General features: G+C 70.9%; 53 protein-coding genes, 5 tRNA genes and 1 pseudogene (2 of these 59 only partly in view). 27 read left to right on the forward strand and 32 right to left on the reverse strand.

Annotation, left to right across the window (positions count from 1 at the left end):
• The 7 genes from pheA to QMK24_RS11185 all read right to left on the reverse strand — a co-directional run.
• Window positions 1-59, reverse strand: the start of a protein-coding gene (gene pheA / locus QMK24_RS11155) for a prephenate dehydratase (RefSeq protein ID WP_283465332.1). The gene continues 868 nt to the left of window position 1, outside the view; the window shows 59 of its 927 coding nt (coding positions 1-59); it begins with the start codon at window positions 57-59; its stop codon lies off the left edge, out of view.
• 27 nt (window positions 60-86) lie between these two features.
• Window positions 87-1442: an iron uptake transporter deferrochelatase/peroxidase subunit gene (gene efeB, locus QMK24_RS11160; protein WP_283465333.1), complete on the reverse strand. Its 1356-nt coding sequence runs from the start codon at window positions 1440-1442 to the stop codon at window positions 87-89.
• Entirely contained in the window at window positions 1439-3319 is a 1881-nt protein-coding gene (locus tag QMK24_RS11165; protein WP_283465335.1) for a copper resistance protein CopC, read from the reverse strand. The genes efeB and QMK24_RS11165 overlap by 4 nt, the downstream gene beginning before the upstream one ends.
• Before the next feature lie 10 nt (window positions 3320-3329).
• On the reverse strand, window positions 3330-3800 hold the full coding sequence (locus QMK24_RS11170) for a copper chaperone PCu(A)C (RefSeq protein ID WP_283465336.1): 471 nt from the start codon (window positions 3798-3800) through the stop codon (window positions 3330-3332).
• Window positions 3797-4459, reverse strand: coding sequence for an SCO family protein (locus tag QMK24_RS11175; RefSeq protein ID WP_283465337.1), 663 nt, complete (start codon window positions 4457-4459; stop codon window positions 3797-3799). The genes QMK24_RS11170 and QMK24_RS11175 overlap by 4 nt, the downstream gene beginning before the upstream one ends.
• 92 nt (window positions 4460-4551) lie before the next feature.
• Window positions 4552-5283, reverse strand: coding sequence for a YcnI family copper-binding membrane protein (locus QMK24_RS11180; protein WP_283465338.1), 732 nt, complete (start codon window positions 5281-5283; stop codon window positions 4552-4554).
• Between the two features lie 97 nt (window positions 5284-5380).
• Window positions 5381-6154 (reverse strand): hypothetical protein, encoded by a 774-nt coding sequence (locus tag QMK24_RS11185; RefSeq protein ID WP_283465340.1) that lies wholly within the window; start codon window positions 6152-6154, stop codon window positions 5381-5383.
• Window positions 6155-6377: 223 nt separating this feature from the next.
• Between QMK24_RS11185 and QMK24_RS11190 the strand changes: the two genes are divergently transcribed.
• Window positions 6378-6821: an ATP-binding protein gene (locus QMK24_RS11190; RefSeq protein WP_283465342.1), complete on the forward strand. Its 444-nt coding sequence runs from the start codon at window positions 6378-6380 to the stop codon at window positions 6819-6821.
• Window positions 6822-6866: 45 nt separating this feature from the next.
• Here QMK24_RS11190 and QMK24_RS11195 read toward each other — a convergent pair whose 3' ends face one another.
• The 3 genes from QMK24_RS11195 to QMK24_RS11205 all read right to left on the reverse strand — a co-directional run bounded on the left by QMK24_RS11195 (window position 6867) and on the right by QMK24_RS11205 (window position 10587).
• Window positions 6867-7397, reverse strand: a complete 531-nt coding sequence (locus QMK24_RS11195) for an ArsR/SmtB family transcription factor (protein ID WP_283465343.1) — start codon at window positions 7395-7397, stop codon at window positions 6867-6869.
• Window positions 7398-7501: 104 nt separating this feature from the next.
• The gene (locus QMK24_RS11200) at window positions 7502-8980 is read right to left on the reverse strand and encodes an aminopeptidase P family protein (RefSeq protein ID WP_502962436.1); all 1479 of its coding nucleotides are present in this window, start codon (window positions 8978-8980) and stop codon (window positions 7502-7504) included.
• A gap of 113 nt (window positions 8981-9093) precedes the next feature.
• A complete protein-coding gene (locus QMK24_RS11205) occupies window positions 9094-10587 on the reverse strand; it encodes a PP2C family protein-serine/threonine phosphatase (protein WP_283465345.1) in 1494 nt (497 codons plus the stop codon).
• A 570-nt stretch (window positions 10588-11157) separates the two neighbouring features.
• Between QMK24_RS11205 and QMK24_RS11210 the strand changes: the two genes are divergently transcribed.
• Both QMK24_RS11210 and QMK24_RS11215 read left to right on the forward strand, forming a co-directional pair.
• On the forward strand, window positions 11158-11844 hold the full coding sequence (locus tag QMK24_RS11210; RefSeq protein WP_283465346.1) for a bifunctional DNA primase/polymerase: 687 nt from the start codon (window positions 11158-11160) through the stop codon (window positions 11842-11844).
• A 245-nt stretch (window positions 11845-12089) separates the two neighbouring features.
• The gene (locus QMK24_RS11215) at window positions 12090-12716 is read left to right on the forward strand and encodes a hypothetical protein (protein WP_283465347.1); all 627 of its coding nucleotides are present in this window, start codon (window positions 12090-12092) and stop codon (window positions 12714-12716) included.
• A gap of 335 nt (window positions 12717-13051) precedes the next feature.
• Here the strand turns inward: QMK24_RS11215 and QMK24_RS11220 are convergent, their stop codons facing one another.
• The 3 genes from QMK24_RS11220 to QMK24_RS11230 all read right to left on the reverse strand — a co-directional run bounded on the left by QMK24_RS11220 (window position 13052) and on the right by QMK24_RS11230 (window position 15738).
• Window positions 13052-14014 carry a DUF5926 family protein gene (locus tag QMK24_RS11220; RefSeq protein ID WP_283465348.1) on the reverse strand — a complete coding sequence of 321 codons (963 nt, stop codon included), beginning with the start codon at window positions 14012-14014 and terminating at the stop codon, window positions 13052-13054.
• Window positions 14015-14221: 207 nt separating this feature from the next.
• Window positions 14222-14764, reverse strand: a complete 543-nt coding sequence (locus QMK24_RS11225) for an ATP-binding protein (protein WP_283465349.1) — start codon at window positions 14762-14764, stop codon at window positions 14222-14224.
• Window positions 14765-14907: 143 nt separating this feature from the next.
• Entirely contained in the window at window positions 14908-15738 is an 831-nt protein-coding gene (locus QMK24_RS11230; protein ID WP_283465350.1) for a glycerophosphodiester phosphodiesterase, read from the reverse strand.
• Between the two features lie 180 nt (window positions 15739-15918).
• On the opposite strand from QMK24_RS11230, the gene QMK24_RS11235 reads away from it, so the two are divergent.
• Both QMK24_RS11235 and QMK24_RS11240 read left to right on the forward strand, forming a co-directional pair.
• The gene (locus tag QMK24_RS11235) at window positions 15919-17643 is read left to right on the forward strand and encodes a S1C family serine protease (protein ID WP_283465352.1); all 1725 of its coding nucleotides are present in this window, start codon (window positions 15919-15921) and stop codon (window positions 17641-17643) included.
• A 66-nt stretch (window positions 17644-17709) separates the two neighbouring features.
• Window positions 17710-17796 (forward strand) — tRNA-Ser (locus QMK24_RS11240).
• Between the two features lie 73 nt (window positions 17797-17869).
• Here the strand turns inward: QMK24_RS11240 and QMK24_RS11245 are convergent.
• Together QMK24_RS11245 and QMK24_RS11250 are read right to left on the reverse strand one after the other, a co-directional pair.
• Window positions 17870-18133 (reverse strand): DUF8825 domain-containing protein, encoded by a 264-nt coding sequence (locus QMK24_RS11245; protein WP_283465353.1) that lies wholly within the window; start codon window positions 18131-18133, stop codon window positions 17870-17872.
• A 44-nt stretch (window positions 18134-18177) separates the two neighbouring features.
• Window positions 18178-19044, reverse strand: a complete 867-nt coding sequence (locus QMK24_RS11250) for a bifunctional DNA primase/polymerase (RefSeq protein ID WP_283465354.1) — start codon at window positions 19042-19044, stop codon at window positions 18178-18180.
• Window positions 19045-19381: 337 nt separating this feature from the next.
• Here QMK24_RS11250 and QMK24_RS11255 point away from each other — a divergent pair, with 337 nt between their 5' ends.
• From QMK24_RS11255 to QMK24_RS11285, 7 genes are all read left to right on the forward strand, one after another.
• Window positions 19382-19687 (forward strand): hypothetical protein, encoded by a 306-nt coding sequence (locus QMK24_RS11255; protein ID WP_283465355.1) that lies wholly within the window; start codon window positions 19382-19384, stop codon window positions 19685-19687.
• A gap of 320 nt (window positions 19688-20007) precedes the next feature.
• Window positions 20008-21186 (forward strand): acyl-CoA dehydrogenase family protein, encoded by a 1179-nt coding sequence (locus QMK24_RS11260; protein ID WP_283465356.1) that lies wholly within the window; start codon window positions 20008-20010, stop codon window positions 21184-21186.
• Window positions 21183-22169 (forward strand): Zn-ribbon domain-containing OB-fold protein, encoded by a 987-nt coding sequence (locus QMK24_RS11265; RefSeq protein WP_283465358.1) that lies wholly within the window; start codon window positions 21183-21185, stop codon window positions 22167-22169. The genes QMK24_RS11260 and QMK24_RS11265 overlap by 4 nt, the downstream gene beginning before the upstream one ends.
• 1 nt (window position 22170) lies before the next feature.
• Entirely contained in the window at window positions 22171-23187 is a 1017-nt protein-coding gene (locus QMK24_RS11270) for an acyl-CoA dehydrogenase family protein (RefSeq protein WP_283465359.1), read from the forward strand.
• A 146-nt stretch (window positions 23188-23333) separates the two neighbouring features.
• Window positions 23334-23822: a MaoC/PaaZ C-terminal domain-containing protein gene (locus QMK24_RS11275; RefSeq protein WP_283465361.1), complete on the forward strand. Its 489-nt coding sequence runs from the start codon at window positions 23334-23336 to the stop codon at window positions 23820-23822.
• Window positions 23819-25003 carry a lipid-transfer protein gene (locus QMK24_RS11280; RefSeq protein ID WP_283465362.1) on the forward strand — a complete coding sequence of 395 codons (1185 nt, stop codon included), beginning with the start codon at window positions 23819-23821 and terminating at the stop codon, window positions 25001-25003. The genes QMK24_RS11275 and QMK24_RS11280 overlap by 4 nt, the downstream gene beginning before the upstream one ends.
• A gap of 61 nt (window positions 25004-25064) precedes the next feature.
• Window positions 25065-26012, forward strand: a complete 948-nt coding sequence (locus tag QMK24_RS11285) for a DUF1906 domain-containing protein (protein ID WP_283465363.1) — start codon at window positions 25065-25067, stop codon at window positions 26010-26012.
• 142 nt (window positions 26013-26154) lie between these two features.
• On the opposite strand, the gene QMK24_RS11290 is transcribed toward QMK24_RS11285, so the two are convergent.
• A complete protein-coding gene (locus tag QMK24_RS11290) occupies window positions 26155-27582 on the reverse strand; it encodes an IS1182 family transposase (RefSeq protein ID WP_502962441.1) in 1428 nt (475 codons plus the stop codon).
• 261 nt (window positions 27583-27843) lie between these two features.
• On the opposite strand from QMK24_RS11290, the gene QMK24_RS11295 reads away from it, so the two are divergent.
• The 3 genes and pseudogenes from QMK24_RS11295 to QMK24_RS11305 all read left to right on the forward strand — a co-directional run.
• On the forward strand, window positions 27844-28482 hold the full coding sequence (locus QMK24_RS11295) for a flavin reductase family protein (RefSeq protein ID WP_283465364.1): 639 nt from the start codon (window positions 27844-27846) through the stop codon (window positions 28480-28482).
• 294 nt (window positions 28483-28776) lie between these two features.
• The gene (locus tag QMK24_RS11300) at window positions 28777-29292 is read left to right on the forward strand and encodes a SigE family RNA polymerase sigma factor (RefSeq protein ID WP_283465365.1); all 516 of its coding nucleotides are present in this window, start codon (window positions 28777-28779) and stop codon (window positions 29290-29292) included.
• A 69-nt stretch (window positions 29293-29361) separates the two neighbouring features.
• Window positions 29362-30999 (forward strand): annotated as a pseudogene (locus tag QMK24_RS11305) (long-chain fatty acid--CoA ligase); the annotation flags it as partial.
• A 159-nt stretch (window positions 31000-31158) separates the two neighbouring features.
• Here QMK24_RS11305 and QMK24_RS11310 read toward each other — a convergent pair.
• Window positions 31159-35016, reverse strand: a complete 3858-nt coding sequence (locus QMK24_RS11310) for a hybrid sensor histidine kinase/response regulator (RefSeq protein WP_283465368.1) — start codon at window positions 35014-35016, stop codon at window positions 31159-31161.
• Window positions 35017-35244: 228 nt separating this feature from the next.
• Complete coding sequence (locus tag QMK24_RS11315) at window positions 35245-35838, reverse strand: hypothetical protein (protein ID WP_283465369.1); 594 nt, start codon at window positions 35836-35838, stop codon at window positions 35245-35247.
• A gap of 190 nt (window positions 35839-36028) precedes the next feature.
• Here QMK24_RS11315 and QMK24_RS11320 point away from each other — a divergent pair.
• The 4 genes from QMK24_RS11320 (at window position 36029) to QMK24_RS11335 (ending at window position 37127) form a co-directional block, all read left to right on the forward strand.
• A tRNA-Ser gene (locus tag QMK24_RS11320) sits at window positions 36029-36119 on the forward strand.
• 249 nt (window positions 36120-36368) lie between these two features.
• Window positions 36369-36444: transfer RNA gene (locus tag QMK24_RS11325), tRNA-Arg, on the forward strand.
• A gap of 154 nt (window positions 36445-36598) precedes the next feature.
• A tRNA-Met gene (locus tag QMK24_RS11330) sits at window positions 36599-36672 on the forward strand.
• A gap of 92 nt (window positions 36673-36764) precedes the next feature.
• Entirely contained in the window at window positions 36765-37127 is a 363-nt protein-coding gene (locus QMK24_RS11335; RefSeq protein WP_283465423.1) for an MmcQ/YjbR family DNA-binding protein, read from the forward strand.
• 85 nt (window positions 37128-37212) lie between these two features.
• Here QMK24_RS11335 and QMK24_RS11340 read toward each other — a convergent pair whose 3' ends face one another.
• From QMK24_RS11340 to QMK24_RS11350, 3 genes are all read right to left on the reverse strand, one after another.
• Complete coding sequence (locus tag QMK24_RS11340) at window positions 37213-38088, reverse strand: MEDS and STAS domain-containing protein (RefSeq protein WP_283465371.1); 876 nt, start codon at window positions 38086-38088, stop codon at window positions 37213-37215.
• Between the two features lie 228 nt (window positions 38089-38316).
• A complete protein-coding gene (locus QMK24_RS11345) occupies window positions 38317-38901 on the reverse strand; it encodes an NADPH-dependent FMN reductase (protein ID WP_283465375.1) in 585 nt (194 codons plus the stop codon).
• On the reverse strand, window positions 38901-39362 hold the full coding sequence (locus QMK24_RS11350; RefSeq protein WP_283465377.1) for an LLM class oxidoreductase: 462 nt from the start codon (window positions 39360-39362) through the stop codon (window positions 38901-38903). Before QMK24_RS11350 ends, QMK24_RS11345 begins: the two co-directional genes overlap by 1 nt.
• A 198-nt stretch (window positions 39363-39560) precedes the next feature.
• On the opposite strand from QMK24_RS11350, the gene QMK24_RS11355 reads away from it, so the two are divergent.
• From QMK24_RS11355 to QMK24_RS11385, 7 genes are all read left to right on the forward strand, one after another.
• Window positions 39561-40301, forward strand: a complete 741-nt coding sequence (locus QMK24_RS11355) for a response regulator transcription factor (protein WP_283465378.1) — start codon at window positions 39561-39563, stop codon at window positions 40299-40301.
• Window positions 40298-41914, forward strand: coding sequence for a sensor histidine kinase (locus tag QMK24_RS11360; protein ID WP_283465379.1), 1617 nt, complete (start codon window positions 40298-40300; stop codon window positions 41912-41914). Before QMK24_RS11355 ends, QMK24_RS11360 begins: the two co-directional genes overlap by 4 nt.
• A 25-nt stretch (window positions 41915-41939) precedes the next feature.
• A complete protein-coding gene (locus QMK24_RS11365) occupies window positions 41940-43328 on the forward strand; it encodes a bifunctional glycosyltransferase family 2/GtrA family protein (protein ID WP_283465381.1) in 1389 nt (462 codons plus the stop codon).
• Window positions 43325-45535, forward strand: coding sequence for a glycosyltransferase family 39 protein (locus tag QMK24_RS11370; RefSeq protein WP_283465382.1), 2211 nt, complete (start codon window positions 43325-43327; stop codon window positions 45533-45535). The genes QMK24_RS11365 and QMK24_RS11370 overlap by 4 nt, the downstream gene beginning before the upstream one ends.
• A 172-nt stretch (window positions 45536-45707) precedes the next feature.
• The gene (locus QMK24_RS11375; RefSeq protein ID WP_283465384.1) at window positions 45708-45890 is read left to right on the forward strand and encodes a hypothetical protein; all 183 of its coding nucleotides are present in this window, start codon (window positions 45708-45710) and stop codon (window positions 45888-45890) included.
• A gap of 41 nt (window positions 45891-45931) precedes the next feature.
• On the forward strand, window positions 45932-46684 hold the full coding sequence (locus QMK24_RS11380; protein ID WP_283465385.1) for a TetR/AcrR family transcriptional regulator: 753 nt from the start codon (window positions 45932-45934) through the stop codon (window positions 46682-46684).
• A gap of 36 nt (window positions 46685-46720) precedes the next feature.
• Entirely contained in the window at window positions 46721-47185 is a 465-nt protein-coding gene (locus QMK24_RS11385) for a PPOX class F420-dependent oxidoreductase (RefSeq protein ID WP_283465386.1), read from the forward strand.
• Window positions 47186-47631: 446 nt separating this feature from the next.
• On the opposite strand, the gene QMK24_RS11390 is transcribed toward QMK24_RS11385, so the two are convergent.
• The 3 genes from QMK24_RS11390 to QMK24_RS41460 all read right to left on the reverse strand — a co-directional run bounded on the left by QMK24_RS11390 (window position 47632) and on the right by QMK24_RS41460 (window position 51143).
• Window positions 47632-50022, reverse strand: coding sequence for an MFS transporter (locus QMK24_RS11390; RefSeq protein WP_502962442.1), 2391 nt, complete (start codon window positions 50020-50022; stop codon window positions 47632-47634).
• A gap of 74 nt (window positions 50023-50096) precedes the next feature.
• On the reverse strand, window positions 50097-50567 hold the full coding sequence (locus QMK24_RS11395) for a MarR family winged helix-turn-helix transcriptional regulator (protein ID WP_283465389.1): 471 nt from the start codon (window positions 50565-50567) through the stop codon (window positions 50097-50099).
• 198 nt (window positions 50568-50765) lie between these two features.
• A complete protein-coding gene (locus tag QMK24_RS41460) occupies window positions 50766-51143 on the reverse strand; it encodes a hypothetical protein (RefSeq protein ID WP_349307803.1) in 378 nt (125 codons plus the stop codon).
• Between QMK24_RS41460 and QMK24_RS11405 the strand changes: the two genes are divergently transcribed.
• Window positions 51142-51330: a hypothetical protein gene (locus tag QMK24_RS11405; RefSeq protein ID WP_283465390.1), complete on the forward strand. Its 189-nt coding sequence runs from the start codon at window positions 51142-51144 to the stop codon at window positions 51328-51330. The genes QMK24_RS41460 and QMK24_RS11405 overlap by 2 nt on opposite strands.
• A 77-nt stretch (window positions 51331-51407) precedes the next feature.
• Here the strand turns inward: QMK24_RS11405 and QMK24_RS11410 are convergent, their stop codons facing one another.
• The 8 genes from QMK24_RS11410 to tadA all read right to left on the reverse strand — a co-directional run.
• Window positions 51408-51692, reverse strand: a complete 285-nt coding sequence (locus QMK24_RS11410; protein WP_283465391.1) for a hypothetical protein — start codon at window positions 51690-51692, stop codon at window positions 51408-51410.
• 524 nt (window positions 51693-52216) lie between these two features.
• Window positions 52217-53047, reverse strand: coding sequence for an RNA polymerase sigma factor SigF (locus QMK24_RS11415; protein WP_283465394.1), 831 nt, complete (start codon window positions 53045-53047; stop codon window positions 52217-52219).
• 168 nt (window positions 53048-53215) lie between these two features.
• Window positions 53216-54043: an RNA polymerase sigma factor SigF gene (locus QMK24_RS11420; protein ID WP_283465424.1), complete on the reverse strand. Its 828-nt coding sequence runs from the start codon at window positions 54041-54043 to the stop codon at window positions 53216-53218.
• Window positions 54044-54285: 242 nt separating this feature from the next.
• A complete protein-coding gene (locus tag QMK24_RS11425; RefSeq protein ID WP_283465396.1) occupies window positions 54286-54579 on the reverse strand; it encodes a Dabb family protein in 294 nt (97 codons plus the stop codon).
• Window positions 54580-54607: 28 nt separating this feature from the next.
• Window positions 54608-54772, reverse strand: a complete 165-nt coding sequence (locus QMK24_RS11430) for a hypothetical protein (RefSeq protein ID WP_283465398.1) — start codon at window positions 54770-54772, stop codon at window positions 54608-54610.
• A gap of 170 nt (window positions 54773-54942) precedes the next feature.
• Window positions 54943-55524: a hypothetical protein gene (locus QMK24_RS11435; RefSeq protein ID WP_283465399.1), complete on the reverse strand. Its 582-nt coding sequence runs from the start codon at window positions 55522-55524 to the stop codon at window positions 54943-54945.
• A 171-nt stretch (window positions 55525-55695) separates the two neighbouring features.
• Window positions 55696-55782: transfer RNA gene (locus QMK24_RS11440), tRNA-Ser, on the reverse strand.
• A gap of 10 nt (window positions 55783-55792) precedes the next feature.
• A protein-coding gene (gene tadA, locus QMK24_RS11445) for a tRNA adenosine(34) deaminase TadA (protein WP_349307804.1) crosses the window boundary here: on the reverse strand, window positions 55793-56182 show its 3' portion. It continues 66 nt past the right edge of the window; only the last 390 of its 456 coding nucleotides appear in the window; its start codon lies beyond the right edge, outside the window; its stop codon occupies window positions 55793-55795.

The raw sequence follows: 56182 nt of genomic DNA on the forward strand, positions 1-56182 counted from the left end.
AGCGCGGCCTCGGTGAATGTGCCTTCAGGACCCAGATAGGTATAGCGGCTCGCCGACATACGGTCACCCTAATGCGCCGGGCGGGTTCACCACTCCAGCAACCGTTGCCCCACGTACTCACCCGGCCCCGGCGCGCCGGGGACCGCGAACAGGGCGCTCGACTCGTGGCGCAGGAAGCGGGACAGCCCGTCCCCGCGGTCCAGCTTGCGCTGCACCGGGATGAAGCCGCGCTGCGGATCGGCCTGCCAGCAGACGAAGAGCAGCCCGGCGTCCGGGGTCCCGTCGGCGCCGATGCCGTCGTGGTACGAGAACGGGCGGCGCAGCATGGCCGCCCCGCTGTTCGAGGCCGGGGCGGCGACGCGGATGTGGGCGTCGCCCGCGATGGCCGGCGCCCCCTGCGCGTTCCGCTTGTCCAGGTCGACGGGTGTCGTCTCGCTGCCGTCCGACGTTTGCGAGCCGTCCGACAGGGGTGAGCCGTTCGACTTGCGGCGGCCGATCACCTTCTCCTGCTGGTCCCTGGACAGGTGGTCCCAGGAATCGAGCAGCATCCGGATCCGGCGGACCACCGCGTACGAGCCGCCGTGCATCCATTGCGGGGAGCGTGCCGTGCCGCCGGCCGGTACGAAGATCCGCTGGTCGAAGTCGGCGTCGGTGGGCTTGGGGTTGTTGGTGCCGTCCACCTGGCCCATGAGATTGCGTGACGTCATCGGTTCGGGGGTCGCGCCCGGTGTGCGGTTGAAGCCGTTCATCTGCCAGCGCACCCGGGCCGCGTTCCCCGCTGTCTTGTGCAGTACGCGCAGGGCGTGAAAGGCGACGAGCGCGTCGTTCGCGCCGATCTGCACCCACAGGTCGCCGTTGCTGCGTGCCGGGTCCAGCGCGTCGGCGGAGAAGGCCGGGAGGGGCGCGAGGGCCGCCGGTGCCTGGGCCTCCAGACCGGTCTTGGTGAAGAGGGACCGGCCGAACCCGAAGGTGATGGTGAGCGAGCTCGGGCCCGCGTCGTAGGCGATCTGGTCGTCGTTGGTGACCAGCCGGCCGTTGATCATGTCCTGGGCCGCGCTCGTCCAGCGGCTCAGCAGCGCGGCGGCGTTCCCGCGCCCCTGCCCCGGTGCGAGGTCGAAGGCGACGAGGTGGCCGCATGCCTGCTGAGGGGTGGTGATGCCGGCCTGGTGGGTGCCGTCGCGGAAGCCGACGCCGGTCGCGCCGATCGAGGCCGGCGCTGTCGGCTCGTCCCGCAGCGCTGTGGTGCCGAGGGCACCACCCGCGCCGCCGACGACCAGGCCGGCGCCCGCGCCCGCGGTGCCGAGCAGCCGGCGCCGGGTGAGGTGCCGCCCGGCCGGGGCCTTCTCGGTGGTCTGCGGGCCGGTCGGATGCGGCTCGGCCGCGCGCGTGCCGGCTGTCCGTTGCTCAGGCGCCCGTTGCTCAGGCGTCCGTTGTTCTGTCATGGCGTGATCTCTACGTTCCTGGTCTCGGTCACCTGGTCGATGTCGGAGGTGCGCACGGTGACGGACACCTGCCAGGTCCCCGCGAGGGGCAGCTGTACCGCGGCCGCGGTCCAGTGGCCGGTGTCGAGGTGTTGGAGCGGGACGGGGAGCGGGCCGATGTTCTTGGCCTTGAGGGTGAACTGGAGCTTCACCTCGGGCACGTCGACCGGCACCGGATCCGTGCCGGAGAGCAGTACGTGCACCTCGTTCTGGCCGACCCGTCCCGGGTCGATGGTGATCAGGGCCTGCCCCTTCCCCTTGGCGCCGCCCGTGTCGTACGGGATGCGGACGCTGAGCGGCAGCCCGGACGAGGCGGTCGGCGCGGGCGCCGTGCCGGTCTTCTCCTGCGCGGCGCGGCCCGGCTGGGTGCCGGTGAGCAGGGTGGTGACGGCGAGGACGACGACGGCGACCGCGACCTCCGCCAGCACGGATCTGCGCAGCGCGGTGCGTTCGAGGTCGGCGTCCCGGGTGCGTCTGGCCTGAGTCCTGTCCCGCGCGGTGCGCTGGTTCCTGAGCTGGGCCTGGCGCGCGGGGTCGGCGGATGAGCCGGCCACGGCGCGCTCGGGCCGCTTGGCGACCGCCGCGGTGGTGACGGACGCGGCGGGTGCGCCGAGCCGCGCCGTCCAGCGCCGGGACAGCCAGGCCAGCTCCACCAGCAGCACGACCAGACCGATCTTCACCAGCAGCAGCTGCCCGTAGGAGGTGGAGACGAAGGCGTCCCACGAGCCGAGCTGCCGCCAGGTCTGGTAGATGCCGGTGGCGACAAGGGTCGCCACCGCCGCGAAGCCGATGCGGGAGAAGCGCTGGACGGCTTCACGTTCGATGCCGAGCCCCGCCACGAGCGCGGTCAGCAGCGCGGTCAGGCCGCCCAGCCACACCGCCATCGACAGCAGGTGCACGACATCGACGGGCATGGCGAGGCCGGACTGGATGCCCACGGAGGCGTGTTCGGCCATCGCCCAGGTCGCGGCGATACCCGTCGCGATGACCCCGCCGCCGATGCCGAGCCCCCAGGCGAGGTCGGCGCGCTCGGCCCGCTCGCGCTCGGTGGCGGGCGTTCCGTGTTTGGCGTACGAGCCGAACAGGACCGCCAGGAAGACGGCGGCGGCGGCCAGCAGCAGCAGCCGGGAGACGAGGGCGGCGCCCGGCCGGGTGTTCAGGACGTCGCGCATGGCGCCGAGGTCGAACGCGCCGCCGAGCCCGGTGCCGTTCACATACGGCCCGCGCAGCATCAGCAGCGCGATGGTGGACGCGACGAGCGCGACCCAGCCGCCGGCCGCGATCCGCTGCATGGGGCGCAGTAGCGCGCCGCGCGGCCAGCACACGGCGAGGAAGACGGAGGCGCCGACGAGCAGGGCGAAACCGGCGTAGGCGATGTAGCGCCCGATGCCGTAGAGGACACCTGCGGGGCCGCCGCCGACGGCCTGATCCTGGTCGGCGAGGTTGACGGTGGTCTTGGAGGGCGCGCCGACGGAGAAGGTGAACGCGCCCGCGACCGGGTGGCTGTCCTCCGAGACGGCCTTCCAGGCGACGGTGTAGGTGCCGTCGCCGAGCCCGGCGCGCAGCGCGACCACGGCGGTGGAGCCGTTGCCGTCCGCGTGCTGCGGCGTGCCGCTGTCCACCCGGCTCCCGGCTGGGTCGAGGACCCGCACGGAGTCGGCGGACAGCAGTACGCCCTCGGAGAAGGTGAGCCGCACCTGCTGCGGCGCCGTCTTGACGACCGCGCCCTCCCCGGGGGTGGTGCTCAGCAGCGCGGCATGCGCCGATGCCGGGGCGGCCGCCCCGAGCACGACGGCGAGCAGAGCGCCCAGTACGACCAGCGCACGCCTGACGGTCATCGTTCTCCCCTCAGCCCTTCGGCCGGTATCCGGCCGGCTCGACCGGCACCTGTACGCCGATCGGGTCGGCCTTGGCGAAGTGCAGTTCCATGGCCACCTTGTCGCCGGCCACGGGCTTGTGCGCGAGTTCCCTCAGCATCAGATGAGTTCCGCCGCTGCTGAGCGTAAGCCGCCCGCCCGCCGGGACGGTGAGGGAGTTCACCTTGCGCATCCGGTTGTCCGCGGTGGTGTGGAGGGTGATGTCAGCGGTCAGGTCGCTGCTGACGGAGGTGAGCTCGGCGTCGGTGTCCCCGGTGTTGCTGACCGTGAAGTACCCGGCTGCCATGTCCGCCATCACCGGCTGCGGTATGTAGGCCCCGCTCACCGCGAGCCGCGGCCCTTTCGCGCCGGCGTGCGCCATGGCGTCCGGTGCCGACGAGCAGCCGCCGAGCGCGAAGGAGGCCGCCAGGGCGACCACGGCGGTGGCTGTGCGGCGCCTCACGGGGCCTCACTCTTAATGATCTTCGGCAGGTCGGCGGCGAACTCGTCCGACGTGGTGCCGGACATGTAGAGCACATGCGCCTTGTCGTCCTTCGGCCAGAAGGCCAGGACCTCCGCGCCATGGGTGACGGTGATGCTGCCGTCCTTCTCCTTCACCGGCTTGTCGATGCCGATGCCGACGGACTTGGCGGCGGCCTGGATCGTGGTGAAGTCGCCGGTCAGGCCGGTGAAGTCCTTGTCCTGGGCGGCGAGCCAGGTGCCGAGGCGCTGCGGGGTGTCGCGTTCGGGGTCGGTGCTGACGAACACGACCCGCAGTTTGTCCTGGTCGGCCTTGGGCAGCCGCGACGTGGCGATCGCGATGTCGCTCATCGTCGTCGGGCACACATCGGGGCAGTTGGTGTAGCCGAAGAAGAGCAGGACGGGCCGGCCCGCGGTCTCCTTGACCAGGTTGTACGGCTTGCCGTGGGTGTCGGTGAGCGTCAGCTGCGGCTTGCTGAACGGGGTGTCGAGCACGGTGCCCGGCTTGGACGCCGCTCCGGAGACCGCCGCGACCGGCTGACCTGAGCCGTCGCCGGAGCCGCCGGAGGCTCCGCATCCGGCGAGTGCCGCGAGGGCTGCGACGGAGGCCAGGGCGGCGCCGATCTTGAACGTTGTGCGCATGAGGATTCCCAAAGAGTGCGGTGGCGAGGCCGGGCGGCCGTACACGTGGGGTCACGTGGGGTCACGTGGGGTACGGCCGCCCGGCCGGTGCGTCAGGCGGAGGGGGCGCGGCGGCGTCCGGCCAGGACAGCGAACGCGACGCCGACGGCGCCGATGACGATGCCGGCGATGCCCAGGATCCGCGCCGTCGAGTCGCTGCTGTGGGTGTCGGCCGACGCGGCGGCCGTGTCCGTCTTCGCCTTGGCGTCGGCGGCGGGGGCGGCCGCGCCGTGCTGGCCGGTGGACGCCTCGGTGAGGGTGAGGGAGGGCGCCGGGTTCTGCGGCTCGGGTGCGCCCTCCTTGGGCTCCTCGATCCAGCGCGCGACCTGGTTGTTGTCGTAGGTCTGCAGGGTCTTGAAGACCAGCTTGGCGGTGTCGGCCGGCAGCGGGCCGAGCGAGACGGGGAACTGCTGGAACTGCCCCGGTGCGATCTTGCTGCCGGCGGAGGTCCAGGTGATCTTCGTGACGGCCTCGTTGACCATCCCGTCGTCCGTCTTCAGCGGCGTGGCGAGCTTGGCCTTGGTGACCTCGACGTTCCAGCCGGGCACCGGCTGGGTGGAGACCGACGGGATCGGGTGGTCGGCCGGCAGGTTGACCTCGACCTTGATCGTCGAGGCGCTCTCCTGCTCGTTGGGGACCTTGAACGAGACGGTGCTGTAGCTGCCCTTGGGGGCGGTGCCGGGCTGCACGGTGACGTGCGCAAAGGCCGGCACGGCTGCCATCAGCAGCACGGAACCGGTGAGCGCGCCGACGGTCGTCAGGCGGCGCATGCGTGAACTGGTCATGAGGAGACTCCACGGTGAAGTGGTGAGGGACGGGCGGGCGCGCGTGCGGCACGCGCGAGCCCGCCTCCCCCCTTCGCACAGGTGGAGAGGGCTCGCGTCAGACCGCGAGGGCGTACGCCGGAGGCCCGCGCCGCGCCAGGCTGTGGCGCAGTCGTACGCTCCCGGCCAGGCCGTGCCCGCAGGCGAACCTGCGGGGCCGGAGCGCGGCGAGCGGGTCGTCGACCGATCCCGCGACCAGGACGCGCACCAGCGCGACGAGGGCGCCGCGCAGCACGTCGGCCGACAGGCTCACCAGCTGCCACAGGGCGGCCTCGCCGCGCCGCAGCAGCCAGCCCGCGGCCAGCGCGGCGAACAGGTGGGCGAGCAGCATCGGCAGCGAGTACGCCAGCGCCGAGTGCATCCCGCCGTCACCCGGCTGGGTGACGGGGCTCATCGTCATCGTTGACGCCGGGTCGAGGCCGGCGTCGCGGACGATCCGTTCCGCGCCCTGCGGGGTGAGCGTCAGTCCTCTCGCGTGGCCGTCGCACAGCAGGCGGCCGGCCAGTGCCATGACTCCGTCGGCGCCGTCCCTGGCCGCGGCGGGTTCCGCGCAGACCTGTCCCGCGCCGAACACGGCGTGCAGGGCGAGCTGGCCGAGCGCGAGCGCCGTGGCGATTCCCGGCAGCGAGCGTTCCCGTCCGGCCAGGGGCGCGGCGACGGCGAAGACCGCGAGGCCGCCCGCCACCAGTGCGCCGGCCGGGACTCCATGACGGGACGCCAGCCCGTGCCCGGCCGCGGACAGCGCGACACAGACCGCGGTGAACACCGCGGCCCGCAGCAGACGCATTCCGGCGCCCGCGCGAACGGGAGAGGCAGGGGAACGGGAAGCCATGACGGGCGCCATCTTCTCACCGTGCGGAACCGGCGCATACGGGGGGTGTCCGGCTCGCGGGCGTACGGGCGAGTCGCCCTTTTACACCTGTACGCCGGGGTCCCGCATCCGCCGAATGAGCGGCATCACGTCAAAAGGACGCTTACGGGGCGCTCTTCGTGGCTATAGGTATCGGTAACGACGGGGCAGGTCCTCAGTCAAGCCGTGGCCTGGAGGCTGGAGCATGAGCATCTGGTGGTCTCTCCACTTGCGGCGCGAGGCCGCGAGCGTTCCGCTCGCCCGACGCCTGCTGCTGGGGACCATGGAGACGGCCGGTGTGGATCCGGAGATCTGCTACGACCTGTCGGTGGCACTGTCCGAGGCGTGTGCGAACGCGGTGGAGCACGCGGGCGCGGGTGATTACAGCGTGACGGCGAGGATCGACGGCGACCGGTGCCGTATCGAGATCTCGGATTCCGGCCCGGGGTTCGCGCCCGACCGGCCCCGCCACCAGCTGGCGAGACCGCTGGCCATGAAGGGCCGGCACGCCGAGCACGGGCGGGGGCTGTTTCTCATCGAGGCGCTGGTGGACCATGTCGATTTCCACAACCGGCCGGGCCGGGGCGCGGTGGTGACGATCGACAAGGTCCTCAAGTGGCGGGACGATTCGCTGCTGAACGCGTCCTGAAGACGTCCTGAAGACGTCCTGACGTCGGTCCGCCCAACGCCTCGCCTACTCGTCGGACTCTTCCGGGCCGGGGCGTTCCTCCTCGACCAGGAACGCCATCACGGTGGCCCCGAGCAGGACGGAGCCGGGGGTGTGCGGGGCGCGGGCCGCCTCGTGCAGCTCGACGAGCAGCTGCGCCAGGCCGGTGCGGAAGGTGTCCCAGGCCTCGGGCGTCACCCACAGTTCGGCGTCGGAGGTGACGCCCTCCTGTTCCGGCGCGCGTCTGGCCGCGCGGTCGCGGAGGTTGTGCGCGAGTGCCTCGGCGAGCAGCGGGGCGCCGTCGTGCCGGTCGGACAGCGGAGTGCCGTGCACGGTGCGGTAGCGCCGTTCCCTGCCGCCGCGGTGCGAGCGGACCTCGATGAGTTCGACGAGGCCGGCGGCGTCCAGCCGGCGCAGGTGCTGGCTGGCCAGCGCGTGCGAGATGTCCAGTTCCCGGGAGAGTTCCGCCGCGGAGAGCGGGGAGGCCCACATCAGCGACAGCATGCGCAGCCGCACCGGATGGGCCATGGCGCGCAGCGTGGGGTCGGTTGTCGTCACGGCGGTCAGTAAACCGCCCCGGGAGCCGGCCGGCGGCGCCCGAGGCGGGTTCTACTCATGACCGTTGCATGACCGTTCCGGTCATATCCACGCATCGCCGCTGGTCAGCCCTTGAGACCGGCCATCCACGCCTCGACCTCGTCGGACCGGCGCGGCAGCGCGGCCGACAGGTTCCGGCTGCCGTCTGCGGTGACGAGGATGTCGTCCTCGATGCGGACCCCGATGCCGCGGTACTCGGCCGGCACCGACACGTCGTCCGCCTGGAAGTACAGGCCGGGCTCGACGGTCAGCACCATGCCGGGCTCCAGCACACAGTCCACATACGTCTCGGTGCGCGCGTGCGCGCAGTCGTGGACGTCGAGGCCGAGCATGTGGCCGGTGCCGTGAAGCGTCCAGCGGCGCTGGAGGGCGAGCTCCAGGACGCGGTCGACCGGGCCCTCGACGAGGCCCCACTCGACGAGCTTCTCGGCGAGTACGCGCTGCGCGGCGTCGTGGAAGTCGCGGTAGGCGGCGCCGGGCTTGACCGCCGCGATGCCCGCCTGCTGCGACGCGTAGACCGCGTCGTAGATCTTGCGCTGGATGTCGCTGAACCGCCCGTTGACGGGCAGGGTGCGGGTGACGTCGGCGGTGTACAGGCTGTGGGTCTCCACACCGGCGTCCAGGAGCAGCAGTTCGCCGGAGCGGACCGGGCCGTCGTTGCGCACCCAGTGGAGGGTCGTGGCGTGCGGGCCCGCCGCGCAGATCGAGCCGTAGCCGATGTCGTTGCCCTCGACACGGGCCCGCAGGAAGAACGTCCCCTCGATGTACCGCTCGGAGGTCGCCTCGGCCTTGTCCAGGACCTTGACGACGTCCTCGAAGCCGCGGGTGGTCGAGTCGACGGCCGCCTGCAGCTCGCCGATCTCCCACTCGTCCTTGACCAGGCGCAGCTCGGAGAGGAATTCCTTCAGCTCGGCGTCGCGCTCCGCGGTGACCTTGTCGGTCAGCGCGCCCTCGACGGCCGCGTCGTAGCCGCGGACGACCCGGACCGGGCCGGTCGCCACGGCCAGCTTCGCGATGACCTCGCGGACGTCGGCGCAGGGCAGGCCGAGCAGCTGCGCGCCCTCGGCGAGGCTGTTGCGGCGGCCGGTCCACAACTCGCCCTGGCCGTCGAGCCAGAACTCGCCGTTCTCGCGGCTGGAGCGGGGGAGCAGGTACGCGGTCGCGTCGTGCCCCTCGCCGGCCTCGCCGCTCTTGGCGTCCTTGGCGGGCTTGGCGGGCTCCAGGACCAGGATGGCGTCCTGGGTCTGGTCGCCGGTGAGATGGACGTACTCGCTGGACGCGCGGAAGGGGTATTCCGTGTCATTGGCGCGCGTCTTGAGGTTGCCCGCCGGAATGACCAGCCGCTCGCCCGGGAAGCGGGCGGAGAGCGCGGCCCGGCGGCGGGCGGCGTGGGGCGCCTGGGCGATCGGCCGCAGGTCGTGCAGTTCGGTGTCGGCCCACTCGGACTTCATCAGCTCGGCGAGCTCGTCGGAGACCTCGGGGTAGAGACCGTTCTTGCGCTGCTTGATCGGCTGCTCTTCGGCCGCTTCGACCTCTTCGGACACGTCCTGCCTCCTCGCAATAGACCCATCCATCGTATGTGCGTACGGAAGGCCGACTACAGGGGGCTTAGGTCACCAAGTGCGGCAAAGCGGACTCGCTGCGACCGGAGGTGTCGTCAGTCGAAGCGGACGGCGAGCAGGACGACGTCCTCCGGGCTGTCGATGGTGGCGAGACCGTCCGGCAGTACGGTGCGCAGCACATGGTCGGCGAGCAGGTCCGGGTCCTCGCGGGTGGCGCGGGGCGCGCTCTGGGCGGCGGCGTACAGCCGGACGAGGGCCCGGTCCATCGGCTCGCCGGTGCGGTGCAGCAGACCGTCGGTGAAGAGCAGCAGCGTCTCGCCCGGCTCCGGCCGGACTTCGACGCTGGGCGCTTCCCAGCAGCTCAGCATGCCCAGCGGTGCGGACAGCGAGGTCTCGACGTACTCGATCCGGTGCTCGCCGACGATCAGCGGCGGGCACTGCCCGGCGCCGGCCAGGACCAGCCGGTGCCGCTCGGGTTCGGCGTACGCGAACAGCGCGGTCGCGGAGCGGGCGGGCTCGGTCAGCCGCAGCAGCAGTTCCAGGTCGGACAGGACCGCGACCGGATCCTCGCCCTCCATGACGGCGTAGGCCCGCAGCGAGGCGCGCAGCCGCCCCATCGCGGCGACCGCGCTGGGGCCGGAGCCGGTGACACCGCCGACCGCGAGGCCGAGCGCGCCTTCGGGGAGCGGCAGCGCGTCGTACCAGTCGCCGCCGCCGCGCGGCCCGCTGTGGTGCCGTACCGCCATCCGTACGCCGGCGACGCGCGGCAGCCGGGCGGGCAGCAGCTCCTCGCCGAGGGTGGCGACGGTGGCCCGGGCGCGGCTGAGTTCCAGTTGACGGGCGAGGTGCTCGGCCGCGTACCGGCCGTAGAGACCGACGAGATGTCGCTGGCGTTCGACCGGTTCCGCCGGCTCGTCGTACAGCCACACCGCCGCGCCGAGGTGTCCGGTGCTCTCGGTGGTCAGCCGCAGGGCGTAACTGGCACCGAAGCCGAGGTGGGCGGCGACCTCGCGGTGGCGCGGGTCGAGGCCGGGCTCCTGCGGCAGATCGGGGTGGATCACCTCGTTGCGGCCCGCGGGGTGGTGACCGTCCGTATCGGCGGCGGTTCCCGCGGCGGTGCTCTCCTGCGCGGTCCTGTCCGGGGCGGCGTCAGTGCTTCTGCCAGTGCCGGCCCCGCTGCTGTCATCGTCGCCGTTGTCGCCGTCGTCGATCAGGATCCCGTAGGAGGCGGCGCCCCTGGGCACCGTCTCGATGGTGCCCAGGTCGGCGTGGCCGAGGCCGAGGCCGACGGTGGTGTCGGGGCCGAGGCGGTCGGCGGGTTCCAGTACGAGCAGACCGCGGCGGGCCCCGACCAGCGCGGCTCCGGCGCGCAGCACTTCCCGCAGCGACTCGTCGAGGCCGGTCGTGCGGGCGAGACGCTCGGTGAGCTCATGCAGCGTGGTGAGATCGGAGATCCAGCAGGCCAGCCGGTCCTGGACGGCCGCGAGCTGATCGACGGGACGGCATTCGGCCGCAGGGGCGGCAGTGTGTGGTGCGGCGGGAATGGGAGGCTTGGTTCCAGCCACTTTTGGAAGACGGGCGGTACTCATGGCCGACGGCTTCCGGAGTGTTCGCGGCCTGGGCGACGAACACTACTAATTGCGGACGATCCGGGATTTTCGCCGACTTGCGCACGGGGCTTGATGAAGCAGGTCAATTGCATCAATAGCATCGCAAACCCCCATGTTGTGCTGGGCCGCTACCAGGTTTCCACTTGTACACGCCCGATCGTGGGCATGTCCAGGATCGGGCTGGTAGAAGGGCTGGTGTCGGAGTCCGAAACCTTGGCCTAAAATGACCACCCCCGAAGACAATTGAGGGTCGACTGATGCCGTCCAACAGCGCGTCATATTCACGGTGGTGGGTAGGAACCCGGTGTCTGGCTCAGACGTCCTACTAGTAGATGACGGCCGGCCTACCCCCGAGTGGCGGGGTGTTCCCACACCCAGCGAGACCGCACAGCGCGGCAGACAGCACAGCAAGCGCCATGCGTGCGCCACCCCTCGCCACGTTCCACGCTCGGCTAGCAGCGTGATGCGCTGCCTTGTAAGCGGTGTGCTCGAGATTACGTTGTGTCAAGGGCAGATCCCCTGAGCGTTTACGGAAAGGAACTTTGCGCTATGCGCGAGATCCTCGGAAGGCGACGCAAGCTCTCGCTCCGGTGGAGGGGCCAGTCCGCGCTGCTCAGCGCGGTCCTCACCTACACGGAACAGTGGCGGTGGCCGGTGGTGCCCGGAGTCGGGTACGACCGCCGCGGTTCATGGCGGGCGGCGGGGGCGCAGCCATGCGCCTGCCCACGCCCGGACTGTCCCGTCCCCGGGGTGCACCCGCACGATCCAGGACTCATGGCCGCCACCTGCGACCCGCGCATGGTCCGCTGGTGGTGGACGGCCCGCCCCGGCGCCCCCGTGATGCTCGCGACGGGCGACCGCGTCTCGGCCGTCAGCCTGCCGGCCGTGGCCGGCGCGCGGGCGCTGGACACCCTCGACCAGCTGGGCGTCCGGCTCGGCCCGGTGGTGGCCACCCCGACCCGCTTCGTCCTGCTGGTCGCCCCGTACTCCCTGGAGGAGTTGGGCGAGCTGCTCGATTCCCACGAATGGGTGCCGAGCTCGCTGCGCTACCACGGGCAGGGCGGATACGTGGCGCTGCCGCCGTCGAGCAGCAGCGCGGGGCAACTGCGGTGGATCCGGCCGCCGGTGGTCGACGCGGGCAGCACGTCACCGTGGCTGCCGAGCGTGGCACTCATCGTGGACACTCTCGTCCAGGCGGGCCGCACGGCACCGGACGGGACGCACCTCACGTACTGAGCGGTGAGTGCCGGGCCCCAGCGCGCCGAATCCCGTGCGCTGGGGCCCGGTTCTGCGTTCCGCCGGGTTGGGCCGCGCTGCGCTTCGCCCGGCCGCGTTCCGCTGCGTTGACGGCGTCACTCGTTCGGATAGCAGCAGTGGGCCGTTGTCCGGTGTCCGGGGCGCGGCCGTCCTTTTGGGCGTGATGAGGCCGATATGTTCGGCGTACCGCACCACCCGCAAACATTGAGTACAGGTGGAAGCCGATGGAGCGCGCGTCGAATCTGCGCATGATCGCCCTCACGAGCGTGATCGCGCTCGCGGTGGTGCTGCCGCTGGCCGCCGCCACCGCCGGGCCCGCCGGTCCGGCGGGCCGGAGCGAGGGGAGCGGGAAGCCGCGGTCCGCGCCGCGGGCGGCGGAGGACCCCGCTTCCGGCTCTCGCGGTCCCGGCGGTTCTCAGCGGCAGGAAGCGGCCGTCAAGGGGCTGCTCCCGGTGCTCGGCCCGGCCTCCGGCGGCCGCCCGGCTGCCGGGGCGCCGGCCGCACGGCAGGCCGCGCTCTGCGGTCCCCAACTGACCTCGCCCGAGGGCGTTGAGGCGCAAACCTGCACCATCGCGGCGGCCGGCGACACCTGGGCGCGTACGTACTACCGCAATGCGACCGGCGGGCCGCTCGGCGGCGTACTGATCCTGATGCGGCCGGACGGCCGGACGGTGCGGGTGGACTGCCCGATCGGGGCGGAGGACGCTCCGGGCGCGTGCGAGACACCGCGGGAGCGAACGGTGAAGGCAGCGGTATCGGCGAGTGGTGCGGCGCAGGTATACAGCGCGGTCGCGGAGTTCGCTCCGGTGGGAAGTGACCGAATGCTGCTACGAGCCGGTAGCAATCGGTAGCAATAGCGGAAGAGAAAATCAGCCACGATTGATCAACTTCCGGTCACGGCCAGGTGGCGACCGATCCGGACATGGCAAAACCCGGTCGCTGGCGACGGGGGATGCACCAGCGACCGGGCTCAATAAACGGTAACAAGATTTCTTCCGTACGCAAATTCGCGATAACGGACGGAACCCGTAATCACCGGTGGCCAGCCGGAGTTGTGACCGGTATCACCCGGCGCCGAGTCCTGGTCGGGACCCGGCGCCGGGCGAGATTCGAGTCCGGCGCCGAGCCCTGCTGAGTACCCGGCGCCGAGCCCTGCGTAGGGCCGGCTCGGAGCTCAGCTCAGAACTCAGCTAAGAGTGATCTGCCGGTTGGTGAATCCGCTGCGGGCGCGCCGCTCCTCCGGGGTCAGCGGGACGGTGGAACCGAGCGCCTCCGTGAGCCGCTCGCCGAACGCGGCGGCCGGCTTCTCGACCTCGTCCGCCTGCATCCCGACCGGGAGGTCCCAGACCGGCACGACCAGCCCGTGGGCGCGGAACGAGCCGACCAGCCGGGTGTTCTCGCCGAGCGAGGACACCCCGGCGACGTGCAGCCGCGCCATCGCGTCGAGCAGCTGCTCCTCCGGGTGTGCCATCACCCAGCGCAGGTGGTTCTTCTCCGGCGTCTCGCACCAGTACGCGGCGTCCACCCCGGACAGCCGGACCGTCGGGATGGCCGCGGCGTTGGCACGTTCCAGCGAGGCGGCGATGTCGCCGGACGCGTCCGCCGCGTTCTCCAGCCAGAACTCGAACCCGGTGTACACCACCGGCTCGAACGCCGCGTCCAGGTCCAGCAGGTCCTGCAGCCGCGGGCCCTCGGCGTCCGTGCGCAGACCCTCGACCGGCGAGCCCGGCTCGGCGGTCAGCGCGCGCTGCAGGATGTCGGCCAGACCGCGGCTGAGGTCCCCGGAGGCCGTGTCGTTCTGCAGGCCCAGCAGCACCTTCCCGCTGTCGCGGCGCAGGCCCGGCCACGCCATCGGCAGCACGGTCGCCAGCGTGAGCGACGGCACGCCCTCGGGCAGCCCGCCCTTGAGCGTCAGTTCGACGGTGGCGGCCGGCACCAGCTCGCGCAGCGCCACCCAGTCGCATTCACCGGGCAGCCCCTCGAACGGCCGGAGCACCAGCTCGGTCACCGCGTGCGAGGCCTCCCGGCCGTGGCATGCCTTGTACCGGCGGCCGGAGTTGCAGGGGCACGGCTCCCGCGCGCCGACCACTGGAATCTCTCCGTCGACGATCTGCGGGGCATTCGTCTTCGTCGGGCGCTTTTTGGCCATGGCTCGATCTCTCCCGGTACGGCTACGTTTCGGCCGTGAGCCTAGCGCTCGCCGGGCTCTCTGCCGGAAACGCGCGGGGGAAACCTTCAGCGGAACTTCAAGGGAACGCCGACAGAGCGCCGACAGAGCGCCGGCAGTGCGCCGATGGACCTTCGGCGGACCGTCCGCGAAACCGTGGCGGACGGCCGGCGAAACCGCGTCGGACGGTCAGGGGAGATCGTCGAACGGGTCCGCGAAATCGATCGGAATGTCGAGCCGGGGAGCCAGATCGTCGCGTCGCGCGTGCCGGCTCCTGACCGGCAGCAGCGCCCACACAGTGACCTCGCCGGGCGAGTCCCGTACACCCCAGCGCAGGGACAGATTGTTGACGATGCCGAGCCCGCGCCCACCGCGCGCGGTGAGCGAGGGGCTGGACGGCAACGGGCGCGTCGGGCCGCCGCCATCCGTCACCTCCACGGTGAGAAGATCGTCGTCACCGATCCGCCACGCGGCACGGATGCCGCACGCGTCGGCCGCGTCAGCGGACGGACCGGTCTCCTCCGGGCCGTCGCACAGCGGACGCGCGTGCCGGTAGGAGTTGCTCAGCAACTCCGACAGGATCAGCACCGCATCGTCGACCACCGGTTCCGGCACCTCGTGCGCGTACAGCTCCTCACGCAGCCTGCGCCGTGCCTCCGCCACGCCCATCGGACCATGGGACAGGGCCATGGTCGAGGACGTCGGTACCTCTTGGGCCACCACCAACGCCACCCCCGAAACCTCCTTCACCCCACGCCACGGGATGAATGCCCCCTTGGACTGGACCGGAAACAAGCCAACTGCGATCTTTTGGGGCACTCACAACGGTCGAACACGGTCCGAACGTGCCGGTGCACTCCCTGTAATCTCGGTATTTACCGCCCCAATTGGGACAGTACTTGCTTGGGCCGGTTGGTGATGATCGCGTCCACCCCCAGCCGCACGCAGAGTTCGACGTCCGCCGGCTCGTCCACCGTCCATACGTGGACCCGGTGCCCGGCCCGGTGCAGTCGCGCGACATAGCCCGGATTCGCCCGCAGGATCCGCATGCTCGGACCGGCGATCGCCACCCCCGCGGGCAGCCGCCCGTCGCGGTGCCGCGGCAACACGTACTGCATGAGATAGACGGTCGGCAGCGCCGGAGCCGCCGTGTGCACGCGGCGCAGCGAACGGGACGAGAAGCTCATGACGCGCACCGCGGAGCGCTCCCCCGGCGGCGGGGCGTCGAGGCCGAAGCGGCGCAGCAACTCCAGCAGCCGGTCCTCGACCTGGCCCGCCCAGCGGGTGGGGTGCTTGGTCTCGATCGCCAGCTCGACCCGGCGCTCGGTGTCCGCCACCAGCTCCAGCAGCCGCTCCAAAGTCAGTACGCCGCTGCGCTCGTCGTCCGTGGTGTCCGGGGCCTCGCCGTCGGAGTGCTGCCCCTTCCACGAACCGAAGTCGAGCGCGGCGAGATCGGCCAGCTCCATCGACGAGACCGCGCCGCGGCCGTTGGACGTACGGTTCACGCGCCAGTCGTGCACACAGACCAGCTTGCCGTCGGCCGTCAGCCGGATATCGCATTCGAGCGCGTCGGCACCGTCCTCGATGGCTCTTCGGTACGCCGCGAGCGTATGTTCGGGTACGTCCTCGGACGCTCCCCTGTGGGCGACGACCTGGATCGGGTTCCCGTCCGGGAACGCATCCCGGACCACATACGCAGAAGTCACCGGGCTATGGTGCCATCGCTGCGCGTCGCGGTGGCAAGCCGACCGCGCGCGCCTGGGCACCGCCATACCCCTGACTCCATACGCGGGCCATACACAGCTAGCGCTTACGGCGGTCCGACACTCCGTGGGAAATGCTGTGTCCAGCCCGACATCCGCGCTCTGAACAATAGGAGAATCGCTGTGAGCACCGAGAACGAGGCCGGCCAGGTCCCGGCTGCGCCCGAGTCCGGCGCGGAGTCGGTCGCGCCGGAGCACGGCGAGCTCTCGAAGTCGGCCCCGCCGTCCGCGCCGTCCGCGCCGTCCGCCCCCGCTGCGGCCCCGGTCACGCCCCCGGCGCCCTCTGCCGAGCCGCCGACCGCCGTTCTGCCCGTGGTGCCGGCGGCCGAGCCGTACACCGCTGAAATCCCCGTGGTGCCGGCCGACGCCCCCGAGCAGGCCGCGCCGGTGAGCGCGCCGGTGAGCGAGCCGGTGAGCGAGCACGTGAGTGACACCCCGCTCGCCGCACCCGTCCCTCCCGCACCCGTCCCTCCCGCGCCCGCTGCTCCCGCGTCGTCCTCGTACGCGGAGCCCGCCGCGGCGGAGCCGTACCCGGCGGATCCGTACGCCGCTCCGTCGGCCGTGCTGACCGCCGAGCCGGTCCCGCCCCAGCCGCCTTACGCGGGCGGCCCGCACACGGCGCAGTTCCCGCCGTACGGCGCCGCCGTCCCGCAGCCCGGCCAGCCGGGCGGCCCCGGCGGCCCGGTGTGGGGCGCACCCGTGCCCGTACCGCCGCCGGGTGAGCGCAGGCCGCGCGGCATGGGCACGATGATCGCCGCAGTGCTGGTGGCCGCGCTGGTCGCCGGTGGTGTCGGCGGCGGCGTTGGCTACTGGGCCGCGCAGCGGGACGACAACTCCAACTCCACCACTGTCAGTTCCTCCTCCGACTCCAAGGTCCTGGACCGCGCGCCGACGTCCGTGGCGGGCATCGCCGCGAAGGCGCTGCCGAGCGTCGTGACGATCGAGGCGTCGGGCGGCACCGAGAGCGGCACCGGCACCGGCTTCGTCTTCGACAAGCAGGGCCACATCCTCACGAACAACCATGTGGTGGCCCCGGCCGCCGACGGCGGCAAGCTGACCGCCACGTTCTCCAACGGCAAGAAGTACGACGCCGAGGTCATCGGCCGCGCCCAGGGCTACGACGTCGCCGTCATCAAGCTGAAGAACGCCGGCGACGCCAAGCTCGACCCGCTCCCCCTCGGAGACTCCGACAGCAGCAAGGTCGGCGACGCCACGATCGCCATCGGCGCCCCCTTCGGCCTCTCCGGCACTGTCACCACCGGCATCGTCAGCGCCATGCACCGTCCGGTCGCCTCCAGCGACGGCCAAGGGTCCAGCGCCTCGTACATGAGCGCCATCCAGACCGATGCCTCCATCAACCCCGGCAACTCCGGCGGCCCGCTCCTCAACGCCAACGGTGCGGTGATAGGCATCAACTCCGCCATCCAGTCCGCCGGTGGCGGCAACGGCCAGTCGCAGGCCGGCAGCGTCGGCCTCGGCTTCGCCATCCCCATCAACCAGGCCAAGCGCGTCGCCACCAACCTCATCGCGACCGGCCAGCCGGTCTACCCGGTGATAGGCGTCTCCCTCGACACCCAGTACCGCGGCGAGGGCGCCAAGGTCACCGACAACGGCAACAGCGGCAACCCCGCCATCGTCCCCGGCGGCCCCGGCGACAAGGCGGGCCTCAAGGCCGGCGACATCATCACCAAGTTCGACGACACCGTCATCGACAGCGGCCAGACCCTCATCGGCGCCATCTGGCAGCGCCAGCCCGCCGACAAGGCCACCGTCACCTACACCCGCAACGGCAAGACCGCCACAGCCACCCTCACCCTCGGCTCCCGCACCGGAGACGACAAGAGCTGACCCTGGCCATACCCTCCCTCCGACCCGTTAGGCTGTAGCCGCTCCACCGCAGGTGGGCGGGGCGCGGGAGGATTGCCCGAGCGGCCTAAGGGAACGGTCTTGAAAACCGTCGTGGCAGCGATGTCACCGTGAGTTCGAATCTCACATCCTCCGCAGCCGGTCGAAAGACCGGATGAGGCGGGGTACCGGACCAAGTCCGGTACCCCGCCTCTTTTTGCTGCCTGCTTCATCCGGTACCGGTGCTGGTGCTGGTGCTGGTGCCGGTGGTGGATTCGGCGGCGTGCCAGGCTAGTTGTTTGAGTTCCATCCGTGCGGCGGGGGCGTCTGGTCTGGTGGCCCAGTGCGGATGGGTGGAGATCCGTACGGAGAGCCGCTGCAGGCGGCGGCGCAGTACGGCGGTCTGGGTGCCCTGGGAGTCGGCCAGGAGCCGGTAGGTGGTGTACCAGTCGCGCTGGGCCTGGAGGAGGTCGTGAGGAAAGTCGCGTCCCATGAAGCCAGTCTGGCACGTGTTCGAATATATGTGCGAATCTTTGGTCAGAGGGGGGACTGGGCGTGGCGGGCGGCGGAGGCGATGGTGGCGGCGGCTTCCTGGCGGGGGAGGCCGGTTCCGGCGGCGGCGTCGATGAGCGCGGGGGCGAGGGTGTCGCCGTGGCCGGATTCGTAGGCGCGGCAGGCGGCCCAGTAGAGGCGGGTGTTGCGCTGGCCCTGGGGGGAGTCGCGAACGAACTGGACGAGGGCGAGCGGGTGTTGGGCGGTCCCGCGATGCGGTGTGGAGGGCGGGGGTGGGGTGAGGAGGCGGAGCAGGCGGTCGGGGACGCGAGCCGCCGGGAGTGCGGGGGAGTGCGGGGCCAGCAGGTAGCGGCCGGCGTTGGTGATGGAGCCGGGTCCCACGAGATAGCCGCCTGAGCCCCGGACGTCGATGCCGGGCCCCGGGGCGGTGCCGGCCCTGCCGACGGAGTTGGGGACGGTGGTGCCGGCGGGGCCGGTGAACCACAGGTGGCGGCCGCCGCTGGGGGTGAGGACGGTGACGGTGTCCGGGACGGTGAAGCCGTGGGTGGACGCGGTGGCGGTGAGGGTCGCGGTGCCGTCCAGGCCGTGTTTCACGTCCAGGTCGAGGCCGATGAGGTGGTGCGGGGGCAGCCCGCAGGCGATTCCGTAGCCGATGGCCCAGGGGGCGGCGGCGAACAGGGCGCGGATGGCGTCGGGTTCGGTGGTGGCGTCATGGACGCCGTGGCCGATCCGGCCGCATTCGCCGAGGCAGCGAACGGGCGGGGAGTCGCCGCGGTGCGGGGAGCGCACGGCGGGGAGTTTGGTGCGGGACAGGGGAATGACCGCCAGCTGCCGGGAAGCGGCGGCCAGGGCGTTGGCGAGCGCGGCGACGTGCAGGACGGAGGTGGCCATGGTTCTAGTTTCGTACTCATGTTCGAAAAAAGGGAGAGATGCGGGCGGGCGATTGTCCGGATCCAGCGTGTGGCGCGAAGTCTGGCCGAAAATCTGCCTGAACGATTCACCTCTGACGGGGCAAGGGATTCGGCCCGAGAAGGGATGGTCGGGGTGGCTTTGATGGCGCTTTGAAGGTTTGTCGACAGATCGTCACGCTTGCGAGCTAAATAGGCCGTCCGGGCTGGTTCGAAGGGGATTGCGTGGGCAACTCTGATTCCGGCGACGTCGTACAGCCTGCGGAGTGGTCGGCCAACCACTCGCATACCCCCCGTTTTCGGTTCCCTGGAGGAACAACATGGCAAGCATCCGTACCTTCCGCGTCCTGGCCGCCGTTGCGGCGCTCCCCCTGGCCGCGGTGCTCTTCACGGGCACGGCATCTGCCGACAGCGGCGCATTCGCCGGCGGCCACTCGAACGCGACGGTGGTGAGCAACACCGGTGGCAACGTCGGTGGTTCGAATCACGGCAATGTGACCACCAATCTGCAGGGCGCGAGCGGGTCCGGCGCATCGAATCAGAACAACACCGCGAGCGTGAACGGCTCCGGATTTACCGCGATCGAGCAGAACAACGTGAACGTGCACTTCACCGAACTGTGGTGAGAGCTCCGGGTGAGGGCTCCTACTGAGCGGGACCGGTGACACGGATGCGCGGCGGCACGCTCAGTGCCGTCGCGCGTTCGTGTTCTCCCGCGAGGATGGCTCGCGGGCGGCGGCCCGGCGGGCGGCCTGCCGACGGCCTGGTGGCGGCGGCGAATTTTCATCCACAGCCTGTGGACAACTTCTCATGCCTTGACAGGGATGGGGCGCGACCGAAAATCTGACGACCAGTCAGAAAATCTGTGGTCTGCGGTCTGCTGTCTGCGGCCGGAGATCTGGATCGATGAGCCGGATGAGCCGGATGAATTGGGGAGGCCGTCTCCGTGCACCTCGCCCCCACCCCGCGCCAGCACCAGCTACGGGCTGAGCTGCGCGCGTACTTCCACCGCCTGATACCCGAGGAGACCCGCGAGGCGCTCAGGGCCCAGCCCCCGGGCGGCCAGCTCGCCCGAGGACTGCTCAAGCGGATCGCCGCCGACTGCCTGCTCGGCCTCGGCTGGCCCACCGAATACGGCGGACAGGGGCGCGGCCCCGACGAGCAGTTCGTGTTCTTCGACGAGTCCTACCGGGCCGGGGCGCCGGTGTCGATGGTCACGCTCAACACCGTCGGCCCGACCCTCATGAAGTACGGGACGTCCGCGCAGAAGGACTACTTTCTCCCCCGGATCCTGTCCGGCGACTGCGTCTTCGCGATCGGTTACACGGAGCCGGACGCCGGCACCGACCTCGCCTCGCTCCGCACCCGGGCCGTCCGTACCACCGCCGAAGGCGGCGGTGACGGCGACTGGCTGATCGACGGCAGCAAGACCTTCACCAGCAACGCCCAGGGCGCCGACTGGATCTGGCTCGCCTGCCGCACCGACCCCGAGGCGCCCAAGCACAAGGGCATCTCGATCATCCTCGTCCCGACCGACGCCCACGGCTTCTCCTGGACCCCGATCCACACCGTCGGAGGTCAGACCACCAGCGCTACGTACTACGACGCGATCCGCGTCCCGTACGGCAACCTCGTCGGCGAGGAGAACGCAGGCTGGTCGCTGATCACCAACCAGCTCAATCATGAGCGGGTCGCGCTCGCCGCCATCGGCATGCAGGCCGAGGACTTCTACGACGACGCGCTCGCGAGCGCCCGCACGCCCGACGAGAACGGCACCCGGCGGATCGACACCCCCTGGGTCGCGTCCCGGCTGGCCGAGGCCCACGCCCGGCTGTCCGCGACCCGGCTGCTCAACTGGCGGCTGGTCCAGGACGTCGGCGCGGGCACCCTCTCCCCCGGCGACGCGTCCGGCGTGAAGTTCGCCGGTACGGAGAGCGCGATCGAGGTCTATCGCGCGCTGCAGGAAGCGGTCGGCGAGACCGCGCTCATCAGGGGCGGGGCGACCGGCGAACTGGAGCGGATGAACCGCGCCGCGCAGATCAACACCTTCGGCGGCGGTGTCAGCGAGGTCCAGCGGGAGATCGTCGCGACGATGCGGCTCGGGATGAAGAGGAGCAAACGGTGACGGGCGAAACGGTGCCGGACGATCTGTACGAGCGGCTCACGGCCTACGTCGGGCAGGCCGCCGCGACCGGGGGCGAGGGAAAGGACCCGGTCAACGAGCCGATGATCCGGCACTGGTGCGAGGCGATGGGCCACCGCGTCCCCGCCGACGGATCCGCCCCCGCCACCATGCTCCAGGTGTGGACCATGGGCGGGCTCTCCGGTCACACCTCGGGCACCGCCCGCTCCAGCGCCTACGACGACGTGTTCACCCTCCTCGACGGTGCGGGCTACACCTCGGTCGTCGCGACCGACTGCGAGCAGGAGTACATCCGGCCGCTGCGCCCCGCCGACCGGATCACGTTCGACGCCGTCATCGAGTCCATATCCCCGCGCAAGACCACCAAGCTCGGTACCGGGCACTTCGTCACGACCCGGATGGACGTCCACGCGGCCGGCGAGCTGTCCGGTACCCATCGCTTCCGCATCCTGAAATACACCCCGGCCAAGGCCAAGGCCAAGCCGAGGTCACAGCCCCAGCCCCAGCTGCAACCGCAACCCCAGCTGCAACCGCAACCCCAGCCGCAACCGCAACCGCAACCACAGGCCAAACGCCCCCGCCCGGTGATCAACCGCGACAACGCCGGCTACTGGGAGGGCATGGACCGGCACGAGCTGCTCATCCAGCGCTGCGCCGGCTGCGGCACGCTGCGGCTGCCGTGGCTGCCGGGCTGCAACGCGTGCGGCTCCCCCGACTGGGACACCGTCCGGGCCGCAGGCAAAGGCACCGTCTTCAGCTATGTCGTCATGCACCATCCGCCGTTCCCCGCCTTCGACCCGCCGTACGCCGTCGCCCTCGTCGAGCTGGCGGAGGGCGTGCGCATCCTCGGCAACGTCACGGGGGTGCCGTACGACAAGGTGCGCGCGGGCCTGCCCGTGACGCTCGAATTCCTGACGGTCGACGGCGAGTTCACGCTGCCCGTCTTCCGTTCCGTGGAAGGCTGACATGGACTTCACTCCCACCGAGGAGCAGCAGGCGGCCTGCGAGCTGGCCGCCGAGATCCTCGACCGCAGCTCCGAGCGGTGGAAGGCGCTGTGCGAGGCGGGACTCGTTGCCGCCGTCGAGGAGATCGGGCTGCTGGGCCTGGTGCTGCTGCTGGAGGAGATGGGCCGCAGGACCGCCGAGATCCCGCTCGCCGCGACTTGCGCGTACGGGCTGCTGCCGGTCGCCGCGCACGGTACAGACGAGCAGCGGGCCCGGCTGCTGCCCGGGCTGCGCAACGGTTCGTACGTCGCCACGGGCGCGTTCCCGCAGCGGTCGGCACGAGCGGTCAACAGCAACAGCGAGAAGGGGAGCGGCGAGGGCTGGCGGCTGACCGGGAGCTTCCCCGCCGTCCCGTGGCTGCGCGAGGCCACTCACGTACTCGTCCCCGCCGTGACCGACGCGGGCACGCGGCTCTTCTGGCTGCCGGTGCCCGCCGGCGCCGAGCCCGTCGACACCACCGCGCCGTGGGCCGCCGCCCGGCTCGTCCTGGACGGCACGCCCGCCGAACCGCTCGGTGACGGGACGGCGTACGGGCAGGTCCTCGCCCGGGCCCGTACCGCCTTCGCGGGGCTGCAGGCCGGGGTCTGCGCGGGGTCGCTCGCGCGGGCCGTCGCGTACACCTCGGTACGCGAGCAGTTCGGCCGCCCGCTGTCGACGAACCAGGGCGTGCTGCTGCGCGCCGCCGACGCGCACATGGACACCGAGGCGATCCGGGTCACCGCCTACGAGGCGGCCTGGCGCTACGACCAGGGTCTCCCGGCCGCGAGCCACGCCCTGACCGCCGCCTGGTGGGCGTCGGAGGGCGGCAAGCGGGTGGTCCACGCCGGGCAGCATCTGCACGGCGGAATCGGCGCGGACCTCGAACATCCCGTCCACCGGCACTTCCTGTGGGGGCGGCAGCTGGACGCGTACCTGGGCGGCGGCGCCGAAGTGCTCGCCGAACTCGGTGTGTTGCTGGGCAAGGAGGAAACCTCATGACGCCGTCGAACCCGGGCCCGAACCCACAGCCACAGCCACGGTCGAGCCCGAGCCCCCAACCCAGCCCGAAGCCGATACCGAAACCGCAGCCGATTCCGCGACGGCAGCCCCAGCCCCCGCCCCAGCCGCAGCCGCAGCCGCCGCACATGGTGCGGACGCCGAAGGAGGGCGATGAGCTGCCGCCGCTGCGCATACCGGTCACCCGCACCCTGATCGTCGCGGGTGCGATCGCCTCGCGCGACTTCCAGGACGTGCACCACGACGTGGAACTGGCGCGGGAGAAGGGCTCGCCGGACATCTTCATGAACATCCTCACCACGAACGGCCTGGTCGGCCGCTACATCACCGACTGGGCCGGGCCGCAGGCGCGGCTGCGGGCGGTGCGGATCCGGCTGGGTGCGCCGAACTACCCGGGCGACGAGATGGTGCTGACCGGCAAGGTGACATCGGTTGATACCTGCCCCGCCGCAACCCCCACCATCGCCCCCACCATCGCCCCCGCCAACGCCAAGGCCCCCGCCAAGGCTCCCGCCGAGGCCGTCGTCGTGATCGCCGTCCTCGGCGCCAACAAGCTGGGCCACCATGTCACCGGCACGGTGACCGTCGTACTCCCGATCCCGGAGGCAGCCGTATGAGCGTCCGCAACCGCGACAGTCTCGGCGGCAGGGCCGCGATCGCCGGAATCGGGGCGACGGAGTTCTCCAAGGACTCAGGCCGCAGCGAGCTGAAGCTCGCCGTGGAGGCCGTACGTACGGCTCTGGACGATGCCGGACTGACCCCTGACGACGTCGACGGCATGGTCACCTTCACCATGGACACCAGCCCGGAGATCACCGTCGCCCAGGCGGCCGGCATCGGCGAGCTGTCGTTCTTCTCCCGCATCCACTACGGCGGCGGGGCGGCGTGCGCGACGGTCCAGCAAGCGGCCATGGCAGTCGCGACCGGGGTGGCCGACGTGGTCGTCTGCTACCGCGCGTTCAATGAGCGCTCCGGCCGCCGGTTCGGTTCAGGGGTGCAGCAGCGCGACCCCTCGGCCGAAGGGGTGGCGCTCGGCGCCAACCTGCCGTCAGGTCTGCTCACCCCGGCGTCGTGGGTCGCCATGGCGGCGCAGCGGTATCTGCACGCCTTCCACCTCGATCCATCGGTCTTCGGCCCGGTCGCGGTCGCCGACCGCCGCCATGCCGCGAACAATCCCGCCGCGTACTTCCACGGTAAGCCGATCACCCTCGCCGACCACGCCGCCTCGCGCTGGATCGTCGAGCCGCTGCGGCTGCTGGACTGCTGCCAGGAGACGGACGGCGGGCAGGCGATCGTCGTGACGACGCCGGAGCGGGCCCGCGATCTGCGGCACGCGCCCGCCGTGATCGTCGCCGCCGCGCAGGGCGCGGGCCGTGCGCAGGAGCAGATGACGAGTTTCTACCGCGACGAGCTGACCGGTCTGCCGGAAATGGGGGTGGTCGCCCGCCAGCTGTGGCGGACCTCCGGTCTGACGCCGGCCGATATCGACACGGCCGTGCTCTACGACCACTTCACCCCGTTCGTCCTCATGCAGCTCGAGGAGTTCGGTTTCTGCGGGCCGGGGGAGGCGGCGGACTTCGCCGCGGGCGGCGGTCTGGAGATCGACGGGCGGCTGCCGGTCAACACCCATGGCGGCCAGCTCGGCGAGGCGTATCTGCACGGCATGAACGGCATTGCGGAGGCGGTCCGCCAGCTGCGCGGCAGCAGCGTCAACCAGGTCGCGGGCGCTTCGAACGTGTTGGTCACCGCCGGAACAGGTGTTCCCACTTCGGGGCTGGTGCTGACGGCAGACGGCTGAACGGCGGGCCTGGCGGGCGTGTCAGCCCGGCGCCGCCGACCGCCGGGCGTTGACTCGCGCCATGCGTGAAAACAACCGGATTACCCGATATGCAGTCATGGTGCTGGCGGCTGCGGTGTGCCTGATCAACGGCGGCCTCGCCCAGGCCAACGGCGGCATCGCCCAGGCGGCCCCCGTCCCCGATCCCCCTGCCGTCAATGCCTCCGCCTCCCAGAGCGCGGCCTCCCAGGGCGCCACCTCCCAGGGCGCCACCTCCGCCCTGGTCACCGAGGCCGCTCTGCGAGGCACCCAGACCTTCCAGGGCCTGGGCTTCGACACCTGCATGACCCCGTCGGCCACCACCATGCGCGCCTGGCACGGCACCTCCCCGTACAGCGCCGTCGGGGTCTACTTCGGCGGCCGGGCCCGCGCGTGCCCCGTGCAGCCGAATCTCACCCCCGCGTGGGCGAAGACCGTCTCCGACATGGGCTGGAGCCTCCTGCCGATCTACGTGGGATCGCAGTCGCCCTGCGTGATGAGCGCCAAGAAGGCGGCGTACACGATCAACCCGCTCGACCCGGAGAAGGACGGTGTGAACGAGGCACGCGACGCCGCGCAGCGCGCCCACGACCTCGGCCTGGCCGCGCGCAGCGCCCTCTACCTGGACATGGAGGCGTACGACATCCGCACCGCGGCGTGCACCGCGCCGACGCTGGCCTTCGTCCAAGCCTGGGACCGGGAGGTGCGCCGCCTCGATTACGTACCGGGGTTCTACAGCAGCGCGGATTCCGGCATCGAGCACATGGAGCAGGCCCGGACCGCCGGCGCCCCCGATCTGCCGAGCGTCCTCTGGTACGCCCGGTGGAACGCCCAGCCGACCCTGACCGCCGAGCCGGCCCTCCCCGACTCCGCCTGGCAGCCGCACAGCCGCATTCACCAGTACGAGGGAAACGTCACCGAGCACTACGGCGGCGAGTCGTTGACCATCGACCGCGACATCCTCGACGCCCCGGTCGGCATCGTCGGCTAGGAGCGTGGGTCGGTAACGGGCAAACGGTCCGGTGGATCGTGGTCAGCGGGATCGGCGACGGTCGCGTGGTCGGTGCCGACGGGCCGAGGTCTGGGTCTCCCGGCCGCGGGAAGCGAGTGGAAGGGGCCCTGGGCCGGGCCGGTCAGCCGATGGCTGCGGCGAAGCCGGTGGCTCCGGTGTGTAGGAAGATTTTGCGGAGGTTGTGGCAGGCGGCCAGTAGTCGCCACTCTCCCCGGGCGCCGTCTTCGCCGCGGAGCAGGAGTTGGCGGCCGTTCTGGCAGGTCATGATCTGTCCGAAGACGGGTTCGACGATGGCTTTGCGGCGGCGGTAGGCGGCTTTGCCGGGTTTGGTCCGCAGCTTGCGGGCCATGCGCTCTTTCAGCGTGGCGTTCGCCGGGATCCGTCCGCGTGGTGCGGGTGGGACCTGCTCGTCGTGGGCGAGTCTTCCGGTGGCCATGAACGTGTTGGTCCCGCAGGTGAGTTGGCGGTCTCTTGCGGCTTCGAGGTTCGTCTCGGAGCAGTATCCGGCGTCGACGAGTGCCTGCTTGGGGTGGGTGCCGGTGTTCTGGGCGGACTGGTCGAGCATCGTGGTGTAGTTCAGCGCGTCCGAGGCGTTGGTCGTCACGTCGGCGGCGGTGATGACCTGGTGTTCCTCGTCCACGACGGCCTGGGCGTTGTAGGCCTGGATGTAGGCGCCGTCGCTGTTCTTCATGATCCGCGAGTCGGGGTCGGTGAAGTTGGCCTGCGCCTTCGGCTTGGGACGGGCCGTCGCGGCGGCCTTGTCGCCCGCGTCGGCGACGGCCTGCTCGTCGTCGGCGCCGGCGCGCTCCTGCCGGCGCCGTTCCTTTTCCTTGGCGTGCGTGTGGGCCTTCTCTGCGGCTTCGGCCTCGATCTGGGCGCGGGCGGCCTGCAGTTTGGCCAGGCGCTTCTCGCGGCGGTCCAGCTCGGCGGGCAGGTCGGTGTCCTTGCCGTCGACGCCGAAGGTCTGGTCCTCGGCGGTGTCGCTCGCTTCGGCGTCGGCCAGCAGGGCGGCGGCCATCGCCTCCAGCTGGGCGATCTCGGCCTCGACGTGCTCTTCCTTGTCGATGAGCCGGCCGTAGCTCATCGCCTTGTGCTTGGAGGCGCTGGCTTTCAGCTTCGTGCCGTCCAGGGCAACGCGGCCCATCTTGACCATGCCCAGCTTCTGCGCCAGGTGCAGGGACTGGGTGAACAGGTCGGCGAGCGCGTCCAGGTGGCGGCGGCGGAATCGCGAGATCGAGCGGAAGTCCGGTTCCTGGCCAGCGGCCAGGAACCGGAACGCGACATCGTCGGCGCACTTGTGCTCGATCGCCCGCGAAGAGCGCACGCCGGTGGTGTAGCCGTAAATCAACAGCCTGACCATCAGCCGTGGGTCGTACGGCGGGAAGCCGCGCTTCTCGGTGTAGTCGGCCAGGACCGGCCGCAGGTCCAGCACGTCATCGACCAGATCAGCGACGAACCGGGCCAAGTGCCCCTCGGGCAGCCAGTCGTCCAGCGACGGCGGCAGCAGCAGGACCTGATGCGGGTCGAACGCCCGGAACCGTTTGTCCACCGGCGCCGGACGGCCCTGCGGCCGCCGCTTCTCGACCGGCTCGACCTCGAACAGCCCATCCCCACCACGCATACCGACATCATTCCGTACGAATGATCACGAACCGAAGGCGGGTGTCTGTGGTCGGGCGATCGATCGGACCTGCCGAAACGCAAGGTCCGATTGCCGCCAGCAGTGTTCGCCTGCTTCAGGAAGAGTCGGTGACGGCTCGTGCGCCTGATCGCGAGTCTGGCCAGCTGACATCCTGCGAAAGGCGAACAAATGCACGTGGTCCCCGGGCTCAAGGTCCTGTACTTCGGGACTCCGGTGGTGCTGATCAGCTCACGTAACGAGGACGGCACCGCGAACCTCGCGCCAATGTCCTCCGCGTGGTGGCTGGGCCAGTCCTGCATGCTCGGTCTCGGCAACAGCGGCCAGACGACCGCGAATCTGCTGCGCGAGGGCGAATGCGTGCTCAACCTGCCCTCATCGGCAATGGTCGATGCTGTTAACCGGATCGCGCTCACCACCGGGAAATCGGCCGTGCCGGACCACAAGGCGAAGCAGGGCTACCGATACGAACCGGACAAGTTCTCGGCCGCGAAGCTGACCGAGCAGGCATCGGAGCTGGTCCGGGCACCCCGGGTCGCTGAATGTCCGGTCCAACTGGAATGCAGAGTCGTTTCCTCCTACCCCTTCGGCAGCCCCACTCCCCATGCCACCGCCTTCCAGGTCGAGGTCCTTCGCGCCCACGTCGAGGCGGACCTGATCATCCCGGGGACGCACTATGTGGACCCGCTCGGCTGGGACCCGCTCATCATGAAGTTCTGCGAGTTCTTCGGTGGTGGACACAACGTCCACCCGTCGAAACTCGCCGAAGGCTGGAACATGCCGCACCAGCTCCAGCCGACGATCCTCTGAGCCCAGGACGACGCCACCGACCACGAACAGGACCGCGCCGGGCGCCCACAACCGATCCCGCCGACGTCGATCGCCCGGCCGCTTGCCCGTTACTGAGACACGCTCCTAGGCCCGGAACAGCGTCGGCCGGCGGAACCGTGAACCCTGCCGCGAAACTTCCCTTTCTCAGGGTTCTGCCCTGGGCGGGTCCGCCCTCGGGAGGTGGGGACAACCCCCCTCCTACGACTTCAGGGTGATCCCGCTTCGGCACCTCCGGCGGATCCGCCGGGCCGGCGGCGCTCATAGCGTTGAGGCATGACCACGCCTGTGTGCACCAGCACCAGCACCACGCAGTTCTCCAGCTACGTCCGGGCCAAGGGCCCGACGCTGCTGCGTACCGCACGTTCGCTCACCGCGAATCCCTGCGACGCCGAGGACCTGCTGCAGACCGCGCTGACCAAGACGTACCTGGCATGGGACCGCATCGACGACCACCGGGCGCTGGACGGCTACGTCCGCCGCACCCTGGTCAACACGCGCACCTCGCAGTGGCGCAAGCGCCGCATCGATGAATTCGCGACCGAGGACGTCCCCGAGCCGCTGTCCACTGCCCCCGACCACACAGAACAGCAGGCCCAGCGCGATGCGCTGCTGCGCGCCATCGCCCGGCTGCCCACCCGGCAGCGAGCGATGGTGGTGCTCCGTTACTACGAGGACATGAGCGAGATACAGACCGCCGAGGCCCTCGGTGTGTCGGTCGGTACGGTCAAGAGCGCGGTCTCCCGGGCACTCGGGAAATTGCGGGATGACCCCGAATTGCGCGCCAGGTAGTGACATACCGACTGGTATGGAAGCAGAATCACCGGGACCTTACCCGCACGTAACCCGTGGAGGCTCCCGGTGCTGAGCACGATGCAGGACGTACCGCTGACCGTCACCCGCATCCTGGTCCATGGGGCTCTGGTGCACGGCCGATCGCAGGTGACCACCTGGACCGGGGACGCCGAGCCGCACCGCCGCTCCTTCCGTGAGATCGGCGTCCGTGCCATCAGGCTCGCGAACGCGCTCCGCGACGAACTGGGGGTCGCCCGTGACGAGCGGGTCGCCACCCTCATGTGGAACAACGCGGAGCATGTCGAGGCCTACCTCGCGATCCCCTCGATGGGTTCGGTGCTCCACACCCTCAACCTGCGCCTCCCGGCCGAGCAGCTGACGTGGATCGTCAACCACGCCGCCGACCGCGTCATCCTCGTCAACGGCTCCCTGCTCCCGCTCCTCGCGCCGCTGCTGCCCGCGCTGGAGCCCGTCGAGCACATCGTCGTCGTCGGCCCCGGGGACCGCTCGCTGCTCGCCGGCTGCCGCCCCGCCGTCCACGACTACGAGGAGCTGCTGGCCGGCCGTCCCACCACGTACGACTGGCCCGAGCTGGACGAACGCGATGCCGCGGCCATGTGTTACACGTCGGGCACCACCGGCGATCCCAAGGGCGTCGTGTACTCCCACCGGTCCATCTATCTGCACTCCATGCAGGTCAACATGACCGAGTCGATGGGTCTCACCGACCGCGACACCACCCTCGTCGTCGTCCCGATGTTCCACGTCAACGCCTGGGGACTGCCGCACGCCACCTTCATGACCGGCATCAACATGCTCATGCCGGACCGCTTTCTGCAGCCCGCCCCGCTCGCCGAGATGATCGAGAGCGAGCGCCCCAGCCACGCCGCGGCCGTCCCCACCATCTGGCAGGGGCTGCTCGCCGAGCTCGCCACCAAACCGCGCGACATCTCCTCCATGGCGACCGTGACCATCGGCGGCTCCGCCTGCCCGCCCGCGCTCATGAAGGCCTACGAGGAGCACGGCGTGCGCCTCTGCCACGCCTGGGGCATGACGGAGACCTCCCCGCTCGGCACCATGGCCCATCCGCCGGCCGGCCTCACCCCGGAGGAGGAGTGGCCGTACCGCGTCAGCCAGGGCCGCTTCCCGGCATCCGTCGAGGCCCGGCTGGCCGGTCCTGCGGGCGAGATCATGCCGTGGGACGGCGAATCCGCGGGTGAACTGGAGGTACGCGGCCCCTGGATCGCCAACTCCTACTTCGGCGGCGCGGGCTCGGAGCCGCTGCGACCCGAGGACAAGTTCAGCCCGGACGGGTGGCTGCGCACCGGTGACGTCGGCGTGATCACCCATGACGGCTACCTCACCCTCACCGACCGGGCCAAGGACGTCATCAAGTCCGGCGGCGAATGGATCTCCTCCGTCGACCTGGAGAACCACCTCATGGCCCACCCGGACATCGCCGAGGCCGCGGTCGTCGCCGTACCCGACGAGCGCTGGGGCGAGCGGCCACTGGCCACCGTCGTACTGAAGGAGGGCGCCACCGTCTCGTACGAGACGCTGCGGGAGTTCCTCGCCGGGCGCATCGCCCGCTGGCAGCTCCCCGAGCGCTGGGCGATCATCCCGACCGTCCCGAAGACCTCGGTCGGCAAGTTCGACAAGAAGGTGATCCGCGAGCAGTACCGGCTGGAGCAGATCGAGGTCACGTACGTCGCGGGGCCCGCGAAGAGCGCTGCCGGCGGTACGGGTTCGGCGGAGCCGGGGTCGCAGCCGGGGTCCGACAAGAGCTGAGGCTCGATCGGTGCGGCCGACCGTGGATCTCCGCCGGTCGGCCGCCGCGAGTCCTCAGCGACTCGGGGCTCCAGGCTATGAGCGACCCGGGGTTCCGGGCCATGCGCCGATCTTGCCGAGCAGGTCCACGATGCGGGACTGCACATCCGTACTCGTCGACCGCTCCGCGAGGAACAGCACCGTCTCGCCGGAGGCGAGGCGCGGCAGCTCCGACGGGTCGATGTCCGCGGACGTGTAGACGACCAGCGGTGTGCGGTTCAACTGGCCGTTGCTGCGCAGCCAGTCGACGATCCCCTGCCGGCGCCGTCGCACCAGCATCAGATCCATCACCACCAGGTTCGGCCTGACCTGCGCGGCCGTCGTCATCGCCTCGACCTCGGAAGAGGCGTGCGCGACCTGCATACCGCGCCGCTCCAGCGTCGCGGTGAACGCCTGGGCGATGTCCTGATGGCTCTCCACCAGCAGCACCCGCGGCGGATGCTGCTCGCTGTCGCGCGGTGCGAGTGCCTTGAGCAGTACGGCCGGGTCGGCGCCGTAGGCCGCCTCGCGCGTCGCCTGTCCGAGCCCGGCGGTCACCAGCACCGGCACCTCGGCCTCGGCGGCGGCCTGTCGGAGCGACTTCAGCGCGGTCCGGGTGATCGGGCCGGTCAGCGGGTCGACGAAGAGCGCGGCGGGCGGCTCGGCGACCTGCGCGTCCACTTCCTCGCGGGAGCGGACGATCACCGGGCGGTAGCCGCGGTCGGTCAGCGCCTGGCGGGTCGAGACATCGGGTTCGGGCCAGACCAGCAGCCTGCGCGGCTCGGGCAGCGGAATGCCTGTTTCCGACGGGTCCTCGGTGACCTCGACGGCGCCGTTCGGCCCGTCCAACGGCTCGGGGCCCTCGGCGCCCTCGGCGGGCGCTCCTATGGCGAACGCCCTGCCCGGGACGACGGTGCGCAGCAGTGCGGTCTGCTGGTCGTGGTCCTGGTGCTGCTCGTTGCCCTGGCTGATGCTCTGCTGCGGATCGGCGGCGGGGGGCCGGGACACGGGGAGCTGACCGCTGTCGGGATCCGCCAACGGGTGCGGGCGGGCCTCCAGCTCCTGGCTTTCGTCCTGCTGAGGACCGTTGAGCTTGCGCCGGCGGCCGGATCCGGAGGGATTCTGCTGGGGGAACGCCTCGGGTTGCGGCTGCGATTGCGGATGGATCGGCGGTTGCGGCTGGACCGGCTGGACGAACGCGACGCCCTGGCCGAGCGTGCGCACGCTGATCGCCCGCCCCTGGCTCTGGCCCTGCTGCTGGCTCTGGCTCTGGTTCTGGCTGTGCGCTTGGGGCGCCCCGCCGGGCGGCGTCGTGGGGGTGCGCTGGCCCTGTACCGGAATCCCCTGGGACAGGCCCTGGGCCTGGGCCTGCGGCTGTGCACCCGGCTCGACCGCGGGTGCCGTCGGTGCCGTCGGTGCCGCGGGGGTCACCGGTCGACCGGCGTCCGGCCACTGCGGGCTCACCGGCTGCTGCGGGCCCGGCGTGGCCGACGGGTCGGAGCCGTCGGCACCCGCCGGGCGGACCGCGTTCTGTTCCTGGTGCCCGCCTTGGTGCGGGACCGGCACGGACACCGGCCCGTTCCCGTTCCCATTCCCGTTCGTGTCCTCCGGCTGCGGCGGCGTGATCCGTCGCGCGCGGCGGCCCGCCGACGGCTCCTGCCCGGCGAGGGAGGCGCCGTTGCCGTCGCTCCCCGGCTGCGGTTGCTGCGGTTGCTGCGGTTCCTGCGGCATGGGCTGCCAGCCGCTCACCGGGAGGGCGTGCTGGACGGGCGCGGCGGGAAGTTCGGCGGCGGGCTGCTGGCCTTCGGACAGCGGGCGGCGGGCCCGGCGTCCGCTGGGCTGCTGACCCGGCTGCTGACCCGGCCGACCGGGCTGATCCGCCGGCAGCAGGTCCGCCGCTCCGGCGCCGCCCGCGGTGTCTCCCGTGCTCTCCCCGTCCGGCATGGGGCGGCGCAGCGCGCGCCGACGCCCGGTCGGAGTCTCGGGCTCGCCCGGCTGCGCCTGGCTGTGTCCCTGGCTCCGGCCGCGCGTCTCGTCCTGCTCGTCCGGTCCTGCGGTGGGGATCGCCCACGGCGCCACCACGGTGCCGCCGTCGTCCCCGGCCCTGCGCGGCCGCGGCGCACGTGTCGTCCCGGCGACCCCGGGCTCGCCGCTGCCGGCCCAGCCCGCCGCGGACGCGCCGTCGGCGGGTGTTCCGGCCGCGGGTGTCCCCGGACCCTTCCGGCCCGCGGCGGACGCGGTACCCGTGGCGCCCGCGGAAGAACCGACGGAGCCGGCCGGAGGCGTAGCCGCGGCACCCTTACCGCCCGTATTCCCGGCGCCGCCCGCATTCCCGGTGCCGCCGGGACCCCTGGCACCACTCGTACCGCGTGCGGGCTTCGCCGGCATCGGCATCACGGTCGTCTCGGACTCGCGCGCCCCGTCCTTCGCCGCGGCCGCAGCACGGCCCGCCGCAGCGATCGCGGACGAGCCCAGCGGCACCTCGAGGACGTACGCGCTGCCCTGGCCCGGCACTTCGTGAGTCTGCAGGACGCCGCCGTGCCGTTCGACGATCCCGCGTGCGATCGGCAGGTGCACGGCATTGCCACCCGCGTGCGGCCCACGCACATCGATCCGTATGACGTCGCCGCGCTGCGCCGCCGCCACCACGATCGTGGAGTCACCGCCACCGCTCACGACGGTGGCGTTGCCGGCCGCGTCCACGCCCGCGACGTCCGCGATCAGGTGCGCGAGCGCCTGGGACATCCGCTCGCCGTCGATCGCCGCCTCGATCGGCGGCGCGTGCACGGCGTACTGCGCGCGCCCCGGTCCGATCAGTTCGATCGCGCCGTCGACACCGGCCGCGACGACCTTGTCGAGCCCGACCGGCTCGCGCCGCAGCCGGTCCTCGCCGCGGTCGAGCCGCTGGAAGGCCAGCACATTGTCGATGAGGGTGGTGATGCGGGCGTAGCCGGCCACCAAGTGGTGCAGGATCTGGTTCGCCTCGGGCCACAACTGCCCGGCGGGGTCGGCGGCCAGGCCGGTCAGCTCGCCGCGCAGCTCGGCCAGCGGGCCGCGCAGCGCCTCGTCCAGCACGGCCTGCAGCTGCTCGCTCCGGGCGACGACGGCGTCGTACGCGCTCCGGTCCGTGAACGTCATGACCGCGCCGACCAGCTGCTCGCCGTCCCGCACGGGTGCGGTCGTCAGGTCGACGGGCACCGCGCGCCCGTCCTTGCGCCACAGCACCTGGCCGCGTACCCGGTGCTTGCGCCCGGAGCGCAGCGTGTCGGCGAGCGGGGTCTCCTCGTACGGCAGCGGGGTGCCGTCGGCGCGCGTGTGGTGGGCGAGCGGGTGCAGTTCCTGGCCGCCGAGGTCGGTCGCCCGGTAGCCGAGGATCTGCGCGGCGGACGGATTGACGAGGACGACCTTGCCCTCGGTGTCGACGCCGACCACGCCCTCGGCCGCCGCGCGCAGGATCATCTCCGTCTGGCGCTGCTGGCGGGCCAGTTCGGCCTCGGTGTCCATCGTGCCGCTGAGGTCACGTACGACGAGCATCAGCAGCTCGTCACCGGTGTAGCTCTGCGGCTCGTCGTACGGGGTGCGGCCGTCCTCGAGGTTGGCGCTGGTCACCTCGACGGGGAATTCCGACCCGTCGGTACGCCGCGCGACCATCCGGGTCGGCTTGGTGCGGCCTTTGTCGTCGCCCGTGCTCTGTGCGCTGCGCATCGATCCGGGGATCCGCTTGGAGTCGAAGGCGGGCAGCAGATCGAGCAGGCCCCGCCCGACGAGCGCAGTCCCCGGTGACTCGAAGGTCTCGATCGCGATGGCGTTGGCGTTGACCACCGTGCCGTTGCAGTTGACCAGCAAGAGTGCGTCGGGAAGGGCGTCGAGTATTGAGGCGAGGCGAGCAGCGCCTCTGGATGGCCTGCTGCTCACGAGACGCGTCCTCCCTGTTACCGCACGTACCGCACTTCCTGCGGTGGCCCCGCGCAACCCGCGCGATCGGCTCTCACCGGCGGCCCATCTTGCCGCTGCCCCCGTGGCATGTCACTAGAGCGAGTGTACGTGCAGCGATTGGCCGAGCGTCCGCGGATGCCCATGTACCCCTGTGGGATTCGGTGTTCGAGCGCGTACGGTGCAAGATCAGCTCGGATGTGGCGTGCGTCACGCACCCCCGCCGACGGGGGGCAGGACCGGTGCCATTTCCTTCCACCTGGCGACCTCGCAGCCGTTGGCCCGGCTGTACCGCTCGTTGACGGTCAGGCCCTGCGAGACCCCTGTGACCTGCGCGGTCTGTGGTCCGCCGTAGATCATCGAGCACATCTGACCGGGCGGCACGGGCCCCACGGGACCGCCCAGCCGCGCCAGCCGGTCGCAGGCCGCCGCTGTGGACTCCCCTGTGGACGGTTCCGTGGATGCCCCTGCGGATGCCTTTGGGGATGTCGCGGTGGATTCCGCTGTGCCGGCCGGCACAGCGGGCTCGGCGCCGCAGTACAGATCGTGCGTGGTGACCTTCCCCGCGCCGTCGTTGACAGTGACGGTCAGATGGTCACCCGCCGGCGGCGACCAGGACGGCCAGGGCGACGCGGTGGCGTCGGCCGCCAGGAGCAGCGGCAGACCGGCGGCGAGCACGGCGGCGAGCGGAAGCCGCAAACCGAGCCGGTGACGGGAGTGGGGACGGGGAAGGGGACCGGGACGGGGAGCGGGACGGGGCACGGGGCGGAGTCGGTCGAGTTGGCCGGGGCCGTTGAGTCGCATGCCCCCAGTCCCTACCGTGCCGCCCGGCTCTTTCCCCGCAACCCACCCGAACGTGGGCGAGCCCACCCGTCACCGCGCGCATCCTCTTTGCCCTCCGCGCCGACGGCCTTGTACCCTGGTCTGCGATTGGTGACAGCCTGCCGGGCTGTGCCATCATCTGCACACACCCTCGCTCGCGCGGGTGTGTACTGGAGGCTTCGCCTAGTCTGGTCTATGGCGCCGCACTGCTAATGCGGTTTGGGACTTCAATCCCATCCGGGGTTCAAATCCCCGAGCCTCCGCTTGTTTCCGGAGCCCCGGTCGTCCCAGGACGACCGGGGCTCCGTCGTATGTCCGGCGCGGGATGATCTCCCCTCCCCGGCGCGCCGCCCCGCCCTCTCCAACGTCGTCCTGCACGGCGCTTCCAAGGCCCTTCTGAGGCTGTTCTCCCAGCTCAGAGGGGGTCAGAGCAATGGATTTCACCTCACGCCGCAGGTCATGTAATGTTGTTCCCGCAGCGCAGACCGGCCAGAAAACGCCGGAACGCACAAGCACTCGTAGCTCAACGGATAGAGCATCTGACTACGGATCAGAAGGTTGCAGGTTCGAATCCTGCCGAGTGCACCAAGTCAGGACCCCCGAGGAGATCGTCTGAGGGGGTCCTGACTTGTTTTACGGCGGCGAAGTGCAGCAACGCGTTTGATCACCGATCGCCATGGCCGCCGCAAGCGGAACTGGTCATGAGGGTCACGCGGATGGCGTACTGTGGTGTTTACACCGACGCGGGGTGGAGCAGCTCGGTAGCTCGCTGGGCTCATAACCCAGAGGTCGCAGGTTCAAATCCTGTCCCCGCTACGACGATCACAGGCTCGGCACGAAAGTGCCGGGCCTGTGGTGTTTCCGGGCTCCCGTGGTGCGGAGCGGCTAGGGTCGGCCGGGTGGTGGCGATGACTGCGCGGGGGCTGAAGGCGGCGTGTCTGGCGATGCCGGGCGCCGTGGAGGAGTTTCCGTTCTCCCGTTATCCGGAGCTCTCGACGTTCAAGGTGGCGGGGAAGATCTTCGCGCTGAGCGCGCTGGGGGAGGATCCGCTCACGGTGAGCCTCAAATGCGATCCGGAGATCGCCGGGCAGTTGCGGGCGGAGTACCCGTCGATCATTCCGGGATACCACCTCAACAAGCGGCACTGGAACACGGTGGCGCTCGACGGGTCGCTGCCGGCCCGGATGGTGCGGGAGATGATCGAGGACTCGTACGACCTGGTGGTGGCCTCCCTGCCGCGGGCGGTGCGGCTCACGTACGACTCCAGCTGATCACCGTCGGCTCCCGCTGTTCACGTACGACTCGCGCTGTTCACCTACGACTCGCGCTGACGCCGGCTGCCGGCCCGATGCGCGGTCACCAGCTCGACTCGACGTAGAGCGTCAGTTGGGGGATGTCGTCCGCGCCGCACAGCCGCAGGACGCGGGCGTGGGTGGGCGGGCAGTGGACGGCGAGGCGGGCGGTGGGGGAGAGACCCGCGGCGAGCCGGATGAGGGTGGTGGCGCAGTGGGCGTCGATGAAGGACAGGGCGGTCAGGTCGATGAGGCGCGGTGGCGGTCCCGGGCCGCGCAGGGACTTCCGCAGGTCCGCGTCGAACTGCTCGCGGGTGGCGAGGTCGGCGTTGCCCGCGAGGTGCAGGATGGTTCCGGTCCGGGTGATGTGCAGGGCGTCGAGGGACGGTAGGACCTCGGTGGGATGGGCGGCGTTCACCCGGCACATCAGTTCGGGTGGGAACAGCCGGAGGTCGTACTCGCAGATGGCCGTGAAGCCGATGTCGGCGAAGAGCGGGGTGAGTCCCGTCTCGTAGTCGACGAGCTCCTGGTGGTCGACGCCGGGCTCCAGCGCCCAGGACATGTCGCCGGTGGCGCGCAGCCCGCTGAAGCCCATCATGTTGGCGTTCTCGGTGAACTCGATCCAGGTGGCGGCGCGGCCCTCGGGGTCGAATCCGCGCTCCGGGTCGTAGCCGGGGATCTCGTTGATGACCAGGAGCCGGTCGTCGCGCAGCGCCTGGGCGGCGGGGACGCCGTGCTCGGCGAGCCGGACGGCCGTCTCCTCGGGGGTGGTGCCGGGGCCGGCGAAGAGGATCACCCGTTCGCCGAGGCAGAGGCCGGCCTCGGTGAAGGCGGCGCGGATCGCCCAGCGTGCCTCATGGCTGTCGAAGCCCAGGCAGGCGTGATCGCCGGACGCCATGCGGTCGACGGAAACGGTGTGAGGGACGGCGCCACTGTCCATGCGGTGAACGTACCTCCGTTCGCCGGGAGACGGAGGTCAGCCGATCGGTTTCGTAGGAATCAGACAAGGAGCGTCGCACCGGTGATCATAACCAGCCTTATTCATCACGAATGTGACGGAATATCATAAACCTTGCAAGCGTGGACAGTTGGGCAACACACTCTGTCCATCAGTGCAGTTGGGCAACGCCGCTACCTTCAGCCCCAGTTGGGCAACAGGCCGACGGCATCAGTCAGTTGAGGTGAGCAGCGCGGTGAGTGCGTTCCGGAGATCCTCGCGGGCCGCTTCGTCCGTGATGACGCCGACTCCGTCGAGGACGGCCACCTTATTGCCCACGAAGGCGACTTCACGGCAGGCGTCGGCCACGACCCGGGCCGACATCGTGCTCAGCGTCTCGCGCAGTTGCGCGTGGGCGTAGGGGCCGCCGACCTGGAGCGGGGAGGCGGTCACCACCGCGAACGGTCTGTCGATCATCTCAGCTCCGCTGACCAGCCAGTCGAGGGCGTTCTTCAGCGAACCCGGCACGCCGTGGGCGTACTCGGGGCTGACGATGAGGACGGCCCCGGCCGAGCCGACGGCCGCCCGCAGCTCCGCCACCGGGGGCGGCGACGACATGCCCTCCCGGTCCATGTCCGGGTTGAAGTGCGGAAGTCCGGCGAGCGCGTCGTAGACGGCAGTTGTGGTGCCGGGCGGGACGAGGCCGAGCAGCGCCCGCAGCAGCGTCGAGTTGCTGGAGGCGGCGCGCAGGCTGCCGGAGACGGCGAGGAGTCGCGTGCCGGACAGTCGCGTACCGGACAGTCGCGTGCCGGACATCAGGCCAGCACTCCGGCCAGCCGGCGCCACTCGGGGCGGGTCAGGGCTGACCGGCCCTGGCCGTTGACGATCTGCAGGGCCACATGGTCGGCGCCGGCCGTGTGGAAGGCGTCGATCCGGCGGCGGATGCGATCGTCGTCGCCCCACGCGAAGACGGTGTCGATCAGCCGGTCGCTGCCGCCGTCGGTGAAGTCGGCCTCCTCGAAGCCGAGTCGGAGGAAACTGTTGGTGTAGTTCGGCAGCGTCAGATAGATGGAAGCGTGCTCGACCGAGCTGCTGCCGCCCAGCCAGATCGCGCCGAAGCCCAGCTCGTCCAGCTCGGCCGCCGCCTCGGCGATCCCGCCGCGCAGCCGCGGTTCATCCGAGCGCAGCGCGGAGTTCCAGATGCCGTACCGGCCGATGGACTCCTTGGTGCGCGCGATGGCGCTGTCGTCGCTGCCGCTGCTGTCCTTGCTGCCCATGTGCCGGCTCCCCTGGGTTTCGGTGCGTGCACCGAGCAACCAGGCGGGCGATGGCCCTATTCCGCCGCCGCCGATCCCCGCCGCCGATCCCGTCCGCTGATCCCGGCCATCCGTCGCCGGCTCCTCGTCCGGCCGTTTCTCAGGGAATTCACAGGTATCCGAAAGAGTGCTCTCAGGGCCCCCTCGCAGGGTGGTCCCATGCCTTCCATCCCCGCTGCCGCCGCCGATCTCGCCCGTCCCGACGGGTCCCCGGTGCGCGTTCTCGTCGTCGACGATGAGGCGGCCCTCTCCGACCTGCTGTCCATGGCTCTGCGCTACGAGGGCTGGGAGGTCCGTACCGCGGCCGACGGCGCCGGCGCGCTGCGCGTGGCCCGCGACACCCGCCCCGACGCCGTCGTGCTCGACGTGATGCTGCCCGACATGGACGGCCTGGAGGTACTGGCCCGGCTGCGCCGCGACACCCCGAACGTGCCGGTGCTCTTCCTCACCGCCAAGGACGCGGTCGAGGAGCGGATCGCGGGACTGACGGCGGGCGGCGACGACTATGTGACGAAGCCGTTCAGCCTGGAGGAGGTCGTGGCCCGGCTGCGCGGCCTGCTGCGCCGCTCGGGCGCGGCCGCCGCGCGGAGCGAGTCCATGCTGGTCATCGGCGATCTCGTACTGAACGAGGACAGCCACGAGGTGTACCGGGGCGACGACTCGATCCACCTCACCGCGACCGAGTTCGAGCTGCTGCGGTTCCTGATGCGCAATCCGCGCCGGGTGCTCAGCAAGGCGCAGATACTCGACCGGGTCTGGTCGTACGACTTCGGCGGCCAGGCCAATGTCGTCGAGCTCTACATCTCCTACCTGCGGCGGAAGATCGACGCCGGACGCGCCCCGATGATCCACACCCGGCGGGGGGCGGGGTATCTGATCAAGCCGGGCGAGACGGCGTGACGGCCTTCCGGCGGCGGCCCGGGTCCCTCAAGCGGCCCTGGTCGCTCCGGCGCCGCCTGGTGGTGTCGTCCGTCGCGCTGGTCGCCGTGGTGTGCGCGGTGATCGGCACCGTCACGGCGATCGCCCTTCACACCTATCTGTACGCGCAGCTGGACACCCAGCTCGCCGCCGTCGCGCACCGTGCGGCGGGACCGCCCCCCGAGGCGAACCTCTCGCAGCACCCGAGGCCCACCAGCAACCTGGGGTTCGTCATCGGCGGTGGCCAGCCTCTCGGCACGATCGGCGCCAAGGTCGGCGACGGCCGGATCACCGATACCGCGATCAGCGCCCAGCAGGAGAGCGGCAACGACGGGCCGCTGGTGAGGCCCGAACCGCTCACCGCCGAGGAGACCGCGGCGCTGAGCGCCCTGTCCCTCGACGGCGCCGCGCACAGCATCGACATCCCCGGCCTCGGCACCTACCGCATGCAGTCGGTCGCGACGCAGAACGGGACCTACCTCGTCGGCATCCGGGCCTCCGGGGCGCAGGACACGCTCAACACCCTCGTCTGGGTGGAGGTGTGCGTGACCGCCGCCGGGCTCGCGGCGGCCGGACTCGCCGGTACCGCCCTGATCCGTATCTCCCTCCAACCGCTGCGCCGCGTCGCCGCCACCGCGTCGCGGGTCTCCGAACTCACCCTGCACCGTGGCGAAGTGGCGCTCCACGAACGTGTGCCGGAGGGGGACACCGACCCCCGCACCGAGGTGGGGCAGGTCGGCGCGTCCCTCAACCGGATGCTGGGGCACGTCGGTTCGGCACTGCACGCCCGGCAGGAGAGCGAGACGCGGGTCCGGCAGTTCGTCGCCGACGCCAGCCATGAGCTGCGGACGCCGCTCGCCTCGATCCGCGGTTACGCGGAGCTGACGCGGCGCGGCCGGGAGGACATAGGCCCCGACACCCGGCACGCGCTGGGCCGTATCGAGTCCGAGGCGGGCCGGATGACGACGCTGGTCGAGGACCTGCTGCTGCTCGCCCGCCTCGACGCGGGGCGGCCGCTGCGCCTCGCGGACACGGACCTGTCACCGCTCGTCGTGGACGCGGTCAGCGACGCACGGGCGGCGGGGCCCGGTCACGTATGGCGGCTGGACCTGCCCGACGAGCCGGCCGCCGTCCTCGGGGACGCGGAGCGGCTGCAGCAGGTGCTGGCCAATCTGCTGGCCAACGCCCGTACCCACACCCCGCCCGGTACGACGGTCACCGCGCGGGTCACCCGGATCTCCCGGACCACCCGGGATCCGCGGGTCACCCGGGTCGCCCAGGCCGCGCGACCGGGCGGCAGGCAGCAGGGTGACGGCGTACTGCTCCAGGTCGTCGACGACGGTCCCGGTATCCCGCCCGACCTCCAGCCGTACATCTTCGAACGATTCGCGCGCGGTGACGTGTCCCGCGCGCGGGGTTCCGGTTCGGGCTCCACCGGCCTCGGGCTGGCGATCGTGCACGCGGTGGTCGCGGCGCACGGCGGCCGGGTGTGGGTCGACAGCACTCCCGGCCGTACCGCGTTCGGTGTTCACCTCCAGGACCACCCCGGGGCACGACTCTCACAGCAGGACCTCAGGTTCACCACAAGGTCGTGACAGCGCGGCGGCGGAGCGTCGGGGCATGCGCACTCACCTCGGCACTCTGCCGTCCCGGCAGCACCTGCCGGTCGCACAAAGCGACCCGGTGCTCGATGTCGTGATCCCCGTCCACAACGAGGAGAACGATCTCGAGCCCTGCGTCAGGCGGTTGCACGCTCACCTGGCCGGCACCTTCCCCTATCCCTTCCGGATCACCATCGCGGACAACGCGAGTACGGACCTCACGGAGGCCGTGGCGAAGTCCCTCGCGTCGGAGATTCCCGAGGTCGAATCCTTCCGCCTCGACCAGAAGGGGCGCGGGCGGGCCCTGCGGGCGGTCTGGACGGAGTCCGAGGCGCCCGTACTCGCCTACATGGATGTCGATCTGTCGACCGACCTGAACGCACTGCTGCCGCTGGTCGCCCCGTTGATCTCCGGCCACTCCGACCTGGCGATCGGCTCCCGGCTGGCCCGTAGCTCACGCGTCGTACGGGGAGCGAAGCGGGAGTTCATCTCCCGTATGTACAACCTGATCCTGCGCGGCTCGCTCGCCGCCCGCTTCTCCGACGCGCAGTGCGGATTCAAGGCGATCCGCAAGGACGTCGCCGAGCGGCTGCTGCCGATGGTGGAGGACACCGGCTGGTTCTTCGACACCGAGCTGCTGGTGCTCGCCGAACGCGCCGGACTGCGGATCCACGAGGTACCGGTCGACTGGGTCGACGACCCCGACAGCGCCGTGGACATCCTCCGCACGGCCACCGACGACCTCAAGGGCGTCTGGCGCGTGGGCCGGGCGCTCGCCACCGGCGGGCTGGCGCTCGACCGGCTGCGCCGCCCCTTCGGCGACGATCCGCGGGACCGCGAACTGGGCGGCGTACCACCGGGGCTGGCCAGGCAGCTGGTCGGATTCTGCGTCGTCGGCGTGCTGAGCACCCTCGTCTACCTGGCGCTGTACTCGCTCTTCCGGCTCGGGCTCGGCTCGCAGCCCGCCAACGCGGCGGCGCTGCTGCTCTCCGCGATCGGCAACACCGCGGCCAACCGCCGCCTCACGTTCGGCGTCCGGGGCCGGGAGCAGGCCGTCCGCCACCAGGCGCAGGGCCTGGTCGTCTTCGCGATCGGCCTCGCCCTGACCAGCGGCTCGCTGGCCGCCCTGCAGACCGCCAACACCCTCCCCGCGCACAGTACGGAGCTGGCCGTCCTCATCGCGGCCAACCTCGCAGCGACGGTGCTGCGCTTCCTGCTCTTCCGCGCCTGGGTCTTCCCGGCCCGGGCCGACCGGGACCGGACCTCCGTGCCCGTACTCACCGCCGTGCCGGATCTCGGCCCCGACCTCGACCCGGCGAACGAATCCACCTACGACCCCACTTACGACCCCTCCTACGACCCCGACCCCGAACCCGCCTACGACTCCGACCTGAGGAGCGCACGATGACTGCGCCGAGCAGCACCCCTTCCAGCCCGCGGCAGCAGCCCTTCGCGGAGCCCGCGCCGGTGACCCGTAGCGCGGTGCCCGATCACGCGCAGCCGCCCGGTGCACCGGTGTCGTATGGCCCGCGCGGACCGCGCGGAGTCACCGACCGCGTCTGGAGGGGCCGTCCCGAGGACGCCCGCTGGGTGCGTCCCGCGTTCCTGGCGCTGCTGGCCGTGACCGCGGCGCTGTACCTGTGGGACCTGAGCGTGTCCGGATACGCCAACTCCTTCTACTCCGCGGCCGTTCAGGCGGGCAGCGAGAGTTGGAAGGCGCTCTTCTTCGGCTCGTCCGACGCGGCGAACTCGATCACCGTCGACAAGCCGCCGGCCGCGCTCTGGCCAATCGCCGTCGCCGTCCGGATCTTCGGCCTCGACTCGTGGTCGATCCTGGTCCCCGAGGCGCTGATGGGCGTCGCGACGGTGGGGGTGCTCTACGCCGCCGTACGCCGCCGCTTCAGCCCGGCGGCCGGCCTCATCGCGGGCGGCGCGCTGGCGATCACCCCGGTCGCCGCGCTGATGTTCCGCTTCAACAACCCGGACGCACTTCTCGCGCTGCTGATGACCGTCGCCGTCTACTGCGTGCTGCGCGCGCTCGAAGGCGCGCGGACGAAGTGGCTGGTCTGGGCGGGTGTCGCCTTCGGTCTCGCGTTCCTGACCAAGACGCTGCAGGCGTTCCTCATCCTTCCGCCGCTCGCGCTCGTCTACGCGGTCTTCGCGCCGACGACCGTACGCCGTCGCATCGGCCAACTGGCGCTGGCCGGGCTGGCGTTGGTCGTCTCCGGCGGCTGGTGGGTGGCGATCGTCGAGCTGTGGCCCGCCTCGTCCCGTCCGTACATCGGCGGCTCGCAGGACAACAGCTTCCTGTCGCTGACCTTCGGCTACAACGGCTTCGGCCGGATCACCGGCAATGAGACCGGCAGCGTCGGCGGCGGTGGAGCGGGTGGCGCGCAGGGCGGCAGCATGTGGGGTGCGACGGGCATCACCCGGCTGTTCGACGGTGACATGGGCGGCCAGATCGCCTGGCTGCTGCCGGCCGCGTTCCTGCTGCTCGTCGCGGGGCTGTGGCTGACCCGGCGGGCCCCGCGTACCGACACCCGGCGGGCGGCGTTCCTCGTCTGGGGCGGTTCGATGCTGATGACCTTCGCGGTCTTCAGCTTCATGTCGGGCATCTTCCACCAGTACTACAACATCGCACTGGCCCCCTATATCGCCGCCATCGTCGGCATGGGCGCCACGACGCTATGGGAGAAGCGGTCGCACCTCGCCGCCGCGGCGGCGCTCACCGTGACGGCCGCGGGCACCGGCTACTGGGCGTACGTCCTGCTGGGCCGTTCGTCCGACTGGCACCCGTGGCTGCGCTGGGCGGTGCTGGCCGGCGGTCTGCTGGCGGCGGCCGGACTGCTGCTGGCGGTACGGCTGGGCCGGCGGATCGCGGCGGTGGCGGCCGGTGTCGGTATCGCGGCGGCGCTCGCCGCCCCGTTCGCGTACACCCTCAACACCGTCGGCACCGGGCACGCCGGTTCCATCGTGACGGCGGGCCCGAGCGTCCAGGGCGGCATGGGCGGCATGCGTGGCGGCGTCGGAATGCCGCCGGGCACGGCCGGCGGCCGGAACGGCCAGGCCGGGCCGGGCCAGGGGCAACAGGGCGGCACGGGCGGCACTGGCGGTTTCCCCGGTGGCGGCCAGCGGCCGACGATGCCGGGCGGTACCCAGAACGGCCGGCCCCAGAACGGCCAGACCCTGCCAGGCCAGGGCGGGACCGACGGCGGCGGCCGCGGTGGTGGCGGTATGGGCGGACTGCTCGGCGGCGCCAGCGTCAGCTCCGCCATGAAGGCGCTGCTGGAGAAGAACGCCTCGGACTACACCTGGGTCGTGGCGGCCATCGGTTCGCAGAACTCCGCGAGCTACCAATTGGCCATCGGCGACCCGGTCATGGCCATCGGCGGCTTCAACGGCAGCGACCCGTCGCCGACGCTCGCCCAGTTCAAGAAGTACGTGAGCGAGGGGAAGATCCACTACTTCATCGCGGCGAGCCAGGGCGGCGGTGGCGGCGGTATGGGCGGCCAGGGCACGTCCGCCCAGATCGCCACCTGGGTCGAGTCCGCGTTCACCAAGAAGACCGTCGGCACCACAACGGTCTACGACCTGACCACCCCGGCAATGAGCTGACCTGAGGCCTCCGGGCCACTCAGTTCTCATCTCCCAGGCCACCTCCCAGGCGGTACCCGCAGGCGCTGACCTGCGGGTACCGCCTATTTTCATATTTCCCTTGTACGACGTACAGGATTAGATATATGGCGTATAACGCAGCTCCTCATACACCGTATAAGGAGCCCGTCTCTTGTCTGCTACGGCGACCACCACCGCCACCAACGCACCCGCGGCCGCGGAGCGCACCCGGCTGGCCGACGACTTCGCCTCCGGTATCCAGGCCAGCCAGCTCATCGGCGCCGCCGCGGTCCTGGCCGGCGGACTCCTCGCGGCAGTCCTGCTGCGCAGGGCCGAGCGCTCGGAAGCGGCATAGCATCGGATACGAGCTCGATGACCCCGAAGGGAACGCCCACCATGGCCGACGACAGCCGCGCGATCACGCCTGAGGCCAGCGTGTGGCTGCACGAGCGCCCGGCGGTCAAGCGCCGCAGTGAGCAGCCGGCCGGACTGGACCGCGACAAGATCGTCGCGACCGCCGTCCGGCTGCTCGACACCGACGGCCTCGCCAAGTTCTCTATGCGCAAGCTCGCCGCTGAGCTGGGTGTGACGGCGATGTCCGTCTACTGGTACGTCGACACCAAGGACGATCTGCTGGAGCGCGCCCTGGACGCGGTCAACGCCGAGATCGTGCTCCCGGCCGAGGAGCCGGACGCCGACTGGCGCGACGAGGTTCGCCAACTCGCCACCGGTTACCGCACGATGCTGGTCGCGCATCCCTGGGCGGGCCATCTGATCAACGAATTCCTCAACATCGGCCCGCACTCGATGGAGTTCTCGAACGCCGCGTTGCGCGCGGTGACCCGAGCCGGTCTCCCGCCCGAGCAGATGACGGGTGCGCTCGGCTGCGTCTTCCAGTACGTCTACGGCTACGGCACCACGGAGGGCCGGTGGGGCGAGCGGTTCCGCGCCAGCGGCCTGGACGAGGACGAGTTCTACGCCGACTGGGTCGGCGCGGTCGAGGACCGTCCCGAGTTCGCCCAGTCCACGGAGCTCCTCAAGCACCGCACGGTGACCGTCGCCGAGCAGCGCGATCGTGATTTCACCTTCGGGCTGGACGTCGTGATCGCGGGCATCGACGCGATGCGGGTACGACTCGCGCAGGGGTGACGGGCCGGCGCAGCCCCTGCGCCGTAGGGTTTTGCCATGGCTCCCCAACCGATTGCCACCAACACCACGGCGACCCTCGACGAGCTGCTGGAGTTCGTCCGTCCCCGCCACCGCGCGATCCTGCTCACCACCCGCGCGGACGGCCGGCCGCAGGGCTCCCCGCTGACCTGCGGTGTCGACGACTCCGGGCGGATCGTCGTCTCCACCTACCCCGAGCGCGCCAAGACCCGCAACGCCCGGCGGGATCCGCGCGCCAGCATCATCGTCCTGTCGGACGACTGGAACGGGCCCTGGGTGCAGATCGACGGCTCGGCCGAAGTGGTCGATCCGCCGGACTCCGTCGAGCCCCTCGTCGAGTACTTCCGCAACATCTCGGGCGAGCATCCGGACTGGGACGAGTACCGGGCCGCGATGATCAAGCAGGGCAAATCCCTGATCCGCATCACCCCGGAACGCTGGAGCCCGATCGCAACGGGCGGCTTCCCAGTCCGGCTCGCCTAGGCCCCGTCCGGGCGATCATGAACGGCCCCTTCGCCGCCTGGCACGGCACCTCGCGGCGTTGCCGAAAAGCCCACAGGAAACCACCCTGCGGGCATTCCGGCGCCTTGCGAGGCACGGCACCAGACGACGCCTGTACCGCCCATGATCGCCCGGACAGGGCCTAAGCCCTGTCCGGCGCTCGAGGACGAACCGGCTGCCTGGCGTGCCCGGCGAACCAATCGCCGGACAGGCTGAATTCAGCCTGTCCGGCGATTGAGGACAACGCGGCCGGAGGCAGCGCGCGCCCTCCCGCACCGCTCGGCCGGCGATGGGATCCGCGCGGCGGCCTCGGCCGTCCCCTGCTCCGGCCGTCGCACGGATCCCGATTCCTCCGGACACCGGCCCGCACCTCTCCGCTGTGCGCGCGGGCCGGCCGTCCGGAAGCCTGGGGAACCACCCCTGGGGAGCTATCCCTCGGGGTGGTTGAGCTCGACGTCGAACTCCTCGGCCGCGCGGCCCCGGACGGTCAGCGCGGTGGCCAGCGGCGGGTAGCCGCTCGCGACGAGCGAGTACTCGCCGGCGTCGAGGTCGGTGAAGGCGTACGCGCCGTCGGAGCCGGTGGTGGTCGTACCGGCCACGTTCCCGGCCGCGTCGACGAGGACGACCTTGGCGTCCGGCAGCGGCCGCCGGTCGGCGCCCGCCCGTACGATGCCCCGCACCTGCGTGCCGGGCTGCAGCGCGATCGCGACCCGGCAGGCGCCGGACCCGGTGACCTCCACGGGCAGCGCCGTCGGCCGGAACCCGGGCGCGTTCACGGAGACCGTGTAGTCGCCGCCGGGCAGCTCGGGGAAGGCGAACTCGCCGCCGTCGCCGGTCTTCCCGGTGCCCAGCACCTCGCCGCGCACATCGGTGACGACGACCATCGCCTCGACGACCGTAGCCGTGTCCACCGCGTTCACCACCGTCCCGGTGAGCCCGCCGGTCCCGGCGAGCACCATGTCGTACGGGAGCGGCGCGTCGCCGACCAGCACGGTCGACGCCTGCGGCTGGTGGCCGTCGGCGGCCGCGATCAGGACGTACGAGCCCGAGCCGGGCGCGTCGAGCAGGTAGCGGCCGTCGGTACCGGTGACCGACTTGCCCAACTGCTGCCCCTGGAGCGAGATCAGCGTGACCTTGGCGAGGCTGACGGCCGTTCCGCCGTTGATCCTGACGGTGCCGTGGACGGGCGTGCCGCCGGGTGCCGGCGTGGTCGCGGGCGCGTCCAGCACGGGCGTGACGGATGCCACGGATGCCACGGACGGCACCTGGCCGGCGCCGGTGCCACCGATGCCGCTGGGAGCGGCCGCCGCGTCGGCGACCTGCTGCACCTGCTGCAGGCCGCTGTTGGTCCTGAGCGCGACCTCCTTGACGAAGACCACCAGCAGGAAGGAGATGAACGCGAACGGTGCCGCGTACAGGAAGACATCGCCGATGCCGCGCCCGTACGAGCTTTCCACGACGGTTCTGACCGGGGCCGGGAGCTTGGCGATGTCCGGGATGCCGCCGCCGTCGCCGCCCTTGATGCCGAGCGCCGCGAGGCCGTCGGACACCAGGCCGGTGACGCGGCTGCCGAGGACGGCGCCGAGCGCCGAGACGCCGACCGCGCCGCCGAGGGAGCGGAAGAAGGTGACGAGCGAGCTGGCCGCGCCGAGATCCTCAGGCTTGACCTGGTTCTGCACGGCGAGCACGAGATTCTGCATCATCATGCCGATGCCGAGCCCCAGCAGCGCCATGTAGATGGCGACCTGCCAGTACGGGGTGTCGTAGCGCAGCAGGCCCAGCGTTCCGGCGCCCGCGGTCAGGAAGACCCCGCCGCCGACCAGGAACGCCTTCCAGTGTCCGGTCTTGGTGATGATCTGGCCCGAGACGGTCGAGGAGATGAACAGCCCCGCGATGAGCGGGATGGTCATCACGCCGGACATGGTCGGGGTCTTGCCGCGGGCCAGCTGGAAGTACTGGCTCAGGAACACGGTCCCGGCGAACATCGCGACACCGACGAAGAGGCTCGCGAACGAGGTGAGGGTGATCGTCTTGTTGCGGAACAGCCGCAGCGGGATGATCGGTTCTGCGGCCCTGGACTCGACGAACAGGAAGACCAGGCCGAGCAGGAACGCACCCGGCACCATCACATAAGTCTGCCACGATATCCAGGCGAAGTTGGTGCCGCCGAGCGAGACCCAGATCATCAGCAGGCTGACGGCCGCGGTGATGAAGAACGCGCCCGACCAGTCGATCTTGACCTTCCGCTTGACCACGGGAAGGTGCAGCGTCTTCTGGAGCACGATGATCGCGATGATCGCGAACGGCACGCCGACGTAGAAGCACCAGCGCCAGCCGAGCCAGTCGGTGTCCACGATCACGCCGCCGACCAGCGGGCCGCCGACCGTCGCGACGGCGAAGACCGCGCCGAGGTAGCCGCTGTAACGGCCGCGCTCACGCGGGGAGATCATCGCCGCCATGATCACCTGGGTGAGGGCCGACAGACCGCCGGCGCCGACACCCTGGAGGACCCGGCAGGCGATCAGCATGCCGGGGCTCGTCGAGAATCCGGCGATGATCGAGCCGAGTACGTAGATGACCAGGGCTATCTGGATCAGCAGCTTCTTGCTGACCAGGTCGGACATCTTGCCCCAGAGCGGGGTGGTCGCGGTGACCGCGAGCAGGGAGCCGGTGACCACCCAGGTGTACGCGCTCTGGCCGCCGCCGATGTCCGCGAGGATGGTCGGCAGGGCGTTGGAGACGATCGTGGACGACAGGATCGCCACGAACAGTCCGAGCAGCAGCCCGGAGAGCGCCTCCATGATCTGCCGGTGCGACATGGGGGCCGCGTGCCCGCCGTGGGCTTCCGCCTCCCGCACACCGGCTGGTGTGGTTGTAGCCATCGTCATCCTCTTCAATTCGCGTGTGTACGGGGTGGGTGGGCGTGAGCCCCGGTCCGGCAGTCGCCGAAACTCAGGCGCAGCCGGTCCAGCAGGCCGGTCAGCTGGTCGACGTCGTCGTCGGACCAATCACTCAGATGGGCCGCCAGCACCTCTGCGGCACGGTCGGAAGAGGCGGCGAGCACCTTTTCGCCGTGCGGGTTCAGGCGCAGCAGCCGGGATCGTCTGTCCAGGGCGTCGGGAGTGCGGTCGATCCAGCCGCGCTCCACGAGATGCGCGACATGTCGGCTGGTGACCGACATGTCGACATCGAGGTACTCGGCCAGTCGGCTCATCCGCATCTCGCCGTGACGGCCGAGGATGGTGAGCGCCGCGACGGTCGCGGGCGGGGTCTCGGGCGGCAGCGCCCGGCCCACTTCCCTGCCGACGGCGATGACGACGCGCAGCTGGCGTGCGAGCTCCGCGCAGTGCTCCTTCGTCGCCACAGCCCCGCCGTCCTCCCGCCCAGCTCAATTGGTTGCCTTGAGCAACTGTATGGGTGGTTAGTTGCTACAGGCAAATGTATTTGGGCCGGAACCGGTAAAGAGTCCCCAAAAGAACCGCCCGCCTCCGGTAAAGGACGGCGGGCGGTCCAGGGGGTGGTCTACGTGCGGCCTGGAGGCGAAGCGCGACGTAACCGCAGGTCAGGCGGACGCGGCTGTCAGCTTGTCCAGCTCCTCGACCGTCAGCTTCAGATCCGCCACCGCCGCCACCGCCGCCACCGCTGCCACCGCCGGCAGCTGCTCCAGGGAGCGCGCGCTGGCGATCGCGACGCCCGTCCGGTACTTGCCGGTCAGGAGGCCCGAGGCCAGCCCGTAGTACGGAACCGACGACAGGCCGTGCGAGGCGACGACCTCGGCCATCGCGCCCTCGTAGCCGTCGCGCTGGAAGGTATTCCTGTGACCAGGGGGACGGCGGGCTCCGTGGCCGGCGGGGGGCGGGTCCGGGGTGGTCCGCGCGGCTCCCGCGGCCGTACCCGGGGGTGCCCGGGATTCCGCTTGTTCGCTAGGGTCGGGCAGCATGTCGAACCCTGAGAACAACTACGACCCCGCCGGCGACACCCAGATGTTCCGCGCCTTCGTCGAGGAGCCGCAGCAACAGCAGGTCCAGCAGGCCCGGACCGGCTCCAGCAGCCGGACGGGTCTGATCATCGGCATCGTCGTGGCCGTCCTGGTGATTGCCGGGGTCGTCGCGCTCGCGATGCGCTGACAGCGGCCCGCCGCCCGCTCCCCTGTCCCTCATCCCGCACGTACTCCCGCGTCCCTCCCGCGTCCCTCCCGCGTCCCTCACGCAAGGGTGACGTCCCGGGTTTCGATGTGCATGCCCAGCGGCACCCGCCAGGCGTCCACGCAGATTTCCCAGGTCTGAACCTTCGCGGTGCCGCCCGTCAGCGGCACCGGCACCGGCTTCGTGGTCTCGATCGTCGCCCAGTCGATGCCGAGGATGCCGATGATGTGGGTGCCGAACGTGACGCTGCCCGAAGTGGCCGCTCTGCCGCCGGAATTGGTGAAGGTGACCGTCACCTTCTCGCACCACCGATCCGCGGCCGGAGCGCGCTGCGGCGTGCTCACGGTCAGTCGCGCGGGAGCCGCGGGGGGAGTGGGGCCGGGCGGGGTGGTGCCCGGCGGTGCGGGCGCAGTCGAGCCCGTGCCCGGACGGGACCCACCGCTCCCGGGCGTGCCGGCGCTGCCGGGCGTGCTCCCCTGCGTCGATCCCCGTGTGGTTCCCGGGCCTGTGCCCGGAGTCGTGCCAGGGGTTTCCCCCGTCGTGCCCGGAGTCGATCCGGGAGTCGTTCCAGGTGCGGACGGGGCACCGCTGCCGGGGCCCGGTGGAGCCGGGCCGTCCAGCGGCACCATCACGACCGGACCGTCCGGCGGTACGTCCCCCGTCGCGCCGTCCTGCGAGGGACCGACCCCGCCGACCGCCACGTACCCGTCGTCGCCTGCCCTTCCGCAGCCGGCCGTCGTCATCGCCAGCAGCAGGCATACGCCGACCACCGGGACGCCGAGTGTCGCACTCCGTCGGCCAGACATCCGTGCTATCGCGACCATCGCGCCAGTCTACTGACGGAACGTCAGCAGGTCACCGCACCGGTCTATTCCGCTGTCAGGCCTTCCCGGAGCTGGGCGAGGGTGCGGGTGAGCAGCCGGGAGACGTGCATCTGGGAGATGCCGACCTCCTCGCCGATCTGCGACTGCGTCATGTTCGCGAAGAACCGCAGCATGATGATCTGGCGCTCACGCGGCGGCAGTTGAGCCAGCAGCGGCTTGAGCGATTCGCGGTACTCCACGCCTTCCAGCGCGGTGTCCTCGTAGCCGAGCCGGTCCGCGAGGGTGCCCTCGCCGCCGTCGTCCTCGGGCGGTGGTGAGTCCAGCGAGCTCGCGGTGTAGGCGTTGCCGACCGCGAGGCCGTCGACCACGTCCTCCTCGGACACGCCCAGGCAGACGGCCAGTTCGGCCACCGTCGGCGACCGGTCCAGCTTCTGCGCGAGCTCGTCGCTCGCCTTGGTGAGCGCCAGCCGCAGCTCCTGGAGTCTCCGCGGTACCCGCACCGACCACGAGGTGTCGCGGAAGAACCGCTTCACCTCGCCGACGATGGTGGGCATCGCGAACGTCGGGAACTCCACGCCGCGGTTGCAGTCGAAGCGGTCGATCGCCTTGATCAGGCCGATCGTGCCCACTTGGACGATGTCTTCCATCGGCTCGTTGCGGCTGCGGAAGCGGGCTGCCGCGTACCGGACAAGTGGAAGATTCAGCTCGATGAGAGTGTCACGCACATAGGTACGTTCCGGGCTGTCCGGTTCCAGTTCCGCGAGGCGCAGAAACAGTGAACGGGACAGTGTGCGGGTGTCGATGGCTTCGCCGGTGCGTGCATCGATTGGTGCGCTGGTACGGCGCACCTGAGGACTGCCCACCTGAACGGACATGCCACCCCCTTGAGGTCGCGGACGGGTGTCGCGAGCGACGGTTTGTTCCTCCACCTGAATACCGGAGGCCGGGTCGCGACAAACGCGGTTCCTGCAGAATGTCACATGTCGGCAACACGCTGTAGCGCCAAGTCGACATATCCCTGCAGGATGGTTCATCCCCAAGGGTTACGCTTCGAGCTGGTTTGCGGACCTCAGCCGGGCGAAGCTGCGGGACAGCAGCCGGGACACATGCATCTGCGAGACGCCCAGCTCCGCACTGATCTGGGACTGCGTCAGATTCCCGAAGTAGCGCAGCATCAGGATCCGCCGCTCCCGTTCCGGCAGCTGCACGAGCAGATGCCTGACCAGGTCGCGGTGCTCGACCCCCACCAGCGCCGGATCCTCGTACCCGAGCCGGTCCAGCAGCCCCGGCGCCCCGTCGCCCTCCTGGGCGGCCTCCAGCGACGTGGCGTGGTACGCCCGCCCCGCCTCCAGGCAGGCCAGCACCTCCTCCTCGGCCAGCTTCAGCCGCTCGGCGATCTCGCCGGTGGTCGGCGACCGCCCGTGCAGCACTGTCAGATCCTCGATCGCCCCGCTCACCTGCACCCACAGCTCGTGCAGCCGGCGCGGTACGTGGACGGTGCGCACGTTGTCCCTGAAGTAACGTTTGATCTCCCCCACCACGGTGGGCATGGCGAAGGTCGGGAACTGAACTCCGCGCTCCGGATCGAACCGGTCGATCGCGTTGATCAGCCCGATGGTGCCCACCTGGACCACGTCCTCCATGGGCTCGTTACGGCTCCGGAAGCGGGCCGCCGCATAGCGCACCAGGGGCAGATTGACCTCGATCAGCGCGGCGCGCACGCGTACGTGTTCGGGCGTCCCGGGTTCGAGCCCGGAGATCTCCTCGAACAGCACCGTCGTCAGCGCGCGCGCCTCCGCGGCGTTGGTATTGGGCGTACTGGTCCTACTGCGGGCGAAAGTTGTTGACGCGGTACGGGCCGACACGGACACACCACCCCTCATCGGTCCACTCATCCGGCAAAAGCGGTCATAGCATCACAATTCATGTGCACTGTACGCAAGCACCGAATAACGCCGTGTTGGGCGGCGAGTTGGCCTTGACCGGGCACGACAAAGCCCCCCGCCCGGTGGGCGAGGGGCTGCGCGACAAGCGGTGCGACCGGTCGTGGAACGGGCCCGGACCCGGCCGGGGGCCCATGGGGCGGCCGGGGCGGGCGGTCCGGCCGGAGCCGTCAGAAGGGGTAGTCGGCGATCACCCAGGTCGCGAATTCACGCCACTGGCCCGCCGCCGCCTGGTGTGCGGGGTGTTCCAGGTACGTCTTCAGATCGGCGGCGTCCGCGACCGATGAGTTGATCGCGAAGTCGTACGCGATCGGCCGGTCCGTGAAGTTCCAGCCGCATTCCCACGAGGTCAGCTCGGGGATCAGCGCCCCGAGTTCCTCGAACGCCTTCGCGCCGGCGACGACGCGGGGCTCGTCCCGGCCGACGCCGTCATTGAGCTTGAACAGGACCAGATGGCGGATCACGCGGGACTCCTCACCGGCACCGCACCGATCAGTTGACCAGCTGGTGCATGAACTCTCCGATGCCGCGGGCGGCGTTCGAAATGCCCTCGAACCCTACCTGCACAAGATCGGCGGCGCGCGCCGGCTGCGTGATGATCGTGTACAGCACAAAGACCACGAGAATGTACATGGTGACCTTTTTCGCCTGCGCCATACCCCTTGCCTCCCCGGCAGCAGCGGCAGCCCTCTACCGGCTGACCTGAGCGTGCGATCGGTGGAGTCTATCCATCGAACGGCCTATTCAGCCGAACAGCCAACCGTTTAACCGGCGCTCAAGGGTGAAGATCCCCGGAATCCAGGCCGCTGACGGTCGGAAGCCGACGGTCAGAAGCCGCCGCAGGTGGCGACCGCGAACGGGCCGGTGGCGGTCGCCGTCTTGGGGGTCCCGTTGTCCACGGTGACCGAACACTTGGCCGTGCCGCCCGCCTCCCCGGTGGTGACGACGAGGGACCCGCCCTTCACAAAGCCCTTCGTGGTCAGCTCCTTCCGCCACGGCAGCGTCCTCGCGGTCTCCTCGCTCGTCGACAGGTTGTCGTTGTTCCAGGTGGAGTAGGAGATCGTGACGCCGGTGGCGTCGCCCGTGACTTCGTACGTCACCTTGACGGTCTTCGAACTCTCATGGACGACCGTGGCGAAGAGCAGCGCGCATCCGCCGACCACCAGCAGCACCAGCACGAGCACCACCCACGGCCACGTACGCCGTTTCCTCGCCGGCGGCTGCTGCCACTGCCCGGGCGGCGGCGGAGGCCACTGCCCACCCGGCGGCGGAGGCCGCTGCTGCCACTGCCCCCCGGACCCCCCGGGCTGCTGCCACTGCCCGGGCGGCTGCTGCGGGGGCTGCCCCTGGCCCCACCGCGGCTGCTGCGGATCGGGAGGGGGCTCCTGCCCCGGGGTGGATTGGCTCATGGCCTCAGCGTCCGCGTGTTCGATCGTCTGCGCGATCCGGCCGCCGGAATGTGCGGCCATCCAGGCGACGCGCGGAACGGCCTGGCTCACGGCCTCGGCGCTGGGACGACGAAAGCCCCGGCTCGCATGAGCCGGGGCTTTCGTCTTTACTGCTTCTTACCTGCTCAAGAGCGGTAGCGGTGGGATTTGAACCCACGGTGAAGTTGCCCCCACACACGCTTTCGAGGCGTGCTCCTTAGGCCACTCGGACACGCTACCGAGAGAGAGCTTAGCCCACGTGAGGGCGTGCTCCGAAATCGCCCGAGCGGAAGAAGCGGGTGAGCAGGGCGGCGCACTCGTCGGCGAGTACGCCCTGGATGACTTCGGGCCGGTGGTTGAGGCGGCGGTCGCGGACGACGTCCCAGAGGGAGCCGACGGCGCCGCCCTTCTCGTCGACCGCGCCGTAGACGACGCGGTCGAGGCGGGAGAGGACGATCGCGCCCGCGCACATGGTGCACGGCTCCAGGGTGACGACGAGGGTGCAGCCGCTCAGCCGCCATTCCCCGACGGCCTTGGCGGCGTCGCGGATGGCGAGGACCTCGGCGTGGGCGGTCGGATCGCCGGTCGCCTCGCGCTCGTTGCGGCCGCGGCCGATGACCGCGCCGTCCGGGCCGAGCAC

The sequence above is a fragment of the Streptomyces sp. PH10-H1 genome, from assembly GCF_030063355.1.
Taxonomy (GTDB): domain Bacteria; phylum Actinomycetota; class Actinomycetes; order Streptomycetales; family Streptomycetaceae; genus Actinacidiphila.

Bases quoted from the DNA above. Each gene is read 5' to 3' on its own strand.
- efeB (WP_283465333.1), bottom strand. From the start codon at position 1,442: ATGACAGAACAACGGACGCCTGAGCAACGGGCGCCTGAGCAACGGACA.
- QMK24_RS11165 (WP_283465335.1), bottom strand. From the start codon at position 3,319: ATGACCGTCAGGCGTGCGCTGGTCGTACTGGGCGCTCTGCTCGCCGTC.
- QMK24_RS11175 (WP_283465337.1), bottom strand. From the start codon at position 4,459: ATGCGCACAACGTTCAAGATCGGCGCCGCCCTGGCCTCCGTCGCAGCC.
- QMK24_RS11180 (WP_283465338.1), bottom strand. From the start codon at position 5,283: ATGACCAGTTCACGCATGCGCCGCCTGACGACCGTCGGCGCGCTCACC.
- QMK24_RS11185 (WP_283465340.1), bottom strand. From the start codon at position 6,154: ATGGCTTCCCGTTCCCCTGCCTCTCCCGTTCGCGCGGGCGCCGGAATG.
- QMK24_RS11190 (WP_283465342.1), top strand. From the start codon at position 6,378: ATGAGCATCTGGTGGTCTCTCCACTTGCGGCGCGAGGCCGCGAGCGTT.
- QMK24_RS11205 (WP_283465345.1), bottom strand. From the start codon at position 10,587: ATGAGTACCGCCCGTCTTCCAAAAGTGGCTGGAACCAAGCCTCCCATT.
- QMK24_RS11210 (WP_283465346.1), top strand. From the start codon at position 11,158: ATGCGCGAGATCCTCGGAAGGCGACGCAAGCTCTCGCTCCGGTGGAGG.
- QMK24_RS11215 (WP_283465347.1), top strand. From the start codon at position 12,090: ATGGAGCGCGCGTCGAATCTGCGCATGATCGCCCTCACGAGCGTGATC.
- QMK24_RS11220 (WP_283465348.1), bottom strand. From the start codon at position 14,014: ATGGCCAAAAAGCGCCCGACGAAGACGAATGCCCCGCAGATCGTCGAC.
- QMK24_RS11245 (WP_283465353.1), bottom strand. From the start codon at position 18,133: ATGGGACGCGACTTTCCTCACGACCTCCTCCAGGCCCAGCGCGACTGG.
- QMK24_RS11250 (WP_283465354.1), bottom strand. From the start codon at position 19,044: ATGGCCACCTCCGTCCTGCACGTCGCCGCGCTCGCCAACGCCCTGGCC.
- QMK24_RS11255 (WP_283465355.1), top strand. From the start codon at position 19,382: ATGGCAAGCATCCGTACCTTCCGCGTCCTGGCCGCCGTTGCGGCGCTC.
- QMK24_RS11270 (WP_283465359.1), top strand. From the start codon at position 22,171: ATGGACTTCACTCCCACCGAGGAGCAGCAGGCGGCCTGCGAGCTGGCC.
- QMK24_RS11275 (WP_283465361.1), top strand. From the start codon at position 23,334: ATGGTGCGGACGCCGAAGGAGGGCGATGAGCTGCCGCCGCTGCGCATA.
- QMK24_RS11280 (WP_283465362.1), top strand. From the start codon at position 23,819: ATGAGCGTCCGCAACCGCGACAGTCTCGGCGGCAGGGCCGCGATCGCC.
- QMK24_RS11285 (WP_283465363.1), top strand. From the start codon at position 25,065: ATGCGTGAAAACAACCGGATTACCCGATATGCAGTCATGGTGCTGGCG.
- QMK24_RS11295 (WP_283465364.1), top strand. From the start codon at position 27,844: ATGCACGTGGTCCCCGGGCTCAAGGTCCTGTACTTCGGGACTCCGGTG.
- QMK24_RS11300 (WP_283465365.1), top strand. From the start codon at position 28,777: ATGACCACGCCTGTGTGCACCAGCACCAGCACCACGCAGTTCTCCAGC.
- QMK24_RS11315 (WP_283465369.1), bottom strand. From the start codon at position 35,838: ATGCGACTCAACGGCCCCGGCCAACTCGACCGACTCCGCCCCGTGCCC.
- QMK24_RS11335 (WP_283465423.1), top strand. From the start codon at position 36,765: ATGACTGCGCGGGGGCTGAAGGCGGCGTGTCTGGCGATGCCGGGCGCC.
- QMK24_RS11340 (WP_283465371.1), bottom strand. From the start codon at position 38,088: ATGGACAGTGGCGCCGTCCCTCACACCGTTTCCGTCGACCGCATGGCG.
- QMK24_RS11345 (WP_283465375.1), bottom strand. From the start codon at position 38,901: ATGTCCGGCACGCGACTGTCCGGTACGCGACTGTCCGGCACGCGACTC.
- QMK24_RS11350 (WP_283465377.1), bottom strand. From the start codon at position 39,362: ATGGGCAGCAAGGACAGCAGCGGCAGCGACGACAGCGCCATCGCGCGC.
- QMK24_RS11355 (WP_283465378.1), top strand. From the start codon at position 39,561: ATGCCTTCCATCCCCGCTGCCGCCGCCGATCTCGCCCGTCCCGACGGG.
- QMK24_RS11365 (WP_283465381.1), top strand. From the start codon at position 41,940: ATGCGCACTCACCTCGGCACTCTGCCGTCCCGGCAGCACCTGCCGGTC.
- QMK24_RS11370 (WP_283465382.1), top strand. From the start codon at position 43,325: ATGACTGCGCCGAGCAGCACCCCTTCCAGCCCGCGGCAGCAGCCCTTC.
- QMK24_RS11380 (WP_283465385.1), top strand. From the start codon at position 45,932: ATGGCCGACGACAGCCGCGCGATCACGCCTGAGGCCAGCGTGTGGCTG.
- QMK24_RS11385 (WP_283465386.1), top strand. From the start codon at position 46,721: ATGGCTCCCCAACCGATTGCCACCAACACCACGGCGACCCTCGACGAG.
- QMK24_RS11390 (WP_502962442.1), bottom strand. From the start codon at position 50,022: ATGTCGCACCGGCAGATCATGGAGGCGCTCTCCGGGCTGCTGCTCGGA.
- QMK24_RS11405 (WP_283465390.1), top strand. From the start codon at position 51,142: ATGTCGAACCCTGAGAACAACTACGACCCCGCCGGCGACACCCAGATG.
- QMK24_RS41460 (WP_349307803.1), bottom strand. From the start codon at position 51,143: ATGCTGCCCGACCCTAGCGAACAAGCGGAATCCCGGGCACCCCCGGGT.
- QMK24_RS11415 (WP_283465394.1), bottom strand. From the start codon at position 53,047: ATGTCCGTTCAGGTGGGCAGTCCTCAGGTGCGCCGTACCAGCGCACCA.
- QMK24_RS11430 (WP_283465398.1), bottom strand. From the start codon at position 54,772: ATGGCGCAGGCGAAAAAGGTCACCATGTACATTCTCGTGGTCTTTGTG.
- QMK24_RS11435 (WP_283465399.1), bottom strand. From the start codon at position 55,524: ATGAGCCAATCCACCCCGGGGCAGGAGCCCCCTCCCGATCCGCAGCAG.